The organism is Tolypothrix campylonemoides VB511288_2 (assembly GCF_045999855.1).
GTDB lineage: Bacteria > Cyanobacteriota > Cyanobacteriia > Cyanobacteriales > Nostocaceae > Scytonema > Scytonema bouteillei_A.
On record NZ_JBFPMW010000002.1, the window covers coordinates 749731 to 807401 of the forward strand.

53 protein-coding genes and 2 pseudogenes (2 of these 55 only partly in view) are annotated in these 57671 nt (G+C 41.8%); 33 read left to right on the forward strand and 22 right to left on the reverse strand.

All coding sequences use genetic code 11. From position 1 onward, the window contains the following. The 5 genes from carA to AB0756_RS07700 all read left to right on the forward strand — a co-directional run. Positions 1–695, forward strand: the 3' portion of a protein-coding gene (carA, locus tag AB0756_RS07680) for a glutamine-hydrolyzing carbamoyl-phosphate synthase small subunit (protein WP_038088991.1). Its footprint begins 448 nt before the window's first position; the window shows 695 of its 1143 coding nt (coding positions 449–1143); its start codon lies beyond the left edge, outside the window; the stop codon is at positions 693–695. Between the two features lie 78 nt (positions 696–773). After that, positions 774–1160 carry an STAS domain-containing protein gene (locus AB0756_RS07685; protein ID WP_050046399.1) on the forward strand — a complete coding sequence of 129 codons (387 nt, stop codon included), beginning with the start codon at positions 774–776 and terminating at the stop codon, positions 1158–1160. A gap of 665 nt (positions 1161–1825) precedes the next feature. After that, positions 1826–2305, forward strand: coding sequence for a Mini-ribonuclease 3 (locus AB0756_RS07690; RefSeq protein WP_038088998.1), 480 nt, complete (start codon positions 1826–1828; stop codon positions 2303–2305). Between the two features lie 98 nt (positions 2306–2403). Then, the gene (rlmB, locus tag AB0756_RS07695; protein ID WP_038089002.1) at positions 2404–3450 is read left to right on the forward strand and encodes a 23S rRNA (guanosine(2251)-2'-O)-methyltransferase RlmB; all 1047 of its coding nucleotides are present in this window, start codon (positions 2404–2406) and stop codon (positions 3448–3450) included. A gap of 202 nt (positions 3451–3652) precedes the next feature. Next, on the forward strand, positions 3653–3955 hold the full coding sequence (locus tag AB0756_RS07700; protein WP_038089005.1) for a DUF1816 domain-containing protein: 303 nt from the start codon (positions 3653–3655) through the stop codon (positions 3953–3955). Between the two features lie 58 nt (positions 3956–4013). Here AB0756_RS07700 and AB0756_RS07705 read toward each other — a convergent pair whose 3' ends face one another. From AB0756_RS07705 to AB0756_RS07735, 7 genes are all read right to left on the reverse strand, one after another. Further along, the gene (locus AB0756_RS07705) at positions 4014–4856 is read right to left on the reverse strand and encodes an alpha/beta fold hydrolase (protein WP_038089007.1); all 843 of its coding nucleotides are present in this window, start codon (positions 4854–4856) and stop codon (positions 4014–4016) included. 158 nt (positions 4857–5014) lie between these two features. After that, positions 5015–5704 carry a CAP domain-containing protein gene (locus tag AB0756_RS07710; protein ID WP_038089010.1) on the reverse strand — a complete coding sequence of 230 codons (690 nt, stop codon included), beginning with the start codon at positions 5702–5704 and terminating at the stop codon, positions 5015–5017. A gap of 79 nt (positions 5705–5783) precedes the next feature. Next, positions 5784–6497 carry a CAP domain-containing protein gene (locus tag AB0756_RS07715; RefSeq protein ID WP_038089013.1) on the reverse strand — a complete coding sequence of 238 codons (714 nt, stop codon included), beginning with the start codon at positions 6495–6497 and terminating at the stop codon, positions 5784–5786. 247 nt (positions 6498–6744) lie between these two features. After that, positions 6745–7515 (reverse strand): DsbA family protein, encoded by a 771-nt coding sequence (locus AB0756_RS07720; protein WP_038089015.1) that lies wholly within the window; start codon positions 7513–7515, stop codon positions 6745–6747. 403 nt (positions 7516–7918) lie between these two features. After that, positions 7919–8182 (reverse strand): DUF6464 family protein, encoded by a 264-nt coding sequence (locus AB0756_RS07725; RefSeq protein WP_237266060.1) that lies wholly within the window; start codon positions 8180–8182, stop codon positions 7919–7921. Positions 8183–8574: 392 nt separating this feature from the next. After that, positions 8575–9147, reverse strand: coding sequence for a hypothetical protein (locus AB0756_RS07730; protein ID WP_038089018.1), 573 nt, complete (start codon positions 9145–9147; stop codon positions 8575–8577). Between the two features lie 143 nt (positions 9148–9290). Beyond that, positions 9291–10652, reverse strand: coding sequence for a helix-hairpin-helix domain-containing protein (locus AB0756_RS07735; RefSeq protein ID WP_038089022.1), 1362 nt, complete (start codon positions 10650–10652; stop codon positions 9291–9293). A gap of 269 nt (positions 10653–10921) precedes the next feature. On the opposite strand from AB0756_RS07735, the gene gatA reads away from it, so the two are divergent. Next, positions 10922–12376, forward strand: coding sequence for an Asp-tRNA(Asn)/Glu-tRNA(Gln) amidotransferase subunit GatA (gatA, locus tag AB0756_RS07740; protein ID WP_038089092.1), 1455 nt, complete (start codon positions 10922–10924; stop codon positions 12374–12376). Between the two features lie 53 nt (positions 12377–12429). On the opposite strand, the gene AB0756_RS07745 is transcribed toward gatA, so the two are convergent. Beyond that, positions 12430–13359, reverse strand: a complete 930-nt coding sequence (locus tag AB0756_RS07745) for a helix-turn-helix domain-containing protein (RefSeq protein WP_050046462.1) — start codon at positions 13357–13359, stop codon at positions 12430–12432. 180 nt (positions 13360–13539) lie between these two features. Here AB0756_RS07745 and AB0756_RS07750 point away from each other — a divergent pair, with 180 nt between their 5' ends. Together AB0756_RS07750 and AB0756_RS07755 are read left to right on the forward strand one after the other, a co-directional pair. Continuing rightward, positions 13540–14442, forward strand: coding sequence for an alpha/beta hydrolase (locus AB0756_RS07750; RefSeq protein ID WP_038089024.1), 903 nt, complete (start codon positions 13540–13542; stop codon positions 14440–14442). Positions 14443–14843: 401 nt separating this feature from the next. Next, positions 14844–15932: a helix-turn-helix domain-containing protein gene (locus AB0756_RS07755; RefSeq protein WP_038089027.1), complete on the forward strand. Its 1089-nt coding sequence runs from the start codon at positions 14844–14846 to the stop codon at positions 15930–15932. 155 nt (positions 15933–16087) lie between these two features. Here AB0756_RS07755 and AB0756_RS07760 read toward each other — a convergent pair whose 3' ends face one another. Next, on the reverse strand, positions 16088–16288 hold the full coding sequence (locus tag AB0756_RS07760) for a hypothetical protein (protein ID WP_072040802.1): 201 nt from the start codon (positions 16286–16288) through the stop codon (positions 16088–16090). A 414-nt stretch (positions 16289–16702) separates the two neighbouring features. On the opposite strand from AB0756_RS07760, the gene AB0756_RS07765 reads away from it, so the two are divergent. From AB0756_RS07765 to rppB, 4 genes are all read left to right on the forward strand, one after another. Further along, complete coding sequence (locus AB0756_RS07765; protein WP_038089094.1) at positions 16703–18631, forward strand: alpha-amylase family glycosyl hydrolase; 1929 nt, start codon at positions 16703–16705, stop codon at positions 18629–18631. Positions 18632–19958: 1327 nt separating this feature from the next. Next, a complete protein-coding gene (locus AB0756_RS07770; RefSeq protein ID WP_038089030.1) occupies positions 19959–20471 on the forward strand; it encodes a hypothetical protein in 513 nt (170 codons plus the stop codon). A gap of 63 nt (positions 20472–20534) precedes the next feature. Next, positions 20535–21239: a two-component system response regulator RppA gene (rppA, locus tag AB0756_RS07775; protein WP_038089032.1), complete on the forward strand. Its 705-nt coding sequence runs from the start codon at positions 20535–20537 to the stop codon at positions 21237–21239. Beyond that, on the forward strand, positions 21226–22527 hold the full coding sequence (gene rppB, locus AB0756_RS07780; protein ID WP_038089036.1) for a two-component system sensor histidine kinase RppB: 1302 nt from the start codon (positions 21226–21228) through the stop codon (positions 22525–22527). The genes rppA and rppB overlap by 14 nt, the downstream gene beginning before the upstream one ends. A gap of 47 nt (positions 22528–22574) precedes the next feature. On the opposite strand, the gene AB0756_RS07785 is transcribed toward rppB, so the two are convergent. Then, positions 22575–23195 (reverse strand): hypothetical protein, encoded by a 621-nt coding sequence (locus AB0756_RS07785; RefSeq protein WP_038089039.1) that lies wholly within the window; start codon positions 23193–23195, stop codon positions 22575–22577. A 161-nt stretch (positions 23196–23356) separates the two neighbouring features. On the opposite strand from AB0756_RS07785, the gene AB0756_RS07790 reads away from it, so the two are divergent. After that, positions 23357–24280 carry an ankyrin repeat domain-containing protein gene (locus AB0756_RS07790; protein ID WP_038089042.1) on the forward strand — a complete coding sequence of 308 codons (924 nt, stop codon included), beginning with the start codon at positions 23357–23359 and terminating at the stop codon, positions 24278–24280. Between the two features lie 234 nt (positions 24281–24514). On the opposite strand, the gene AB0756_RS07795 is transcribed toward AB0756_RS07790, so the two are convergent. Then, the gene (locus AB0756_RS07795) at positions 24515–24691 is read right to left on the reverse strand and encodes a hypothetical protein (protein ID WP_153021533.1); all 177 of its coding nucleotides are present in this window, start codon (positions 24689–24691) and stop codon (positions 24515–24517) included. 289 nt (positions 24692–24980) lie between these two features. Between AB0756_RS07795 and AB0756_RS07800 the strand changes: the two genes are divergently transcribed. Continuing rightward, entirely contained in the window at positions 24981–26075 is a 1095-nt protein-coding gene (locus tag AB0756_RS07800; RefSeq protein ID WP_038089097.1) for a glycoside hydrolase family 3 N-terminal domain-containing protein, read from the forward strand. A 189-nt stretch (positions 26076–26264) separates the two neighbouring features. On the opposite strand, the gene AB0756_RS07805 is transcribed toward AB0756_RS07800, so the two are convergent. The 3 genes from AB0756_RS07805 to AB0756_RS07815 form a co-directional block, all read right to left on the reverse strand. Further along, on the reverse strand, positions 26265–26900 hold the full coding sequence (locus tag AB0756_RS07805; RefSeq protein WP_162002272.1) for an antibiotic biosynthesis monooxygenase family protein: 636 nt from the start codon (positions 26898–26900) through the stop codon (positions 26265–26267). A gap of 105 nt (positions 26901–27005) precedes the next feature. Then, a complete protein-coding gene (locus AB0756_RS07810; RefSeq protein WP_082051822.1) occupies positions 27006–27905 on the reverse strand; it encodes an AraC family transcriptional regulator in 900 nt (299 codons plus the stop codon). A gap of 121 nt (positions 27906–28026) precedes the next feature. Further along, entirely contained in the window at positions 28027–29394 is a 1368-nt protein-coding gene (locus AB0756_RS07815; protein WP_038105970.1) for a cytochrome P450, read from the reverse strand. Between the two features lie 740 nt (positions 29395–30134). Here AB0756_RS07815 and AB0756_RS07820 point away from each other — a divergent pair. Then, a complete protein-coding gene (locus AB0756_RS07820) occupies positions 30135–31076 on the forward strand; it encodes a hypothetical protein (RefSeq protein ID WP_050046403.1) in 942 nt (313 codons plus the stop codon). Positions 31077–31228: 152 nt separating this feature from the next. Here AB0756_RS07820 and AB0756_RS07825 read toward each other — a convergent pair whose 3' ends face one another. The 7 genes from AB0756_RS07825 to AB0756_RS07855 all read right to left on the reverse strand — a co-directional run bounded on the left by AB0756_RS07825 (position 31229) and on the right by AB0756_RS07855 (position 38506). Further along, on the reverse strand, positions 31229–32740 hold the full coding sequence (locus AB0756_RS07825) for an aldehyde dehydrogenase family protein (protein WP_038105972.1): 1512 nt from the start codon (positions 32738–32740) through the stop codon (positions 31229–31231). A gap of 174 nt (positions 32741–32914) precedes the next feature. Next, a complete protein-coding gene (locus tag AB0756_RS07830; RefSeq protein ID WP_050046404.1) occupies positions 32915–33709 on the reverse strand; it encodes an SDR family oxidoreductase in 795 nt (264 codons plus the stop codon). Positions 33710–33737: 28 nt separating this feature from the next. Continuing rightward, the gene (locus AB0756_RS07835; protein WP_050046405.1) at positions 33738–34379 is read right to left on the reverse strand and encodes a nitroreductase family protein; all 642 of its coding nucleotides are present in this window, start codon (positions 34377–34379) and stop codon (positions 33738–33740) included. A gap of 209 nt (positions 34380–34588) precedes the next feature. Further along, positions 34589–35185 carry an IS630 family transposase gene (locus AB0756_RS07840; protein WP_202048575.1) on the reverse strand — a complete coding sequence of 199 codons (597 nt, stop codon included), beginning with the start codon at positions 35183–35185 and terminating at the stop codon, positions 34589–34591. Then, on the reverse strand, positions 35137–36585 hold the full coding sequence (locus AB0756_RS07845) for an SDR family NAD(P)-dependent oxidoreductase (RefSeq protein ID WP_202048586.1): 1449 nt from the start codon (positions 36583–36585) through the stop codon (positions 35137–35139). Before AB0756_RS07845 ends, AB0756_RS07840 begins: the two co-directional genes overlap by 49 nt. Before the next feature lie 186 nt (positions 36586–36771). Further along, positions 36772–37791, reverse strand: a complete 1020-nt coding sequence (locus AB0756_RS07850) for an SDR family oxidoreductase (protein WP_038077961.1) — start codon at positions 37789–37791, stop codon at positions 36772–36774. A 460-nt stretch (positions 37792–38251) separates the two neighbouring features. Next, a complete protein-coding gene (locus AB0756_RS07855) occupies positions 38252–38506 on the reverse strand; it encodes a pentapeptide repeat-containing protein (protein WP_050046406.1) in 255 nt (84 codons plus the stop codon). A 338-nt stretch (positions 38507–38844) separates the two neighbouring features. On the opposite strand from AB0756_RS07855, the pseudogene AB0756_RS07860 reads away from it, so the two are divergent. The 12 genes and pseudogenes from AB0756_RS07860 to AB0756_RS07915 form a co-directional block, all read left to right on the forward strand. After that, positions 38845–39108 (forward strand): annotated as a pseudogene (locus tag AB0756_RS07860) (hypothetical protein); the annotation flags it as partial. A gap of 315 nt (positions 39109–39423) precedes the next feature. Beyond that, positions 39424–40215, forward strand: a complete 792-nt coding sequence (locus AB0756_RS07865) for an ABC transporter ATP-binding protein (protein WP_038077997.1) — start codon at positions 39424–39426, stop codon at positions 40213–40215. Positions 40216–40296: 81 nt separating this feature from the next. Further along, on the forward strand, positions 40297–41493 hold the full coding sequence (locus tag AB0756_RS07870) for an acyl-CoA dehydrogenase family protein (RefSeq protein ID WP_038077959.1): 1197 nt from the start codon (positions 40297–40299) through the stop codon (positions 41491–41493). A 293-nt stretch (positions 41494–41786) separates the two neighbouring features. Continuing rightward, positions 41787–42857, forward strand: coding sequence for a sulfonate ABC transporter substrate-binding protein (locus tag AB0756_RS07875; protein WP_167844627.1), 1071 nt, complete (start codon positions 41787–41789; stop codon positions 42855–42857). Positions 42858–42938: 81 nt separating this feature from the next. Continuing rightward, positions 42939–43355, forward strand: a complete 417-nt coding sequence (locus AB0756_RS07880) for a hypothetical protein (RefSeq protein ID WP_038077957.1) — start codon at positions 42939–42941, stop codon at positions 43353–43355. Between the two features lie 210 nt (positions 43356–43565). Continuing rightward, complete coding sequence (locus AB0756_RS07885) at positions 43566–44669, forward strand: aliphatic sulfonate ABC transporter substrate-binding protein (protein WP_038077956.1); 1104 nt, start codon at positions 43566–43568, stop codon at positions 44667–44669. Positions 44670–44710: 41 nt separating this feature from the next. Beyond that, complete coding sequence (locus AB0756_RS07890) at positions 44711–45574, forward strand: TauD/TfdA dioxygenase family protein (RefSeq protein ID WP_038077955.1); 864 nt, start codon at positions 44711–44713, stop codon at positions 45572–45574. Positions 45575–45586: 12 nt separating this feature from the next. Next, a complete protein-coding gene (locus tag AB0756_RS07895) occupies positions 45587–46615 on the forward strand; it encodes a sulfonate ABC transporter substrate-binding protein (protein ID WP_038077954.1) in 1029 nt (342 codons plus the stop codon). Positions 46616–46758: 143 nt separating this feature from the next. After that, complete coding sequence (locus AB0756_RS07900) at positions 46759–47808, forward strand: sulfonate ABC transporter substrate-binding protein (RefSeq protein WP_038077953.1); 1050 nt, start codon at positions 46759–46761, stop codon at positions 47806–47808. A gap of 154 nt (positions 47809–47962) precedes the next feature. Further along, a complete protein-coding gene (gene ssuD, locus AB0756_RS07905) occupies positions 47963–49120 on the forward strand; it encodes an FMNH2-dependent alkanesulfonate monooxygenase (protein ID WP_038077945.1) in 1158 nt (385 codons plus the stop codon). 8 nt (positions 49121–49128) lie between these two features. Further along, positions 49129–49932 (forward strand): aliphatic sulfonate ABC transporter permease SsuC, encoded by an 804-nt coding sequence (ssuC, locus tag AB0756_RS07910; RefSeq protein WP_038077940.1) that lies wholly within the window; start codon positions 49129–49131, stop codon positions 49930–49932. A gap of 170 nt (positions 49933–50102) precedes the next feature. Further along, on the forward strand, positions 50103–51944 hold the full coding sequence (locus tag AB0756_RS07915; protein ID WP_038077938.1) for a tetratricopeptide repeat protein: 1842 nt from the start codon (positions 50103–50105) through the stop codon (positions 51942–51944). 140 nt (positions 51945–52084) lie between these two features. Here AB0756_RS07915 and AB0756_RS40005 read toward each other — a convergent pair. Further along, a pseudogene (locus tag AB0756_RS40005) lies at positions 52085–52201 on the reverse strand (IS982 family transposase); the annotation flags it as partial. Between the two features lie 157 nt (positions 52202–52358). Here AB0756_RS40005 and AB0756_RS07920 point away from each other — a divergent pair. The 6 genes from AB0756_RS07920 to AB0756_RS07945 form a co-directional block, all read left to right on the forward strand. Then, entirely contained in the window at positions 52359–52925 is a 567-nt protein-coding gene (locus tag AB0756_RS07920; RefSeq protein WP_137986475.1) for a hypothetical protein, read from the forward strand. A 387-nt stretch (positions 52926–53312) separates the two neighbouring features. After that, entirely contained in the window at positions 53313–54950 is a 1638-nt protein-coding gene (locus AB0756_RS07925) for an AAA family ATPase (RefSeq protein ID WP_050046408.1), read from the forward strand. Between the two features lie 114 nt (positions 54951–55064). Beyond that, positions 55065–55439 (forward strand): four helix bundle protein, encoded by a 375-nt coding sequence (locus tag AB0756_RS07930; protein WP_038077936.1) that lies wholly within the window; start codon positions 55065–55067, stop codon positions 55437–55439. Positions 55440–55467: 28 nt separating this feature from the next. Then, positions 55468–55842 carry a DUF1257 domain-containing protein gene (locus tag AB0756_RS07935; protein WP_038077935.1) on the forward strand — a complete coding sequence of 125 codons (375 nt, stop codon included), beginning with the start codon at positions 55468–55470 and terminating at the stop codon, positions 55840–55842. A gap of 105 nt (positions 55843–55947) precedes the next feature. Continuing rightward, a complete protein-coding gene (locus tag AB0756_RS07940; RefSeq protein ID WP_038077933.1) occupies positions 55948–56355 on the forward strand; it encodes a DUF1257 domain-containing protein in 408 nt (135 codons plus the stop codon). Next, positions 56355–57671 carry the 5' portion of a HEAT repeat domain-containing protein gene (locus AB0756_RS07945; RefSeq protein WP_050046409.1) on the forward strand. Its footprint extends 450 nt past the window's final position, so only the first 1317 of its 1767 coding nucleotides appear in the window; its start codon is at positions 56355–56357; the stop codon falls past the right edge of the window. Before AB0756_RS07940 ends, AB0756_RS07945 begins: the two co-directional genes overlap by 1 nt.

The following is a 57671-nucleotide window of genomic DNA, read 5'->3' on the forward strand; positions in this document are numbered from 1 at the left end:
TACAAGCAGCGCCCAGCATGAAAGGGTTGAATCTTGTTCGAGAAGTCACCACATCAGATATATATGAGTGGTCGGAACCGACAAACCCTGTTTGGGAATACAGTGCTGCATCCAAAGTCAACGATGGAGAGAGTTTCACCGTTGTTGCTCTTGACTTTGGTGTGAAACGCAACATCTTACGTCGATTAGCCAGTTATGGCTGTCGGGTCATCGTAGTTCCAGCCAATACCCCGCCTGAGGAAATCCTGAAATACAACCCGGATGGAATCTTTCTTTCCAACGGTCCGGGAGATCCAGCCGCTGTCAGCGAAGGTATTGAAACCACAAAAGCACTGCTTGGAGTGCAAAAACCCATGTTTGGGATCTGCTTGGGACACCAAATTATTGGTCGCGCCCTCGGAGCTGAGACTTTTAAGCTGAAATTTGGTCACAGGGGCTTGAATCAACCAGCAGGATTGCAACAACGAGTGGAAATTACCAGCCAAAATCACAGTTTTGCGATCGATCCAGATTCTTTACCAGAAGCTGTTGTAGAAGTGAGTCATCTTAACCTCAACGATCGCACCGTCGCTGGCGTCCGTCATAAATCTCTGCCTGTATTTTCAGTACAGTACCATCCAGAAGCCAGCCCCGGTCCTCACGATGCCGATTATTTGTTTGAGCAATTTGTACAACAAATGCGATCGTCTCGTTGAGGGAATCCCCACTTCCTTTATGCCAATTGGTCGTAGACAGCATATACTAAAACCATCTATACTGGAGCGTTCACCATAATTTATGAGGAGGGAATTATTGCTGAGCCACTTAATCTAACCGTAAGCCTGAGAGGCACTCGTGAAGTTCGAGATAACTGTCAGCTATTCCGCCTCACAGGTTTGTTAGACGCCTTTTCCGAACCGACGTTTCGCAAGGTGCTTGGTAGCAAGATAGAAGAAGGACCAAAGCACATTATTCTGGATTTGTCTCAAATTGATTTTGTTGACAGTTCTGGATTGGGTGCTTTGGTACAGTTAGCTAAGCAGGCTCAAGGTTCTGAAGGTACCTTGCAAATTGTCACGAATGCCCGTGTCACCCAAACAGTCAAGCTCGTTCGCCTGGAGAAGTTTCTAGCCCTGCAATCATCAGTAGATGCGGCTCTAGAGAACGTGAAACAATCTTGACGCTCGGACACAGTTTAAGGTGAATTTACATCTTGCACTACGCCACACCCAAGGCTAGAAGACTGTTGGCTCCTGCTGCAAGGTGTAAAGAGAACTAGATTCGCCAAACAGCCTCTCGCTATACCTTAGTTGGTGGAGAGACGGGCAGTTGCTGTGACTCTGTAATCCAGAGCGAGGAACTGCCCGTGTAAATTGGCGGAAGTTAAGAATTTGTGTCAGAATTGTTAAGTTTTTAGCCAAAAAATCCAAAAAATATGTAAAAATTTCTCTAGATAGCACTTGGTTCGCGTTATAATGTGCTATATTGTAATGATGAAGGTTTAGTATCATATAATGCTTGATACTTCAGCCGTAAAAGTATGTTATACCAATTTAGATTTTGGATTGAGAAAGCCTTAATGGACTTAACCTCACCTGACTATCTATAGCATTCTTTTTTAAAGTTGGTATTAGTGTGCGATCCCAAGATGCAGACTTGGATGGTTTCAAGATAGACCTCATGCACAAAATGGCAACCAAAAATTGAAAAAAAAGTTACAATTAGTGAGTTGATTTTTCAGCATTCATTATGCTTGAGTAAAGCTGCATGGCAATAGAAAGGGCAGATTAAGCTGAATAACTCGAAGGAAGCTTCCCAAAAATAGGTTGTGAGGAAAAGAGGGCTTGTGACGTCACAGGAGGAAGATCTACACGATGAACCCAGTTCAGTTCCCAATAAGGGTACTGATTGGTGTCAAATGTTGGGAGAATCCAGAACGCGATTATGCCAAGACTTTTCACAGACACAACTGCGACAAGTTTCTCCTACTGCCTTAGCCTATTTGGGAGATGCAGTTTACGAACTGTATATTAGAATGTTTTATCTGTTACCACCACAACGACCAGAGGCATATCATCGTTTAGTGGTGTCACAGGTCAGGGCAGAAACGCAGGCTGAGATGTTGCGATCTCTCTATCCTCATCTGAGGAGTAGTGAGTTAGAAATTGTCCGCAAAGGTCGTAATGCTGCTACAGGGCGTCCCAAAAGGATCCATCCCGAAACATACCAACAGGCAAGTAGTTTAGAAACCTTAATTGGCTATCTGTATCTTAGCGATTTCCAGCGCTTAGCCGAACTGTTACAAAAACTTCAACTGGAAAAATGATGAGAAATTAATCTGATGACAGAAAACTGATAGAGTAAGTTCGGTCATTTGATGTAAATAAATATGCCCATTTGTACGCGCTAGCACTTATTTCTACCATGATAAATAAACCAAGACCAACCAAAAATTCTAGTGAAATCAATGGCAAAATATCCCCGGTAAAGAAGGGAAAGCGTGTTATATCAAGACGCCCTTCCAGTAAGCCCGGAGCCAAAGTTATTCCCAATACGACTCAGTCCGGCGCTAAAGTTATACCCAACACACTTAAGAGACAAAATCGTGATGTCTCAGAGTTCATCGCACCTATTGGAGACCAAGAAGACGTAGATCTTATATACGGTCGTCATTCAGTTTTAAGTGCTTTGGAAAGCGAGCGAAATCTCAACCGCCTTTGGATTGTATCTCGCTTGCGCTACGACCACCGCTTTCATTCGCTTATTCTACGAGCAAAGGAAAACGGTACTATTATTGACGAAGTAGAACCAAAGCGCTTAGATCAAATCACTTCTTCAGCCAACCATCAGGGAGTCGCAGCACAGATTGCTCCCCATGCATATCTCAGTTTAAGTGATTTGATTGAACGGGCTAAGTCTGTTAGCGATCCCGTGATTGTCGCGGCTGACGGAATTGAAGATCCCCACAATTTAGGGTCTATTATTCGCTCTGCAGAAGCACTTGGAGCGCAAGGGTTATTAATCCCGCAACGCAGGGCAGTTGGAATTACTTCAACAGTGATGAAAGTTGCTGCAGGTGCTTTAGAAAATTTTCCCGTAGCAAGAGTCGTTAATTTGCATCGCGCTTTAGAAGAATTAAAAGCAGCTGGCTTTTGGATCTACGGAACTGCGGCAAATGCAAGCGAACCCATACATACAGTTAACTTTAGCGGTCCTACAGTATTAGTCGTTGGCTCTGAAGGCGAGGGTTTAGGTATTTTGACACAACGCTGCTGCGATTTTTTAGTGTCAATACCCCTACAAGGTAAAACTCCCAGTCTCAATGCCTCAGTAGCAGCAGGTATGGCGCTATATGAAATATACCGCCAACGTTGGGTGAATACACTGCACTTCGATAAATTAAAATTCACACCAGGAGAAGCATCCCTAGTCAAGGGAAGGTTCAATGGTCGTGGAAGCGCTAACAGTTAACAGGGGATAAAACGGTTTGGGTGCTAACTGCCGAGCAAAATATACACAGCAGTTATCAATCAACCGTCAAGAAACGATAATTTTAGAAAAATTTCTTTGAAAAAAGAAGAGTAAACAGAGTATAAAGAAATGTAAAAAGAACAATCTTCCGTTGTACCCATTTCATTTAAACCCTGTAACAAATTAAAAATCAGAGAAAACCATGAAGACTATTTGGCAAAACTTTAAGGAAGCGCTGATTAACGTATTTCAAGGATTTGGTTTGGCTTGGTGGGTCGAAGTAGTGACACAAAACCCTCGTTGCACTTACTATTTTGGGCCATTTCTAAGTTCTACTGAAGCGAAAACCGCAATCAAAGGTTATGTAGAAGATTTGGAGCAAGAAGGTGCTCAGGGAATCGCTATCAATGTTAAACGTTGTAAGCCAGCCGCTTTGACAATCGCAGATGACTTGGGGGAACGGATTGACCGCAAAGTCCAGCCGATCTTTAGCGGTCAAATGTAAGAGGCTAAGAGCTAATAGCTAATAGCTAATAGCTAATTGCTAATTGTGCCATTAGCCATTAGCCATTAGCTGTTACCTGCGGATGTTGTTCTAGCCAAAGTTCGATGTCGTTCAAAACTTGGTTGGGAATTTCCCAAGGAAACAGATGCGCTGTATCGGAATAACACAGCCATTGGGAATTTTTGAGAAACTGAAATGTTTCCAAACTGGAATTAGCTGTAATATGACAGTCTTGAGCACCAGCAAGCACTAAACTCGGACAGTTGATTTGCTCCAAGTCTGTTAGTCGGTCGTAACCGCTTTTAATGGCAGTAAACAAGGCGCGAGTCGCAGCAGATGAAGTTTGTAAATAAGCAGGTACTGCGTGTTTTGCTATATAACCGTATGCGGTGGGCGTATGTTGCCTAATAAGATACTTAAAGAGCGATCGCTTACCAAAAGTATCAATATTCCACATCCAGTCATGTTTTATACAACTTAGCAGTGCGGCAATACCAGTATAAAGATTTTCCTGCAAAGTAACGGGAGGATGATTGCTTCTCGGCTTAGCTGCTGTTGCTATCAGTATCAGCCCTGTGACCCGTTCGGGTAAGCGTAACGCCAATTCCATTGCTAAAATACCACCTAAAGACCACCCTAGGATCAAACACTTTTTAATTTGATAGCGGTCTAGTAGATTTTCGAGATCCAGCAAATGGTCGTGCATAACAAAATTTTGCGTGTAGCGACTTCTCCCATAACCGCGTAAGTCAGGAGCAAAAGTTTGAAACCGCTTTGATAAGCGATCGCTAAACACAGAAAGACTCGAACCAGAACCGGGATGACCGTGCAAGCAAAGGATCGGAAACCCTTCACCCTGAATATATACGTTAAGGTTTGCAGCGTTTAAAGATTTGTACATTGCTAATGGCTAATTGCTAATTGCTAATTGCTAATTGTAAGAACTACCATGAGCCATTAACCATTAGCCATTAGCCCTCCCTTGTTCGCCAGTCGCCAGGGCGCGGGAAAACCTCGCCCTGCAAGCTGGTCTCACCATTAGCCATGAGCCATTAGCCATTAGCCCTTAAACTCTTTATATCCACCCGCATAAGTAATGACACACATTTGCCTGTAAAAAGAGTGAATTCCAAAGGCAACACCTGCGACCTTAAAAGCAGGGTTAAACATATTAATTCTATGACCTCGATCGGGGACTCCATCATCGATAATTAACTGCATCACAATGTCTTGTGCTGTATGGGAGCCGTAGCTAATATTTTCCCCCGCAGTTAATTGCCATTTTCCATAACGATTGAGGCGAGTAAAGGGATCGCTCTTGTCACTGCCTTTATGACCAACGATCCCTAACGCTCCTTGGTCTTTGACATGATCTCTTGCAGCTAATGACATTCCTTTGGATATGCGAAGAGACCCTACAGGACGAACTGATTTGAGAAAGGCAATGGCTTCATCGACTGGTTTTACCCCTTCTTGTGTTTGCAAGTAAACACGACTCGAAAGCCTGACGCGATCGCCTTCAAAACGCTGTCTGTAATTTTCTAACACAGCAGCATAAGCAGTGGGATTGGTTCTCGCTTTATTCATCTCCACAATCACTTGTTGTTCGAGACGCGAAAGACTCCCAGGACGTGAATTAGAATCCTCTTGAGGAATTTTAGGTTCCTCAGGTTCGTATTGAGACAGGAAATCACAGGATGTAGCAAACAGGGCAATCGGTGTTAGTATCCAGAGCGGCGTCCAACGCATAACAAGCAAAATAATTCGTAATTCACATGACTAACTTAATAATTACGAATTACGAATTATGAATTACGAATTTCTCAATTTATTTTTCTTTGTATCCACCAGCGTAAGTGATCACGCACATGGTTCTGTATTTAGTATGTGTTCCATAAGCAACACCAGCGACGCTAAAGTTGGGATTAAAGAGGTTTTTTCTATGACCGCGATCTGGAACTCCATCGTCAATGATGAGCTGCATAACAATGTCCGTAGCCGTGTTGGGACCGTAACTGATATTTTCTCCTGCGGTAGAGATCCAGTTACCATAGCGATTTATCCGAAGTGATGGATTGCTACCATCCGTTCCCTTGTGACCTGTATGACCTTTTGGTCCTGAATCTTGAACGTGGTCTCTTGCGCCTAAAGACATACCTTTAGATATTGTCAGAGGGTTCAATGGACGAGCCGTTCTTAAAAAAGCCAAAGCTTCATCAACGGCTGGTGCTCCTTCCTGAGTTAGCAAGATAACGCGATCGGAAAGTTTGACTTTTTTCCCTTGAAAACGCTGTCTGTAGCTTTCCATGATGGGAATATAGGCTTGCGGATTCATCCGCACTCTGTTCATTTCGGCGACAACCTGCTGTTCCAATGTTGATAAATAACCGGAACGTGCTGCAACAACAGAATTATCTTCTCTAATAACTGTGGAATTTAAGTTTTTTGGCTTAGCTACTGATGGATCGAACGTAATGAATGGAAACCCGCAGCTAGCTATCAGGGCAATAGGGAAAAACACACCTAAACTATTGCGACGCATTAATTACCTCACGACTACTGTTCTACGAGTTAATTGGGTTGAATGGATGCACCATGTTTTGCTCAAGTAAATAAGATTTGGTTAGTAGAGCACTTTAACAAAACTTGCAACCTGCAACCTTTGTAACCTTTGTAACAACACACCGTAAACAGTGAACCCACTTAAAATAAGGTTTATGGGTGAATACTGAATGTTCCAGAAAATACTCTATGTATATAAGAGCACGAAATATTATACGATAATCTACTCAGCTTTTGCGAACGCGAGTTAATAGAGCTTCTATTTCACCAAGCTGTATGGCACCAGATAAAACCTCTCCATTCATGATGAAGAAGGGAGTACCGGAAAGCCCCAAAGTCTGGGCAAGCTGACTATCTTTTTCAATAGCAGCAGTGGCGAGAACGCGATCGCTTTTAAATTTGTCCAGATCGAGATTGAGCTTGTTTGCAGTATCTAAGTAGAATTGTTCGCCTAGTTGCTTTTGATTGGTAAACAGAGCATCCTGATACTCCCAGAATTTGCCTTGTTGCTGTGCAGCCCAGGCGGCTGTTGCAGCTGGTACAGCTTGAGGATGAATGTTTGTGAGAGGGAAATGTTTGTATACAAGGGTGACTTCATCCTGGTGCTCTACCATAAACTTCTTCAAAGTTTTGTATGCTTGAGCACAGTACGGGCATTCAAAATCAGAAAATTCAACCAACAAAATTTTTAAATCTTTAGATCCCGTGGTGGGAGATTGACCAATAACCGATAAGGGATCGGTTTTCATTTGTTGCACAAAGGTTTGCTGTGCTTGCTGGATTTGAGAGCGCTGTTTTTGTTGGTATGCTTGTACTGACTCGACAATCGCTTCTGGGTGCTCGCGGAGGATTTGCAACACTTGTTGTTCGAGTTGTGGATTTATGCGGGCTGCTTGCGCTGGAAGTGACCAACTCATGACCAGACCAATAAATCCAACCACTGCAAAGCTACGTAGCCATAACAGTAGTTTTCCGACCAAATAGGAGAATGCATACATACCAAATATTTTTTGTATGTAGGTTAAACGGTCTTCACATTCTCTTAGTATTGACTGATAAGGGGCAGAAAATCTAGGTATAAAGATTGAATTATCTTATACTTATCCGCACAATAGATAACGAAGTCTAGTTTTACACATTAAAACTCTACGGAGAAAAAAGGCATCCCTAGAGGTTAAAAGCTTGATGTTACTAGCATGCAGCCCCTAGAGATGGGTCTACACATAGGAGTAAATTATAATTTATATTTAGTTTTGTAACGAAGCCAAAATAGTATTTTCAGGTACTTGACAGCAGACGTTTTTTTTATCAATTTTTGATGGCAGTCAACAGCAAGGGAAAAATGCAACTTTTACCCTTTTCCTTTTGTCCTCAATATGGATGACATTGTTCGTTCAAGATTTATTGATAATCTCTTTCAACAACTGATTCATTTGATTGATAGTAACGGCAACCCTCACACGGTCCTTCAGGATTTACAGCACAACGGATATAACCAGAACGGGCATTATAGCAACAACTAATATCACCAATCAGGTAACCGACTCCTTCTAAGTAGTAGCGATCGCTCGGCTCAGATGTATTATTTTGCTCTATGCGTCTTCTTGAAGAAGCCATAGGGACTCGTGTGAACTGCAAGCGTGTTCTAGCCTGAGATTTACGCATCAACCACAGGGAGATCAGGGACGGTAAAAAACCAATGGCAATCACTAAAAGTGTTTTCACTTCAACACCTTCTTTTTAGATCTGTTAGTTGCCACATCACTTTTTCATGCGTTGGCAATCTCTAGTAGAGATGCAAGACTGAGTTGTCATCTGCTACTTAACTCAGCATAACTGCTACAACTTAAACTGTGGGTTATTACCAAAAATTTACCACTTAAGGTTTCTACGCCGAGCCACTAACCTGTGGCGCAGACAACTTGCACATTCTAAGACTTTGAGAAAATAAGGCAAACCCTCCCCCGCTCTCTTCCTGGAGCGACAAGAGAAAATGAAATACCTTATAATTTTATTCTTTAGCTTGCAAAAGGGCTGCTTATAGCATAAATGTACTATCAATACCGATGAGAAGCTCGTACATTTTCTATTAATAAATTTTTTTTATAGCTAAGCCGCCAATACTCAAGTTTATCTATAGACACTGCCTTGGTCATAACGTTCACACCGTTACCCCGCCAAGCCACCTCTGGATCTGTTGTAAAAACGCCGCACTCTAATTGCTCTAGATTAATATTCCAATATTCGCTAAATCTACTTTTTAAAGTTATAACCTGCTCAAAAACTTTATTTCTATGCTTGTTTCTTCTTTTTCTTTCTGTTGCTCCTGTTGCAGCAGTGTCAATAAATTTAGTTTCAATTATAAAGATTTTTTCGGATGATGTAAGATAAACAAAATCACATTTTCCTAAATCTGTATAATCTGCAATTGGTGATTTTTCAAATAATAACAATTCAGAACATAAAGGAAATATCTGTTGAATATTTAAAAACAAATAGGCTTGTAGTAAAAGTTCTTTATCATATGGAAATCCGACAACACCCTCAAAAAATCGTTTGATATCTTCTTGAGGCTGAGGTTGAATTTTTTTGCAATATAAAACAAATTTGTGAATTTCATCTGCGGTCATCTAACCTTAGCTCCTTCCTCCTTCTACACATACCCTCCCTGGCATAAAAATATACCATTATTTTTAGGAAAGCATCATCCGCAGAAGTAATGAAAAAAACTAATAAGCTTCTATAAAACCTCCGTTAATTTACTGACTTAGGCTTACTTATCTGCTTGCTGTAAATTCTGTACGTAAGCAGTAAATCGAGCATTTTGAAGAGAATGAACGGCAATTCTAGAATCTTGTACCCAAAATTGACGCCCCAGACGTACATAATAACGAGAATTTTCACTTTGTATAATTCCGACGACTGGGACTTTTGATTTTTCTTTGTCCCCTAGTTGTGCATTTATCAAAATGCCTCTCAGGCGATCTTGCTCCTCAATACTTGTTGCTTGGAAAGGTGATAATTCTACCATCACCATCTGTACTGTTTCCACTGGTTCAGCATCTTCTACAATCAATTGAGCTTGATCGTCTCGTCGGTCTAATTTTCCCCAGATAATTAATCTAACATCGACTGCCAGTAATGAATTAATTTTTTCGTAAATCTTAGGAAATACTACAGCTTCTGACTGTGCTGTTAAATCTTCTATCTGCAAAATTGCCATTGGGTCGCCTTTTTTTGTCATGACTTTTTTCACGCCATTAAGCATGACAATAGCGGTAATTGTAGAGTCTTCTTTTTGTTCTCCAAGTTGTGAAAGGTTAATTGGAGATAAAACTCTGGCTGCTTGACGTACAGCTTTTAAAGGATGGTCTGATACATAAAAACCTAAAAGTTCTTTTTCCATCCGCAATTTTTCTTGAGGGGGAAAATCAAGAACGGGTTTTGCTTTGGGTGCTGATTCAAAACCGTTGGGAATTTTGTTGGTACTTGTGGTAGAAAATCCACTCCCTAATAAATCGAAAAGATTTCCCTGTCCGCTTGCTCTATCTCTAGCACGGGATTGCGCCCAATCATAAATAAGTTCAAGATCGTGAACTAGCTGGTTGCGGTTGGAGTCCATTTTGTCAAAAGCTCCACAAGAAATCAGCGCTTCTAAGGTACGTCGGTTAACAGCACGCAAATCGACGCGATCGCAAAAATTAGCTAAAGATTTAAACTCGCCTTCCTTTTCTCTTGCTTCCAAAATACACGCTATTGCGTTTTGTCCCACATTGCGAACAGCTGACAATCCAAATAAAATCTTTCCTCCTGAAGGGGTAAAATCTACACCCGAACGATTGATATCTGGGGGTTCTATTTGAATCCCCATACTCATGCAAGTGGCGATATATTTCTGCACTTTATCTGTATCATCACTGTTAGCTGTTAACAGTGCTGCCATATATTCCAAAGGATAATTGGCTTTCAGGTATGCAGTTTGATATGTCACATAACCGTATGCTGTTGAGTGAGATTTATTGAAACAGTTGGATGCGACTGAACCATTTTTGATAACAAAATTATGGTCGCGTTCAACCCCAATGTCGTATACAGTTTGTTTACCTATAGATTTACGTGTAAGAATTTTAACCATATTTTTATAAAGGGAGTAGAGAGTAGCTGCTACCTCGTTCCCAAGCAGAGCCGGGAAATTCCTTTGAGTGAAGGCTCCGCCTCCTGTTGTCAGCTAGAAGCTGTTAAGTAGCAGCTCGCTCAGAGTTTGGGAACGGGAGAATGAAGTCTATATAATAATGTAGATGAAATCACACCCAGCAGAACGATCTCGCACAACTCAATCAACTCGGTGTGCAGAAAGCCCGATCGTGTATTAAAATCAAGAACTTGAGTGAGAAAGGAGCAATCATGGCATTCATCCGCGAGTTGCATACACAGTTAGTAAAAAAAGAACGTTCTGCGGTTGAAATTACTCAAGAGGCTTTAGACCGCATTCAGGCGGTGGAGCCAAAATTGCACAGTTTTTTGTGCGTGACTGCAGAACTTGCGATCTCGCAAGCGCGGAAAGTAGATGCTAAAATCGCAGCCGGAGAAAACATTGGCATTCTTGCTGGAATTCCCATTGGTATTAAGGACAATATGTGTACCAAGGGTATTCCTACTACTTGCGCCTCCCGAATTTTGGAAAACTTTGTTCCGCCCTACGAGTCAACGGTGACGCAAAAACTGGTAGATGCGGATGCAGTTATGGTAGGAAAAACCAATTTAGATGAGTTTGCCATGGGCGGTTCTACAGAAACTTCTGCCTTCAAACTCACTGCGAATCCTTGGGATTTGTCACGAGTTCCGGGAGGGTCTTCAGGGGGTTCGGCGGCTGCAGTTGCTGCTGAAGAATGTGTTGTGTCTCTGGGTTCTGATACGGGTGGTTCTATCAGACAACCCGCTTCCTTCTGTGGTGTTGTTGGGATGAAACCAACCTATGGGTTAGTTTCTCGTTATGGACTGGTGGCTTTTGCTTCATCTTTAGATCAAATAGGACCCTTTGGACGCACGGTAGAAGATGCTGCAATATTATTGAATGCGATCGCGGGATACGATCCCAAAGACTCCACCAGTTTAAAAGTAGAGATCCCCGATTACACTGTCAACCTAAAACCAGAACTGCCTAAAGGAAAGCTCAGAATTGGTGTTATCAAAGAAACCTTTGGTGAAGGATTAGATTCTGAGGTTGAACAAGCCGTTCGTAAAGCGCTAGAACAACTTCAAGCGTTGGGAGCAGAAATTCAAGAAATTTCTTGTCCTCGATTCCGAGATGGATTACCGAGTTACTATATTATTGCTCCATCAGAAGCATCAGCAAACTTAGCTCGTTACGATGGGGTGAAGTATGGATACCGTGCGGCTGACGCAGAAAATTTGCTGTCAATGTACACCCGGACTCGTGCAACTGGGTTTGGTGCGGAAGTGAAACGCCGGATTATGATTGGTACTTATGCCCTTTCTGCTGGTTATTACGACGCCTACTATCTCAAAGCGCAAAAAGTTCGCACTCTCATCAAACAAGATTTTGAAAAAGCTTTTGAAAAAGTAGACGTGTTGGTTTGTCCTACAGCACCCACGACTGCGTTTAAAGCAGGAGAAAAAACTGCCGATCCCTTAAGTATGTACTTGGTTGACTTGATGACTATTCCTGTCAATCTTGCAGGTTTACCAGGGATCAGTGTTCCCTGTGGTTTTGACACTCATGGATTACCAATTGGTTTGCAATTGATTGGAAACGTGCTGGGAGAAGATCGGCTCTTTCAAGTTGCCCATGCTTACGAGCAGTCAACCACTTGGCATCAGCAGAAACCAAAAATTTAGTAAGTGGTTAGTGGTTAGTGGTTTAAAGCAACAACTAAACAACCAACCACTAACTATTGACCATTAACAACTTCTGAGGTATACTTTACTTGCTTTACACTGCCCAAACTTCCTAATGGTGTTGGCTGTTGATTGTTTGTAGAAACCATCACTGCGCCAGCATTGCCAGAACGAATGACTAACTCTTTTTGTGCTGTCCAAGATTTTCGTTCTCCCTTGCTTAAGGTTCCCTCAAATTCTGTTTTGCCATCTACTTGGACTCGCAACCAAGACTCGTCTTGAAGTTCGATAGAAACTTCTACAGGTGAGGTGGCTCCTACTGAAGGGGAGATTGTGGGAGTAGGGGCGATCGCAGCATTTGGAGTCGCTGTTGGTGTTGGGCTAACGTTAGTTGTAGGTTTTGCGCCCGTTTGTGATGTTCTAGAAGTTGGAGCGATCGATACCCTTGATGTTGGGTTGGGAGAAGGTGTTTGCTGAGCGACTGGGAATACTTTGGGAGATGGATCTGAGACTACTTTTGAGGCTGTTGTCTTGTTTGAGGTAACTTGAGAAATTTTCTTTTGGCTGACAGATTCAGCAGATGGACGTGGAGGATTAAGTATATAAAAAAGTCCTAATGAGGCAGCTACTAATAGCAAAATATATGGTACTGCTAGGGGTATGTATATATTTGGTTTTTTATCTAACTCTCGATCGTCTTGGCTGGCTTCTGGAGGAGGAGAGCAAATACTCGCAAAGTCTTGTGCTATGGCTGTTCCATCCAATCCTATAGCATCACCATAATGGCGAACAAACCCTTGAACGTAGACAGGCTCGGGTAGTTCTTCAAATCTTCCCTCTTCTAAGGCTTGTAAAAAAACAGGGCGAATTCGCGTATAAGCTGCTAGTTCGTCTATACGTATTGCTCTTTCCTCTCTTACCTGCCGTAGATGTGCAACCACTTCCATGAGTTGCTCCTCTTGAGCCTTGCTTGACAGCTTCACCGTCTTCTCCTCTTTATTTGCTAATCTTAAAGCATTAATTAACCAATCCACTGAAAGAGTGATAGAAATTTGTACTATTTACTAATATTATAATAAATCATTTTTTCATAACGTATTCATAATTTTATTGAGATAAAGCTATTGAGTTTGACGAGTCATATTGTTTTTATAAATACTTCCATGATAATAAATAAGCTGCAACAACCAATACAATTGCTGTTCGTATTTACGCTCTTTGCTATAGTTATAGCTTACTGTGCTGTCTGCATATTACTTTTTCTACGGCAATCTCGGTTTATCTTTTTTCCCTCTTCGATCGTTGAAACAACACCAGAGTTTTTCAATCTCAATTATGAAGAAGTCTGGTTACCTGTCAGCGTTTCTTCTGGCAAAGTGCAACGCGTCCATGGTTGGTGGCTACCTTCTAGCCAACCTGACAGTAAAGTGCTGCTGTATTTTCATGGCAATAGTATCAACATTGGAGCCAACGTTGTTCGCGCACATCGGTTTCACCAACTTGGGTTTTCGGTCTTCCTGTTCGACTATCGCGGATACGGTTGCAGTGAAGGAAGCTTTCCGAGCGAGTTACGGATTTATCAAGATGCAGCCACAGCTTGGGAGTACTTAGTCAGTCAGCGCAAAATCTCACCCAACAAAATTTTTCTGTACGGTCATTCCTTGGGAGGTGCTGTAGCGATCGATCTAGCTGTTAAGCACCCAGAAGCCGCAGGCTTGATTGTAGAAGGTTCTTTTACCTCCATTCGCCAGATGATCGCACATCGGAACAATTTTTGGATGCTGCCAGTCAATTTAATTCTAAAACAGCGGTTTGATTCCATCGTGAAAGTGCCAAATTTAAAAATACCAGTTTTATTTATTCACGGCACTGCTGATGAGGTCGTTCCCGCCTTTATGAGCAAGACCCTGTATGAAGCTGCTCCCGCACCAAAGGACTTAGTTCTCATTCCAGGAGCAGAACATAACGATGTAGCAGAGGTTGCTCCTTCTGTTTATTGTGAAGCAGTGCAGTCTTTTGTCAAACACGTGCAGGATCGCAGTAGCTCGCAATTCGTATTGGAATAGGGTTGTCATGAAGGATGAAGGCTAAAGGATAAAGTCTTAAAAATTTAATTTTTCCGTCATTGAATTAAGTTACACACCATGGATAAATCTAGGGGCTAAGATTTATCCTCAATACATCTATTTTATACTCCGTGTTTTTCTTGATTGTATTAAGAAAAACAATTTACTGCGTAATTTTACAATTAATTCTTTCTTTGATTTTACCAAGTAGAAGAAATACGATCTCTCACCTTGCAAGACGTTTAAATAACCGTCTTATTCTTTTCAAATGTGGTTTTGACTGCATCCTTCCTGAGAGGTAGAAAAATGATACGTATCCATCCGGAGATGATAATAAACCGTAGAAGAAATTACATAAGTGAAACTTCGCATTGCTCAACTGCCGAAAGAGGCTTCCCACAATGGCTACCACATCCCTGTACTTATTACAATCTCCCGGTCATCCAGCTATAGAAATTTCTCAGGATGAATTGCGATCGCTCTTAGACGGAATAGAAACCGAATTACATCAAAGTAAAGTTTATCGTCGTGCTCTCGCTATGATGCAACAGTTGCTAGGTTCATCAGCCGAACAAGCACAAGCACTCTTTCAATCCATAGGTAGAGAAGCAATTGGTTTAGCTTTTCGCCAATTTGTGCAACACGCGCAAAAGGTAGAAGACGAAAATAACCAACCAGAAAACAACTATCAAACAGACAACAATAATATAGAAATTGTAGCGACTCTTTCTGAAGAAGCAGAGGTTGTTGATTTCACACCTTGCTTAACGGATGTTAGAGCACACGAAAAAGAGAGTGTTGAAACAAACATTCAAAATGATTTCCCCTCAAAACCAGAAGTTGTGCAAACCTTAGAAAACCAGCCAGCCAAGAAAAAACAAAACAGATGGTTTGGAAACAAAAAGCCAACAAAAGCTGAACTAGCCGAACAAAAAGCCCAACAACGTATAGAAAGCCTGCGTCAAGTTGGTCAAAAACTGCGGCAAGTAAGAGAGTTGCAAGGTCTTTCTCTGAACCAGCTTCACGTTTACACTCACGTACCTATCTATCAAATGGCTGCAATAGAAGAAGGTAACTGGGACGCATTGGCAGAAGATGTCTATGTTCGTGGCTTTATTCGTGTTATGGGTAATGCCTTGGGACTAGATGGAGCAAGTTTAGCTGCTTCTTTACCTGTTCCAGAACCCACAAAATTAGTGTTACCAACGTCTTATCAATCTCAACTTCAATCCAGTAACTTAGGATTTGGGATTAAACCAGTGCATCTTTATGTAGGCTATGCAGCCCTTGTTGCTGGTTCCTTGGGAGGATTGTCAATCATGTCTCAGCAAGCGAATGCAAACGCCAGCATGGATACAGGCGAAGTACCTGCATCCTCTTCTGTCAAGCAGTCCTTGAGAGACGAAAAACCAACTTCCAAACCCGGGTTACAGTCTAGCACGGCAGGAATCGCAGTTGGTTCCGATATTGCCCCACCAGAAGCACTGTAGATTTTGGATGCGTGGATGTTGAATGACCCACTACCCACTGTACGGCGGCGCAATGCCTTGCGCCCCTAAGAACCACTAACCATCCATATAGCAACTCCGCCTGAAGCTTTAAAATACAGACGGAGTTTTACAACACATTAAAAATTTTATTTGCTTTATTTTAAAAGCCTTGTTACCCTAACATCATATTCAGTACACTGTGGACGCTCGCTTCTAGCCTGAATGCGTGCCATAGCATTAGCTTTGAATTTTGATTCAGCGTCTATTTCGTAACGTGTTGTCTCGCTTTGAAAGGTACTGTGTAATTGGTCAAGACATTCTCTAGTATCGACTAATACTTCGTATGTGTGAACCATTTTAGGACCTCCAAATGCTCCGCAGAGCAAACTATGAGAATGTATTTAGTATATGAACTGAAAGAGGCTCCTGTTTGCGAACACATACAATTCTTTATTGAAAGCTACATAGTTAGTGAAAGTACACGTAACTTCATTAAATCAGTGACTTTACTATAGTCTTTAATTAAAATATGCAACTTTTATTGCAATTTAAAAACGTAGGTTGAGGAGCTACTCCCTTGCAGCGATCTGGAAACGAGGAGATCCCTACTCCCTATTATCAAAACAGCATTATACTGGTACTCCTAAAGATAGATAGTTAAACCCAAAGATAGATTAGATAATACTGTCAACACATACTCAATCAATGTTTTATAGATAACATTGTTTGCGGATATAGCTACCTGTAAATTTAGAGATCGGTTCTTCAAAATGGTAAACACCCCTCCCTCATTATTTTCCGAAGAGCAGTACAAAGTAGATGATGCTGGTGCAGAAGTCTCTGCCATTATTGAAACAACACCATCAGAGACAGAAATTGACCTGGAATTTCTGTTTACTAGGGATATTGAGTTTCGTCAGGAAACTCTTTACTTTATTGTCGTCGATCGCTTTTATGATGGTGATTTAGAAAATAGTACAGGTGCTAATGCAGAACTGTACGATCCTACCAAACAGGATTGGGGAAAATACTGGGGTGGTGACTTACAGGGTGTGATCGACAAATTAGATTATTTGAAAAACATGGGAGTGACTGCAATCTGGTTAACTCCTTTATTTGAGCAAGTAGAAGACTTATTTGTAGGCAATGCAGCCATGCATGGCTATTGGACAAGGGATTTTAAGCGGATAAATCCTCGATTTATTGCTACGGGGGAAGAACCGTCTTTAAACAAAACGCAGGAAACAAGAAATACAACATTTGACAAGTTGATTGAGGAACTGCACAAGCGTAAGATGAAGCTAGTGCTAGATATAGTTTGCAACCACAGTAGCCCCGATATCAGTGGTCGTAAAGGCGAACTATACGACGATGGAGTCAAAATTGCTGACTTTAACGATGATGAAGCTCACTGGTATCACCATTATGGTGAAGTACAAGATTGGGAAAATGAATGGCAAGTGCAAAACTGCGAACTTGCAGGTCTAGCAACCTTTAATGAAAACAATATCGAATACCGCAGCTATATCAAAGCAGCAATTAAACAATGGTTGGATCGGGGTGTTGATGCACTGCGAGTCGATACTGTCAAGCATATGCCCATCTGGTTTTGGCAAGAATTTACTGGTGATATGTACAATCACAAACCAGATGTGTTTATTTTTGGCGAGTGGATTTACAGCCATCCCCAAGACGATCGCTCTGTAGAGTTTGCCAACAACTCTGGAATGACTATTTTAGATTTTGGGCTGTGTGTCGCTATTAGGCAAGCTTTAGGTGAAAGTGCTGAAGCGGGATTTTATCTAATTAAAGACATTTTTGATTTAGATTATCGGTACAGCGGGGCGACAGAACTCATCACCTTCATTGACAATCACGATATGCCCCGCTTCCAATCGTTGAATTCCGATCCAGCGAGGTTAATGCTAGCAACTGTCCTCATTATGACCTCTCGCGGTATTCCCTGTATCTATTACGGTACGGAACAATATCTTCACGACGATACCAATGGCGGTAACGATCCCTACAACCGCCCGATGATGGATAAGTGGGATATAGATACGGAAATATATCGTTATATCAGGTTACTATCTGGTTTGCGGCGACTCAATCCTGCTTTATCAATGGGTAGCCAGTGGGAAAAATACATCACCCCTGATATTTACTGTTATGTACGCCGCTATCGTGACTCAGTGTGCTTTGTTGCACTCAATAGAGGTGGTTCTACGACCATACCAGAAGTTGCTACAGACTTACCTGATGGAGAACATACCTGTGTCATGACTCGCAATAAGTATGAAGTTAAAGATGGTAAAATTTATGACCTACAACTAGAAGAACACGGTGTAATTGTACTCAGCCGTGTTGGAGAGCGAGTCAAAGGGCAAACTATTGTACGCGCACAGCTTAACGGAGTGCGTACTCAACTAGGTGAAAGAATCGTAGTCATTGGTGACTGTCCGGAATTGGGCAATTGGGATATCGCCAAAGCATATCCTTTGGAATACATAAACGAAAACACGTGGTTTGCCGAAATTCCCTTTAATGAAAGCGCTGGTAAGCTCATCAGCTATAAATACGCGATGTTGAGAGAAGGAACTTCCCCCCTTCGAGAAAATCTCATGACTCGCCGTTGGGTTATTGCCAAAGAAGGTACTGTTAAGTGGCGCGATACTTGGGCTTCAGGACGAGAATCTTAAGTCTAAGTTTTACCGAAGAAAGGCAGAGGGCAAAAGGACTTTGAGAGTATTTCCCCCCTTTTTTAGCTACGGTGGTGTACAGATCTCTAGAAAAGAGATGAAACATAGTGAAAAGGGAGAATTGGAATTCAGTTCCCCCCTTTTTTAAGGGGGGTTAGGGGGGATCGAAACCGCAATGAATGCACTATTGAAGAAAGGACTTTGAGAGTATTTCCCCCCTTTTTAAGGCTTACGGTGGTGTACACAAGTCGAGTTGGGAATCAAATGGACGGAAAAGAACGGAAAATGATTTTTTGAAATCCTTGATTTTCGTTCAACCTCTATCAATATACTGGCACTATTGAGAATCAGGAGGCTCAACTCAAAATCTTACCTACTAAGGTTTTTATCCCACATTCCGCACAGATTAAAGCGGATTTAATAATTATGAATTTTAAAAATAAAAGCTTGTAATGATTGACTAGTAATTATTACAGACTTTTTTGGTATAAAATAATCGAGTTAGGTAGCTATGTGGAAAAAACGATGAATGAGCCAATAGAAGCAATAAAAGTCCTAAATATAGACCATTTAGGAATAATAGCTGAATGATTAAGTAAAATTCCTGAACATTGGACAATCTTAAAACTAGGAAGGTTGTGTGATGTCACAAAATTGACTGGATTTGAATATACAAAAAATTGAACTTTAAAATGTATTACTCTTACTTACAAGGGTACCAATACACTATCGGACTTCATTAGACATCCAACAGGTAAAATTTTTTCTAAAATTCGAGAAGTTGGGGAACAGCAAACAGTCAGAATAGCACTTGACAGTCTACAGGTGAAGGCAGAATGTTCGCGCTGCTGACCCGATAGGTTCATTCTTCAAGACAAGTGATGTACTTGGACTTTGCGGACTTGTAGAAAAAATATACACCATTCTACATATTCCAGATAAAAGCGATCGCGGTGAAACAAGAATCGCAACCCAAAACCCCCAGTACTCGCCACTGTAGGTTTTGCTTTGGTTGCGTCATCCCGACCAATTGCCGTATTCGGGTCAGGGAGGAGCGATAGGTACTAAAAACACAGCAAATCACTTTTCAAACAACCTCGTAGATCGTGTTGTTTAATTTCATCTTAATTTCATTTCTCTTTGTAAAACTGATAGTAGGTTGTGTCAGAGTCTCATTTAATTGTAGGAAGGGATGTATTCTAGTGGGAAATGCTTGCTAGATTTTTGTTTGCTATTGCTCAAATTATATAAGACTACATGGGGAAAACATAAGTATTTTAGAAAGCTTATAACTATTATTTTTTCAAATTCAACAAGGAAGTCTGTAATGAAATCATTAAAATCCAAACTTATTCTTCTAGGGCTTATAGGAATGTTATTTCTAGCAGCATGCAGCAATAGCAATCGCTCCACTGATTCAGAATCTTCTACAGCAAAAAGTCAGACTAGCACGACCTCAAACAACCAGCAATCCATTCCTACAGCCTCAGCTACAGCAGCCAAAAAAACAGAAGAGCAACATGGCAAATCTCATGGGGGAACAATTGTAGAAACAGGAGCTTATCACTTGGAATTTGTTCCTTTAAACGAAGCGAATGGAACACACTTAGATTTTTACCTGCAAAAAGGAGATAATCACGAAGCAATTACTAATGCCAAAGTAACAGCCTTAGTTCAGTTACCAGACGGGACGCAAAAGACAATTCCCCTCACCTATGATGCAAGTGGAAAACACTACGAAGGAATGCTTGCAGAAAAGGCAACGGGTCAATATCAAGTAAGAGTTACATCTAATATTGGTGGTAAAAAAGTAGATGGACGTTTTACATTTAATAAATAAGATGATAGTGGTTAGTGGTTAGTAGCCAACTAACCACTAACAACCAACAACTAATTAAAGAATATGAGACTTTTACTAGTAGAAGATGAACCAGATTTAGGCGCTGCGATGAAGCGAGTTCTCAACCAGGAAAAGTATGTTGTAGACTGGGTGATGGATGGTTCCGAAGCATGGGATTATCTCGAACGAGGTTGGACGCAATATACTCTCGCAATCTTTGACTGGTTGCTTCCTGGATTGTCGGGAATCGAGTTGTGCAAGCGGTTGCGGGCTAAAAAGAATTCTTTACCTGTGTTGATGCTAACTGCTAAAGACAGTATGGAAGACAAAGTCACCGGGCTGGATGCAGGTGCAGATGATTATTTGGTCAAGCCCTTTGGGATGGCAGAATTGTTAGCAAGATTGCGTGCTTTACAGCGACGTTCTCCTCAGTTTCAACCTCAACAATTACAGGTTGCTAACCTAACGTTAGATTATGGCGATCGTACTGTTTACTGTTCGACGGCAAATGGTAACAAAAAAGAAATTCTTTTAACTAATAAGGAATTTCAACTCTTAGAATATTTTATGAAGCATCCCAACCAAATTGTAACAACCGACCAAATTCGCAATCAGCTTTGGGAGGCGAATGCAGATACTATAAGTAATGTTGTTGCCGCACAAATACGTCTGCTGAGACGACAACTAGCACAAGTCGATAGTACCCATATCATTGAAACGGTTCATGGTAAGGGTTACCGTCTCAATACAACCGATGAACCAACATAAGCTTTTTACTCAAACTCGTTTGCGGCTGGCTGGCTGGTATGCTGTAGTTATGGGCTTCATACTGAGTTTGTGCGGCTTGGGGGTATACGAAGCCATCGTTCATGCTCACTGGGAAACTGTGAATCGGGAATTGGAAACTGTTGCTGGAACTTTACACGACAGTGTTGAAAATGAGTTGAAGCAACCAGAACGTCTCGAACCATCCGCCCGACAGCTTTTGCCAGAACCAGAACCAAAACGCCACATTCTGGGTGCGGTTCACCAAGGTAATTACTACGTCCGGTTGCTAGATCGTTCCGGACGGGTTGTTGCTACTGCTGGTTTTGAACCGGAAAAGTTACCTGTAACCCCTGGTGATATCGTCTGGAAAACTCTTACAGATGCAAGCGGAAATCGCTATCATCAGATTTCTCTAGAGCTGCATACCAGGGATCGTCAACCTTGGGGACATATGCAAATGGGGCGCAGTCTTCAAGATGTGGATCGCTACTTAGCTAATGTGAGGTTAGCTTTATTATTGGGATTGCCATTGGCGATGATTTTGGTAGGTGGTGCAAGCTGGTGGTTGTCTGAATTGGCAATGCTACCAATATACAAATCTTACAGGCAAGTAGAACAATTTACGGCGGATGCAGCTCACGAGTTACGAACACCTTTAGCTGCAACACAAGCAACGGTGGAGTCTGCGCTGTTAATGAGTGATTTGGATGACAAAGAAGCACGGGATATATTAACAACTGTACAGCGTCAAAATCAGCGTTTAACGGCTTTGGTGACCGATTTGCTTCTACTAGCTCGCATGGATAGACAAGCTGTGTCGGTAAAACGAGAGCGTTGTTGTCTTAATGACATTGTGGATGATTTAATTGAGGAGCTGGCAGCTTTGGCGATCGCATCTCAAATTCATTTGAAATCTGAAGTCCGAAAACAGCAAATTTTGCATGCAATCGGTAATGAGGAGCAAATTTATCGTTTGGTTTCTAATTTGATTGTGAATGGCATTCAATACACGCCAATTGGCGGTCAAGTTCAGGTTATTTTGGATAGTGATAGCTGTCATGCCATAATTCAAGTTCAAGATAGTGGAATAGGGATTGCACCTCACGAACACAAACGAATTTTTGACAGATTTTATCGAGTGAATAGCGATCGCTCTCGCAGCACGGGCGGTTCTGGATTGGGATTAGCGATCGCACAGGCGATCGTACAAGCACATAAAGGTAGCTTGAGCGTACAAAGTGAGTTGGGAAAAGGCAGTATTTTTACGGTTCAATTACCTTTAACTTAATTTTCACCTAATTCCCAAATAGTAAGTGAGCTTAGTTAACTTTCACTTTACAGATGGACTAAATGTAAATCCACAAGGGGAGTTGTTACTTGACCCGTCCAGAGTCCTTCTATTAACTTTGTATCTGTACTCACAGAACCGTACATTGTTACCATTGCCTTTAGATTGTTATACGTAAACCGGAACTGATAATTACCAAGCTTAAAAGGTTGAAAAATCCATTTACCACCTTCTCCGCTATCCATGCTAAGTCCAAGCCTTTCGCCCCAAATCCAAAAGATTTCTGCATTAGGAAAGAAGGCCACACTTTCTCCAGGTATGACAAAAGGAAAATCAGATTCTAAGGGCGCTCTGGGGCTAATACAGCCCCCTTCAAAGGAAATTGGACTATCTGGACTATCTACACTCACAATTTCCGGAAACAAGGTGAAATACAAGCTAAATCGAAGAGGAGTTGGGGTGTTATTAGTAATACGAATACCAATCTTTACAGAATATCTAGGGGAAAAATACCCAGGTGGTATTGGTAATAAAGGTTGTAATACGCACAGCAGTTTCTGCACCAAGGTTCTTTTTGGTACGTTGAACACTGGCTCCAGCACTATAGTTTCAAAACGGACGCCATCTACTTCAACAGCGTTGTTATCATTCAATATACTTGATGTCATATTGACTACCGTCTCAATAACTATATTTTCTGGCGCTATCTATCATAACTGCACATGACTCTATCCACCCAGTCCAAACCTTATATGGAAATATTACTTTTTGTTGAAAAATATTTTCATATATATAGTTTTTTAGTAATTTTTAAGTACTGAAATCAAATATGTTTTTTTTTGAATTAGTTGATAAGAAGATAAAAGAGTATATAAAAACAAAACAATGTATAGAAGATGAAGAAATATATTGTCAAGCTGTATTAGAAGTATTTAATAATTTAATGGAAACTAGTTGTTTAGATATAAATGAAAAAGATGAAGATGGAAAAACTATATTAATGTGCCTTGTTGAGGTTGGTAATATTGATTATGTTAAACTTTTGGTTGAAGCAGGCGCAGATGTTAATGCGGTAGATGGCGGTTACGACTTTGCTTTACAAATTGCTACTCGTATGGCTTGGCAAGAGGCTTTTGATTACTTAGCACCATTAACATCTCCCGAACTTCGGGAAATCTCAGAAAAATCATTACCGAAATGGTTTATTTATCATCAAAAAAAGAACAACTATGCTGTTGAAGCATTTGTTGATGATGCTTTCTTCGGGAATATTAATGTTGTTTCTAATGCAATTTCTCAAGGCATAGATGTAAATGCAATTAGCTCTAATGGTGAAGCAGCATTGCATAAAGCTATAAGAAATAATCAATTATCAGTTGTTCGTATTTTATTAGAAGCTGGTGCTAATCCTAATCTTAAAGAAGAGAGTATACAGGGATATACACCGCTAATGATTGCTTTAAATTCTGCGAAAATTAGCCATGAAATATTCCAAGCATTACTTGAAGCTGGAGCAGATATTAATAGCAGTTCTAGCCAAGGTGAAACTGTTTTAATGTTAGCAGTCTTTAAGTTAAATACAAAAGCTGTTCGGCAATTACTTGAACTTGGTGCTGACTTTAATGCAAAAGATGAAAATAACTTTACTGCTCTTGCAGTTGCAGAAGAATTAAGCAAACAAGGTTTTTGGGATGACACCAAGTTGTCAGAAATAATTCAACTTTTAGAAAGCTATGGAGCAATGGAAAATTAACTAAGGTAGTCGATATTATTGGTGAAACGACCGCTACCCATCCCACTCTACCAGCACCCCATCAACTACCAATGACCACTGCGGAAATTTCGCTACCAGCTTTTTAATCAAAATCAGCACTTGCAAGGTCATCCTTCCAGCATCAGATAGCTACGGTGGTGTACACAAGTCTTCTAAAGTGCATTCTTGCGGTTTCGATCCCCCCTAACCCCCCTTAAAAAGGGGGGAAATTTTTCAAGTCCCCCAATTTATCGGAGGTTTTAGGGAGATCTCTAAAAATGTGTGTACACCGTAGGCATCAGATAGGGGGTCTACGCACTTAGAAGGTGATGCATTTGTCAAAATAATAAGGTGTTGATTGACAGTATCACGAAACAGATTGCGGGCGCGATCGCCAAACTCACGAGCCACTGCGACAAGAAGGAAAGCTGAATTATTAATGATTGTAGTTTCGGATACATCACCAATTTTTTATCTTTGACTGATATCGATTAACTGTCTCCAGCAAACCACCTTTTGAGCTTCATCTCAGTTGATTCAGACACTGTTACAAAAGTACCAAAATGATTTAAGCGATTAAACTGAACTTAGATTCAGGCGAACTCACCTAAAAATTAAATTTACATAACTGAATTAAATTAGATTCTTGTGGGATGGGTATCCTTACCCGTCCTCATTTGTACAGTTGTTAGGAGGAAAAATGGCAGTCACACAAAAACTTCAACGTTTTGGAAATCATCTGATCGTTGGTATTTCTGGAACTACGCTCAATGATGATGATAAGCGGATACTGAATGAGTTAAAACCAGTTGGAGTTATTTTCTTTCAAAAGAACTTTCGTTACGATGCTCCTTATGAAGTGTGGTTGCAAAGCTTTAGTGAGTTGATAGACCAAATAAAGCAGTACAGCGATCGCGATTCAATGTTTCTCACCCTAGACCATGAAGGTGGTCGAGTCCATCGCACCCCACCACCCCTAACCCGATTTCCTCATGCCTTACTTTACAAATCTAAATCCCGTGAAATCGCAGCAGCCACAGGAGTAGAACTGAAATCTTTGGGAATTAATGTCTCTTGGTCTCCTGTCGCCGATATTTTTTCCAATTCCAACAACCCAGTTATTGGACCTCGCGCTTTTGGAGAAACTCCGCAAATGGCTGCTCAAGGTATTATTGATTACTACCTTGGTCTGCAAGACTCAGGAATTATTGGATGTGCCAAACATTTCCCAGGTCATGGCGACACCAGCACTGATTCTCACTTAGAGTTACCGACTCTCAATTTATCTATAGAGGAACTGCGAAATCGCGAACTGATCACCTTCAAAGCACTGATTGAAAAGCAAGTTCCCATTATGATGACTGCTCATATCTTGTTTTCCAAAATAGATCCAAATGTCCCAGCTACCCTATCAAAACCAATTCTGCACGGTATTCTTCGAGAGGAATTGGGTTTTGAGGGGGTAGTTGTGTCTGACGATTTGGATATGAAAGCTGTCTCAGATATGTATACTCAAAGTGGAACTGTGGGACAAACTTTTCATGCTGGCTGCGATCTATTAATCGTATCTCGCAACCTTCCTTCCTCATCCTCAGAACGAATCCACAAGATTGGGCGAGATTTTTCAGACTCTCTTGAGAGTGGTAGTCTCTCTGAATCGGTAGTTGAAGCAGCTCGAGTGAGAATTGAGAAACTACTCGCTGCAACTCCACAATACAAACCCTATTGTCTCGATCGCAATACACTTTTACAACACTCTGAACTTGCGATCGCTTGCTCGTTTCAATCCCATTAAACTCTCGCCTTTGGGCTGTATATGTTAGAATATGCCGACAATATGCAAAGGATTGCGTCGGTATCATATCTCCAAATTTCTGCGTCCTCAGCGTCTCTGCAGTTAAATAAATTATTTTTGAACTGCAGAGTACGCACTTGAGCGCAGAGGAAAAAGATCGGGAATGACTGCTGGAATTAAAAAATTAGTTCAAACCAATAAACTCTGCTTCGTTATCACAAACTCAACCTGGTAACAATGAGAAGTGACTTGCTCAATCCAATTTTCCGTTGCAAAAACTTGAGTGTTCTCATTGTGGTTGCTTCCTTGTGAGTAGCTAAAGCGAATCACGCGAATACCATCAAGGCTCCGAAACCAAACGGTTGAGCGATCGTCTGCTGAAGCGATCGCCGGATTGGAGTGTTGTCTCGCGTATTCGAGCAGGAGTTGCGGATCGTCTGGTGCTACCTGCAGTACGTCGATTTGAGCCATTAAACCATCGTGAGTTTGGATCGTAAAAGGCTGTGCTGTCATTAATGCCGTTTCGTAATAGCGCAAATCCATCCGAACACCAAGCTCTTGGTAGCTGGCAAAACTAGCAGCAATATCTGGATTATGGTGAATTGCCCTGCTTGCTTCCACACTTTCCCATTGCACAAGGTTCACTACTTTAGAGCCATCTAAACTGCGGTGGACAATCGCCCTGATAAATCCCGCCTGTTTGCAGATCGTAGTTTCTGCATCAAACTTAATGCGATTGACAAGTACGTTCTGTCTGAACGGTTCGACCGTAAATACATTAATAAAGGTAGCAACATCAGGATTGATTGTTAAGGGTGCCATCATTAGCGTTTTTCCCATTGAAATAGTGGAATACGCTGAGTGTAGCGATCGCCCCTCACCCAATGCTTGACAAGTTTTGCTTCCTCTGTGCAAATCTTGCTGCGATCGTTACCGCGACGCCCTAAACGTCTTTGGCGTCACGCCAGTGTACTGTTTGAAGAGGCGAGTAAAAGAACTGTGATTGTTGAAACCAAGTTCAAAGGTAATTTCTGTAATCGTTAGTTCCGTATTTAACAACAGCTGTTTTGCTCGGTCAATCCTGTATCGAGTCAAATATTGATGGGGAGTTACGCCCGTTGACTGCTTAAACAAACGACAGAAGTGATACTGGCTTAAGTTCAACACTCCCGCCATCTCTGACAAGGAAATATCCTGGTTGAGGCGATCGTGGACGTAGTCCGCGACTTTCTGCAATTGCTGCTCTGATAAACGACCTTCTGAATGAGAGGAAAACTGTGGTTGCCAAACCGAGTAATTCTTGAGGAAGTGAATAACTAACCCAGTTGCCAAAGATTCACCAAAGACTCTTCCTGCTGGATGTCCTGCTTCCACATCAGTCTTAAGAGCAAGCCCAACTTGCTGAACGAAGGGATCGACTAGACCAATCTGGGGAATCAGTTCAACCCGCCTGACTCGAACAGATTCATGGACGATTTGCTCAAAAAACTTGGGAAAAAAGCCAATTAAGGAAAAATTTCCTGCCTGTTGCCAATTAGATGAATACCGGACTTCAGCAGGAATGAAAAGCACTTCACCTGGCTGGCAGTAACGAGTGTACGCCCGACCATCAATCCGATGCTCTGACGCAATGGAATGCCCGCTCCCTGTAATTCCAATAATGTGTTGCGTACACTGAAATTCCGGGCTTTTATGAGCAGGGTGACCGTAGTGATTGAAAAACATTCCTCGCCATCCCGATCGCTCACTTGACAAGATAGGATGCTCGGATAACGCAGGATGAGGATATCTAGTCAAATCTACTAGCGGTAGCTCATTCACAGAAGCCATTATCAGGAAGCTATGCTGTTCACTCTAACAATTTAACGTAAAGATTGGACTTTGGACAAATGAGCAATCGCAAAACAGGAACAAAAAAGTCATCAAGAGCATAATACTTCAGTTCCAATGCCTAACTTCGCGGGCGTAAAGTCATGAAAATACCGTTGCGTGGTCGCAAAGTTATCATTGGTTGTGGAACCACAACATGACCGGGTACTAGCTCTAAACGATACCTTTGGGCAACGTCAGCGATCGCTAACTGGGCTTCCATTAAGGCAAAATTATTACCAATACAAGTCCGTGGTCCACCACCAAACGGAAAGTAAGCATATTGCGGACGACCAGCAGAAGCTAGAGGCGAAAACCGTTCTGGGTCAAAACCTTCGGGATTCTCCCAAAAATCTGGATGTCGATGAGTCACGTAAGAACTCAAAATAACCGTGGAATTGGCGGGAATATCATAGTCGTCAAATTTGTCTGAACCAATACTTTCGCGTCCGATTTCCCAAGCAGGTGGATACAACCGCATCGATTCGTTTAGCACCTGTTGAGTGTATTTTAAATTTTTTAAATCAAATAAAGTGGGAACACGTCCGCCAAGCACCTCGCTCAACTCGGCATACAAACGACGTTCCACTTCTGGATGCTTAGACAGCAAATACCAAGTCCAAGACAAAGCATTCGCGGTTGTTTCATGTCCGGCGAGGAAAATTGTCATGACCTCATCGCGAAGTTGTTTTTCGCTCATCGTCTCGCCAGTTTCTTCATCGCGAGCAAACACCAGCATCGATAGCAAGTCGCCAGTATCTTGACCAGACTGTCGCCGCTCGTTAATTAAGCCATAAACAACACTATCCAGAGTTTTGAGTGCTTGTTGGAAGCGAGCATTTTCTTCGGTAGGAAAGTTTTCTGGTAGAGCAAACAAAGAACTAATGCGATTGTTAGCGTGTCTGAGAACAATCGTGAGCGCTTGTCCGACATCGCTGGCTTCATCGCTAATATCAGTAGTAAATAGCGTGCAACAGACGATTGTTATGGTAAGGCGCATCATTTCATTAGTAATGTTAATTGGTTCACCACGTTCGGCAAAACCTTTCCACCGTTTCAGCATTGCTTGAATTGCATGTGTCATTGTTTCAGAAAAAGCACCAATCCGATCCCGGTGAAATGCAGGTTGCATTAACTTGCGCTCGCGCCGCCACAAATCATCTTCACTGGTCAGCAAACCTTGACCTAAAAAAGATTCTAGCCTACGATAACCAAAGCTTTTGCGGTAATTCTTATTGTTATCTTGAAGTACGTGCTTGATATGATTGGGATGGCTGGCTAAATACAAAACGCGAGTTCCTAACCTAAAGCGCACAACATCACCATACTCGCGTCTTAAATTCAGTAAAAAATTGAGCGAGTCTGTTTGAAAATTAGGTAAGCTTCCAATAATTGGCACATCTTGCGGACCAGGAGGGATATTTTGTAGACGTTCTTTTTGATAGGACATATTTTGCCTCCTGTTCTACTGTAATGACTTTCATAACACAGTAACGATAGCCAACGTTTTTAATTTTGTTATCTCTCCAAAGTGTTTCAGTCTATAGGGTGAGAAAATAAAGTATCGGATTTTACAAATGAATTTAATATTTAGCCTATTTAAAGGTAGTTAACATTCGATACTGCAAGGGTGGAGAATTTTTGTAGTAGGGTTGAACGATAGTGAAACTCAAAAAAGCCTGTAAACGTTAGTTAGATTTCGTGCCTCAAACCAATCTATATATTTTTGTATTTTTAGGCAGAAATTAAGCAGTAATAGATGTAAATTTTATAAGTTATAAAACTTTTAAGTTGTGTATTTCCTGCAATATTTTTGTAAAAAGATGGTTTTATTCAACCCAAAACAACTATTTTTTGTTATACTTTTAACGTAAAAAAATTAGATAGGGATGAAAATTGAAGTAAATCTTTGTTATTTCAATTTATCTTCAAGAAGCTGTTAATTTTCAAATTAAAGTGATTTTAAATCAATTTTCTTGATAAAGTATTCATTGTATTCCAGAACACAAGTTGGCTTCTAATTCGAGACATTCTTTAGATGGAAGTTAGGTGGATTAGCAAGATTTATGCTTGTACTATACAGCGCTGATTTTCAACCTCTAACAGTCACAAAATTTGTTAGAACATATTGTCACGCAATCTTGACTATTGCCTTTCTTAAACATAGATTCAAATATCTACTAGATGATTATGCGTACTTCCTTTCTGTTGAGTCTCGCTATACTGCCGATTGTGTTTAGTAGTGGGTTATCAGCTCGAGCTGAGACTGCAAAATCTGCCAATTCACGGGCGATCGCTTCTGTAGAAAATCAAAAGCTGAGTTTTCCAAAAACCGCGCCCCAATCTAATTCCACTACAACGCTGGCTCAACCAGTCAGTCCGATCGCTGTTAATTCTGCTGCCAAGCCTATCCCAGGAAAGGCTCTGACTTCTGCTTCTGCTCTCTTGGCTAAGCCCTCTAAAAGTGTAGTTCCTACTATGGCTCAAGCTGATACGACTACGCCCGGTACAATTACACCAGGTCAAACCATACCCGGTACCACTACTCCAGACACGACTACACCAGGCACAACTACCCCAGACACGACTACACCAGGTCAGACTATACCCGATACCACTACTCCAGACACAACTACACCAGGTCAGACCATACCCGGTACAACTACTCCAGGCAGAACTACTCCAGATACTAATGGTGTTTCGCCAGGAAGATCTACCCGTTCTGGACCAAGCTATTTCGGGATTGGTGGCAACATTGGTTTGGGTTCAGGAGACACTGCTCTCGGCGAAGGTAGCTTTGCTATCTTTAGCAAACTTGGACTTGCAAGATCTTTTTCTGTGCGACCCAGTCTCTATGTTAGCGATGATCCAACCTTGCTGATTCCAGTAACATACGATTTATTACCTATAGGAGTGCCAGGAGGAGGTAGATTTAGTGTCGCTCCTTACCTTGGAGCCGGAGCAGCCATATCGTTTGGTGACGACACTTCAGTTGATTTCCTAGTCACTGGTGGTGTAGATGTTCCTTTGACACCCCAATTTACAGCAACGGCTGCCGTAAATGTAACGGCTTTTGATAACACTGCTGTAGGGCTGGTAATCGGTGTAGGCTACAACTTTTCAGGATTCTAAGTCAATTGCTAGGGGATGAGACACATTCCATGTCGTGGAAGTCCACTACGGTCCTTTTCAGATTGAAGTCCCCTTAGTCGTTACTATCGGCCGCGATCGTAACGAGCCTCAACGCGATCGCGGTTTTCTCTACCAAGAAACCTGTTAAGTTATTAGAAGGCATAGGTACGCGGAGTACGTTGCACTGTCACCCAACGATCGGTCGTGAACTCTGCAACTGCCCAACTACCACCAAACCGTCCGATGCCGCTATTCTTCTCACCACCAAAGGGAGCATTCGGAAGATCGTTGACCGTCTGATCGTTAATGTGCGTCATCCCTGCTTCCATTTGCAACGCAAAATGCAGTCCCCGTCGCTCATCGCGGGTAAACACGGCACTCGATAAGCCATACTCGGTGTCGTTGGCAACTTGCAAAGCTTCTGCCTCATCACGGACTTTAATAATGGGGGCGACAGGCCCAAACAACTCCTCCCGTGCCACGGACATCTGATTGGTAACATCGACAAAAATATGCGGTGGTAGCATTAGCCCGTCCGGATCGCCACCGAGCCGTTGACGCGCACCATCCTGATGTGCTGCTTGAATGTGCTTCATGAGTGAATCTAACTGAGATCGATCGACAATCGGACCAATTACGGTATCTGCATCATTTGGGTCCCCCATCTTTAAATTGCCGACGCGATGGACAAAGCGATCGACAAACTCATCATGCACCCGCCGATCTACAATCAATCGATTTACACTCATGCAGATCTGACCCTGGTTCAAGAATTTGCCAAATACGGCAGCATTCACTGCTAACTCCAAATCGGCATCGTCCAATACCACCAACGGACTGTTTCCACCCAGTTCCAGCGACACACGTTTCATAACCGGGCTGTCCATTGCCTGCTTTCCAATATGCCGACCTGCCTTGGTCGATCCGGTAAAAGTAATTACACGCGGAATAGAATGACCAACAAAAACATCGCCAATTTCATGTGCTGGACCTGCAACCACGCTAAATACGCCAGCAGGCAGTCCGGCTTCTTCATAGATCTTGGCAAGGATGAGACCGCCAGAAATGGGGGTATTGGAGGGCGGTTTTTGCACAACTGCATTACCCAAGGCGAGAGCAGGGGCAATCGAGCGATTGGCAAGATGTAGGGCAAAATCCCACGGGCTGACGACCCCCACCACACCCACAGGTTGACGATACACCCGGCTTTCCTTACCAGGTATATCAGAAGGCAGTAAATGACCTTCAGCCTGATAGGGAATTGCAACCGCTTGTTGCATGAGATCGTGCGCTGCCTGCCATTCCAGCATTGCTTTCGTGCGAGGGCTACCTGCTTCGCGGATCAACCAAGAAACGATCTCTTCACGACGAGCTTCCATAATCTCAACAGCACGCTGCATGACACGCGATCGCTCACTTGGCAACGCTTTAGCCCACTCCACCTGAGCTTCCTTAGCTGTCCGGTAGGCATCATCAATGTCTTGCTCATTTGCCGCCGGAATTTCCATAATTGTAGTTTGGCTGTATGGGTTGATTGGGCGTACTTTGTGTTCGGAGCGCCCCGCTATCCAACGTCCACTGATAAACAGGCGATCTAACCCCGTGTAAGGAGCAGGTGCATTATCAGTTGCGTGGGTTGTTCGGTTAGAAGTCGTTGCAGTCATTAAAAAATCTCCGTTGCTCTCGCCTAATTAAAAACGTGTAAAACAGCTTTCCTACCAAAGCATAGGTCTAGAAGTTGTTGTGCGATATCTCTCACGTGGCTGGGTCTAAGGTACTTCCACATCAATAAAGAAAAAGTTCAAGACTCCACAATTGAAAGTACTGTTTGTATACTCTCAAAGCATCTGAAGACCACCACTAACAGGTAAATACGCCCCTGAGATAAATCTCGCTTCCTCTGACGCTAACAACAAAATTGCACCTGCAATATCTTCTGGCAGTGCATTTCGTTTCAATGGAACCATTTGAGCAGAAGCGTCTTTGCGCTCTTGTGGTAACTGAGCCGTTGCATCAGTCAGCACCAATCCTGGTGCTACGACATTAGCACGAATTCCGTGAGGACCTAGTTCTAATGCAAGGCTTTTTATAAAGGCATCTAATCCAGATTTTGCCGTGCTATGGGCAGAGAACCCCCGATCGGGATAGCGAGACAGTCCACTGCTGACTGCAATGATGGAACCCCGGTTTTGTTCAATCATGGATGGCACAACTGCCTTGCAAGGAAAAAAAGCACCTTTGAGTTCTCCAAGCAGTTTTGCTTCAAAGTCTTCCCAGCGATAGTCTATGAAGGGAGCAATAGGAAACCCAGCATTGGCATTGATAACTAGCGTATCAATGAGACCAAACGCCTCTGCAACCTGTTGCACCATGACTTCCACTTGTTGAGGATCTTTAACATCTGCTTTAACGGCTAGCGCCTGACCTCCAACTGACTCAATCGCTTTCACCACTTGCCCAGCCGCTTCTTCACTGCCATAATAATTAACACCAACGGCGGCACCGTGACGTCCTAGCAATTTAGCAGTGGCTGCACCAATCCCGCGACTTGCTCCTGTAATCAGAACGACGCGATTGTTCATCAATTTGTAATTGTCTAAAATTTGCTCCCTTTGAGAGTGTGTAGCAACCATAGTAATTTCCTTTCACGCTGTTGAGTATTTAATGGCTCTTGACCAGTGGTGAGCGCTGGTTCCACCTGCTGGAGAAAACAAATTCTTCTAAGGGCTTGCGAGTACGGGGGGCTAACTCTCGTTGCAGCAGCCTCTGGGATAGAGTTTGTGGATCTCCTAAATAACCCAGTGCAATTGCCGCAACTGGCTCGTATCCTTCAGCAATGTCGTACACCTCTCGTACTTTGGGTACGTCAAACCCTGCCATTTGATGGATAAATAAACCCAATGCAGTTGCTTGAATTGCCAGGTTGGCTTCTGCCGTTCCGACATCGTGAAATGCGTGTCGGTTTTCCACACCATTGCGCTCAAAGTAAAGCTTTGCTACAGAAACTATTAGCACCGGGGCATTTTTCGCCCACTCTTGATTTCCTTCTGCTAAACAGTTCAATAGACAATGAAATTCAGTCTGGTTGTCTTTAGTAGCAACAATAAAGCTCCAAGGTTGTTCATTGAAAGAAGAAGCTGCCCATCGTGCTGCTTCTAAGACACTGCACAATTTTTCCGGCTCAACTGGTCGATCTGAGAAAGCCAGAGGGCTCCAGCGTTGCTTTAGCAATTCTTCGATTGGATATTGGGTATCCGATGTTTTGTCTGCGGTCAAACTGTTTTTAACAACATTGTTTATCATGCGTGTACCTCAATCCTACTTATCTCTATAGAAACCTGTTCATCATGTTTCTCAAAGGTGCTTACTGGAGCGATCGCCTCTTGGGGCTACTCCAAAGGAGCATTGTTCTTGACAGAACTGTACTCTGCCCTATCTCCATCTGCCTGGTCTACTGGAATCTCGTTGTTCCGCCGTGCTGCTCTGTGGCTCAGATACAGCAAATTCCGATGTTATGAGGTACAATAACAGCACTTAGTGAACCAATTTTTTAAATGTTGAGGATTCATCAAGTCGAGAGCAACAGAGATAACTTTATCAACCATTTCGGTTGTAGTTGGAGAAAAAGTACGTAAAAAAGATTTAAGTTGTGACCACCATAATTCAATGGGATTAAAATCAGGAGAATATGGAGATAAACACAAGACTTTTGCACCTACAGATTCAATCATTGGTTCGATTGATGCTAGTTTATGTGCCGGTAAATTATCCATAACTACTACTGCTCCCGGCCATAATTGAGGCAATAAGAACTTCTCAATAAATCCTTCAAAAGCTAGGCTATCCATTGAGTTATTTATTGTCATTAATGCCACAACTTTTTTAAGACTTATTGCTCCAATCACCGTAACTTTTGCTCCCCGGTAAAATGGCTTCATTTCATATACTCTTGTTCCCTTTTGTGAACGTGCATGCGTTCTTGCTAAACCCAGTATTACCCCTGTTTCATCTAAAAATACCAAGTTTTCTGGCTCTATCTCCTTGACTTTTTCCCAATATTCTACTCTGAGTTTTTGAACTCTTGGAGTTGCTGCTTGGCTACTCCGCAATGTTTTTTTTTGCGATTTAATCCTAATTTTTGTAAAGAACGACACATTGCCGTCTGACTCACCCAATTACCTGTCTTTGCCGCAAATAATTCACAGAATTCCACTATTGTTGCATCCGGATTCTCTGACACTAGTTCTCTTAACTCTAATTCCGCATTTGTCAGATGACTAAATCGTGGCTTACCCGGTTTTAATGGTTGTAAATTACCATGACTTTTTTGTTGCTTTACTAGCTTTTGTACTAAACTTTTGCTCACTGCAAATCTGAGTGCTACTTGACGAATCGAGATTTTTTCCTCAATATGCGCTGCCACTATTTTTTCTCGAATATCTACTGAATATGCTTTCATGACAGTATTATCTTTTGATTTTATTAATACTAACTGTACCTCATAACATCGGAAACTGCTGTAAGTTAACCAAGAGGGCGACAAAAATGAGTGGCTGTCTTTTCCAAAAGCACGCTCTTTACCAATGCCACCCGATGCAGGTAGCAACCAATTTACGAAACTGAGTAGATTGGAAAATAACCCTGGAAACAGAGCATAGAACTTAGCAGAAATCCAAGCTGGAAGCGGCACAATCAATTCTGCATCACCCCGTCGAGCCGCCGCTATGGTTTGGCGAGCAACATTCTCAGCGCTGGTCGAAATGAAGGGCAATGAATCGGCAATACTGAACCAGGCAAACTCTTTACGGTGCTGACCTTTCACAATGACATGCTCCACAACGCCTGTGCGGATGAAACCGGGACATACGGTTGTGACAGCAATCCCTTCTTTTGCCAGTTCTGTCCGCATCCCTTCGGATAGACCGGTTAAGGCAAACTTACTGGCACAATAGGCCACCATATGTGGGGAAACGACTTTACCACCAATCGAAGAAATATTAACAATCCGTCCAGCCTGCCGTTGTCGCATGGACGGTAGAACGGCATAAGTGGTGTAAAGCGGTGCCCAAAAATGCAACTTCATTGTGTCGTCGTAGTCCTCCATCGTCATGTCATCCATTGGACCCACAATGTCAGTACCTGCATTGTTAATCAGGATGTCGATCGCTTTGGAGCGATCGCGTACTTGCTGCACCATCTGCTCAACCTGGGTTCGATCTGTCACATCACAAGGCAAAGCCAGAACCTCTGCGCCTCGTTGTTCTAGCTCAGTACGCGCCCGTTCCAGTTCTGTTGTGTCACGCGCACAGATTGCCAACCTTACTCCTGCTTGAACCAACTGACGTGCCAGAACCAGACCTAACCCCCGTGAACCCCCTGTAATGAGTACGGTCTTGCCATTTAGATTGTATATTCTTTCCCGCCACCAGCGATCTAACAAAAGCGAACTTAGCAATGTACCGATGATGGCTGCTGTAAGAATAAGTAAATTCTGATAGTTTGCATTCATAAAATAGGTAGCTCCTGATGATTTTGCTTCGGGTCATTAGTAACGTATTTAAGGTTATGGCGTATTTTTCAATAAACTTAATGACTGAAAAATACGTCATAACCCGTGGTAGAAAACATCATTGCTTGGGTTAGCAATTGTTCAAAGGGCGTTGGGAATTAACAACCCACTTTTTAATTAACTAACCTAAATCAGTGCGCTATTTTTGAAGGCTTGTACTGCCAGCACTCCCAACGCTACAGTTCCTAAGGCTACAATACTCCACCTTGCTGTTGGATGTGTTGCTAACCACGTAGAAACGCTTGGTTGTGTTTTTTCGCCAAAATCACCATGAACCCGATTGAAACCTGAAATAGGCTCAATTAGATTGTCAGGCGCGTCTTCTGTCTTGGGTTCCGATGTCTTTTGCAACTTAAACCCTATTTGCACCAATAAAGCATCCATTAACTGGGGTGAAAGCCGTTGTAGGAAATTCATAACTTGTCCTGCATCGCCAACGACGATATCACGCGTTGGGTTTTCAGCAACATAAAGAATCGCGTCTGCTACAGCTTCTGGCTGATAGAACGGTGGTAGCCCCTGCGGTTTCACACCCAACTTTGTGCGGGATTTGTTAAACAAGGGCGTGTTAATTGAGGCGGGCATGACATTAGTGACGCTAATGGGCAATTTTTCGTGCATCAACTCAACCCGCAAAGCTTCTAAAAAACCATCGATTCCATGCTTGGATGCACCATAGGCACTGTGGAATGGAAACGATCGCCTTGCTTCTACTGAAGAAATATGAATCAGCGCCCCTCGCCCTTCGCGTTTAAGATGAGGTAATGCCGCCATCGCTCCGTACACCTGTCCCATTAAATTTATATCAATGACGCGCTTAAATTCCTCTGGAGTTGTCTGCTCAAAGGTAGCGTAAAGATTGACGGCAGCACAGTGTACCCAAGTATCGAGCTTTCCATATACTTGAATAGCTTTGTCTGCAATAGCTTTAACTTGCTCGAACTCAGACACCTCAGCGGGTACAGCAATTGCTTTGCCACCTATGTTCGCTATTTCGTTTACTAAGGATTCTAGCCCCTCTTGGCTGCGAGCAGACACAACCAGAGATGCTCCTTTTTTGGCAAATTTCCGAGCTGTCTCCCGCCCGATGCCACTAGAAGCTCCCACAATTGCGACAACTTGCTGATTTATCGGCTTGAGTTGCATTCTTTATGACTCCTTTAATACTGAGTTGCTTGAAAAAGAGTTTGTATCAGGTATAGGGTGTAGAAGTACAAAATAATTTCTAAATAGAGTTAGGCAGTACATGAGAATTATGATTGGCAAATGACTCATTATTCTCCTTACACTTGTACGAGAGCTAAGTATTGCCCCAGAAACAAACAAAGAGTAGCTCACCAAAATTGAAAATACTAAAACTTAATAAACCATAAATGAAAAAGCAATCTCAAATTTTTATTCAGTACAAAAACTTTTGCTTATAAATTTAAATACATAATTTAGTATATGCTTGATTTTGTAGCCCTAATAAGTATCATAGATGCCTCTAGATTTCCCAACTTCTACCAGAGGAATAGGTTCATTATTAAGTTAGCTTGTGTGTAGGGATACAGTTAAGTAGGTGCAGGTAAATAAACTAAAAATGACTGTATGAGAAGATAGCTATTTAATAGAAGAGCGTGCTAACAATACTCAAGTTAGCGGAAGCCAAATTAACTCCCCTCAAGTTAGCCTCACTCAAATCGGCACCACTGAGGTTAATCCCGCTCAAATCGGAAGTAATTCCCTGGCGATAGGGTTCGTCATAAGCCCCAACATCAAAGCGACGGTGGACACCACTAAGATTAGCTCCCTTGAGATCGACCCCGCTAAAATCTCTCTCTCCGGCAGCGTAACGTTTAAGCAATTCTTTACCGTTCATAATTTACTTTTTGTACCAATTAACACATATAGAAATAACCTACTAAACCTCTTCGATCCCAATACTACTTAGTTAAGCCATTGTTTCCTCCCCTACGCCCCCTGCTTGTCCTGATGAAAAATCTTGTTAACTCAAGCAGTATTGGAATGGGATTTAAGTTAACTGCATTTCCCCCCTCTAAATACTGCTTTTCAAGCAATCGCTCACCCATTGGAAATTCACAACTTATTAATATAGACGCTAAATGCCTTTCGTCTTCGCTTTTTTGCGTCAAGGATTCAGTGATATTGCAAAAATCTTAAAATCCTTAGTCTGCCTATTATGCGGCTGGAACTGTTCAATATCACATTAATGCAGATATCATGTATGCTCTGAAAAAGTATGTTGAAACGACAGGGGATGAGAAATTTCTCTTCAAAGAAGGGGCAGAGATGTTAGTCGAAACGGCTCGGATGTGGTAGAATATTAGGCTATTTTCTCAGCGAAGGGGCGGTCAGTTCTGCATTAATGGTGTTACAGGACCCGATGAGTACAACACTGTGGTCAATAACAATACCTACTGTGGGAATTCCGGTATCGGTAGAACTGAAACCTGTTTTTGAACTTGAGGACTGATTCTTGGTTTTGGTGCATTAACTCAGGCACAGCTCGATCGAGCCTTTGCAAAACTTAAAACATTCTCTCTTAGCACTAAAGGCGATCGCAGCCAACTGCGTTAAGTTACCGGTTATTCCGTGGTTTTTGAGAAACTAGTTTGTAATTTTTTACAAACTACACTTGCTTTTGCTATAAAACTATGCAAAATTATTAGAAACAAATTACGGCAACTTTATCAAATTACCGTATTTTTTAAGTTTAATAACACAGTAACTGACATAGAGTTTACACGATATACATTGTTGGAGGTCTTTTTTGAGATGGATTTTGAAACTCGTGGAATGCATTTAAAACTGGAAAGGCTAAAGAAGTCCTTTGGGGCAAAAACAGTCTTAAGAGGATTGGACTTGGATATCATGCCAGGAGAGTTTGTAGCCATTGTAGGTCGCAGTGGCTGTGGTAAGAGTACAATGTTACGCCTAGTTGCAGGGCTGGATGCTCCCACGACAGGGAAAGTGTATCTAGATGGAAATCAAGCGCACGGTCGTCTTAATTCAAAGGTGCGAATGATGTTTCAGGATGCACGCCTTTTGCCTTGGCAGAGGGTACTGGCAAATGTGGAATTGGGTTTGTTTAATTCAAAATCTAAAGTGTATGCAAAACAGACTGCCTTGCACGTTCTTCGATGTGTAGGTCTTGAAGATCGCGCTCATGAATGGCCATCTGTGCTTTCCGGCGGACAGCGCCAACGGGTAGCTTTAGCAAGAGCATTAGCTGGTAAGCCCTCGTTATTACTTCTAGATGAACCTCTTGGAGCCTTAGATGCTCTTACCCGTATTGAAATGCAGCAATTGTTAGAAGATTTGTGGCAAGAACAGAAATTTACTACCCTCTTGATTACCCATGATGTCGAAGAAGCCGTTGTTCTGGCAGATCGAGTGGTATTAATTGAAAACGGGGCGATCGCATTGGATCAAAGAATAGCCCTTCCCCGCCCCAGAGCAAGAGGAAACGCAGTGTTTGCTCAGACAGTGGAACATATTCTGCAACGCGTGATGGGTCAGCAGCAAGAACAAAAAAGCGATCGCGAGCTAGTGGAAGTGATTAATTAGCTCAAAAGACTGAGAGAACAAGAGTCATACCAATGCTCGATATCCAATTATCAGTCATTACAACAACAGAGGAATTGGTTAATGGTTCAACTCCTAGATACTCAAGAGTTTCAAACAGTCAAAGATTGGCTTGCAATTGCTTCTTCTCTATCTCAAGAACTCGCTAAAACAGCAGTTGAGCGAGACGCCCAAGCAGGATCTCCAGATGTAGAAGTGCAGCGACTGCGTGAAACTGGTTTATTGCCCTTGATAGTTCCAAAGGAATACGGTGGTATTGGAGCGACTTGGGTAGAAGCTTTGAAAATAGTCCAAGAACTTTCTAAGGCTGATGGATCTATTGGGCAGTTGTATGGTAACCATCTAAATCTCACAGCTTTAGGTTATGTTGCTGGTACAGCCGAACAAAAAGACAGGTATTATCGGGAAACTGCTGAGAAGAATTTATTTTGGGCTAATGCGATTAACACGCGTGACACCCGCCTAAAAATTAGTCCAGATGGCGCACATTTTCGTGTTGATGGTGTAAAGAGTTTTGGTACTGGTGTTGGAATCTCCGACTTGCGAGTGTTTGCTGCAATCCAAGATGGTGTTGAAGTACCGCTAACTTTTGTGATTCCCAAAGAGAGAGAAGGTGTCGTGTCTCTTCAAGATTGGGATAACTTTGGACAAAGGCGAACAGATAGCGCTACTTTTACATTTCATAACGTTTTGGTCTACAACAATGAAGTTTTGGGATATCCTACTCCTCCTGATAATGCTTTTGCTACATTTTTGGGAATCATCGCTCAATTAACAAAAACTTATGTATATCTTGGTATAACTGAAGGAGCTTTTACAGCAGCAAAACACTATACATCAACCCAGACAAAACCTTGGATTACTTCAGGGGTGGATAGAGCTACATTAGATCCTTATATTTTGCACAACTACGGTGAATTTTGGACAAAACTTCAAGCTGCTACCACCTTAGCCGATCGCGTAGCTCTACAAGTCCAGCAAGCATGGAATAAAGGAGTAGAGTTAACGATTCAAGAACGGGGAGAAGTTGCGCTCGCAGTTTTTTCTGCCAAAGCCTTTACAACCACAGTAGGGCTAGAAATTGTCAATAACATCTTTAATGTTACGGGAACTCGGTCTACTGCCAATCAATATGGCTTCGATCGTTACTGGCGGGATTTGCGTACCTTCACCCTTCACGATCCAGTAGATTACAAGTTTCGCGACATAGGGAATTGGGTACTAAACAATGAGTTACCGATTATTACTCAATACAGTTAACAGCGAGCAGTAATTAGTAACTAAAACATCACTTTTGCTTTTTCCTTTGCTCTTCCAACAAAGGGTGTTTTTAAACCACCCTTTTTCCTACATTTTAATTTTTTTAAGCAGCAAGAGATGTTACTTAGAATGATGAAAGTTTCAAGAGCAGTCATTGCGTTCAAAAGATGTTTTAACAGTATGAATGTTTAACTACTTTCCCCAAAGGACTGTTATTTGTTTTTAATTAAGAAGTTATAAATCTATGGAAAATTTCGACTAACTCAGGATTGTGATAACACTTAAAATAAATAATGGTACAATATACTTGTTATTCAAAAAGCGATCGCACACATATTTCATCTTTTTGGCTAACTCTTACAGCTTGTCTGTTTATGTGGGTATTGCCTCTAACAGGCTGTAGCTCGCCAAGTCGTAGCAATACTCAGCCTCAACAAACCAAAGGCAACTCCAAGCTAAAAGTAATTAACATCGGTCATCAAAATGGAACTCCAGGTCTGAACCTTCTAAAAGCAAGGAAAAATTTAGAACAGCGCTTTATCTCAGAAGGCATTGCTGTTAAGTGGATCGAATTCCAAGGCGGTCCACCTATGATGGAAGCGATGGCAGCAAATAGTGTAGACATAGGTAATGTCGGTAATTTGCCACCGATTTTTGCTCAAGTGGGAAATAATCCCATCGTTTATGTTGCGGCTACGGGTTCTAATGCAGGTGCTCAAGCTATTATCGTCAAAAAAGATTCACCTATTAAAAGCCTTGCCGATCTAAAAGGAAAAAAAGTTGCAATACAGAAGGGAACCGCTCTCCATTACTTAATTTTAAAAGTGCTGGAGAAGGCGGGATTAACTCTCAATGATATTCAACCTGTTTACCTCAGCATTCCAGAAAGTCAAGTAGCTTTTGAAGGAGGTAAAGTTGATGCTTTGCCTATTGGAGATCCATATCTAGCTAAGAAAGAGTTAGCACAAGAAATACGCGTTCTTGTTAGGGGAAATGAAGTTGCTCCTCAACGAGCTTTCTATATTGCTACACGCACTTTTGCAGAAAATCATCCCGAGCTTGTACGGGTGATATTAGAAGAGCAAAAAAAAGCGGAAGAATGGGCAAAGGCTAACCCAGGTGAAGTTGCCAAGTTATTAGCAGAGCAAACTAAATATGACACCACTGTTGTGGAATGGGCTTTAAAAAAACGGCCTTATTTTGGTGTATTTGATATGACTGATGAGTATATTAACGAACAACAACAAGTAGCCGATCTGTTTTACAATCAAAAGCTGATTCCAAAACCAATCCAAGTTAAAGATGATGTATGGGTAGCTCAGTTCTCAAAAATTATCCCAAACACTTCTTCTCAGAAAAATTAGATTCTGAATTATCCTTCTTAAATAGGAAATCAGAGAACATTCAGTTGTAATTTATACTTTGTATGAAAAAGGAACTCAATTATGGTAGCCTCTTCTAGTGTTTTCAAATTGCAACTATTTCCTAAGAAAAAGCCACGGCGGGTTGAGGATGAAGTTTTGCTTAGCCCCATAAACGAGATTTCTGAAAAGACAAAAGTAGGAGAAGTAGAAGAAATTTCCTCCTGCGATCGCATCGATCGTACAAACTCAATGTACCAGTTAGGGTTAGGTAATCTCACTCTTTTCTTATTTGACACTCATCCCATGTCTTTACAAAAAAAATTGTCAAAAGAGTTAGTGCAATTGCCTGCTAATAAGGGGGAAGATATTGGAATAAATTTCATTTTTAGCGCATCACTTTTAGTGATACTAGGCTGTTTAATTGCACCTTTAGCTATACCGGGGCTGAGCCAACAAAATCAAGCCTTACGGAAGCCAGATACAGTCATGATCCATTAACTCGAATTTGGTGTTGGTGGAATTCTTGGAAAAAAATGATTCATGTTATGAAAATAACAGACTTATATAGCAATTCTATTTGAGATCGGAACAAGGAGGAGGTGTTTGTAAGTCAGTTAGGACTGCTATAGATCTCAGAGTTAGAAATTATTAATGACGAATATTGTTGCATTGTAGTTTTGAAATTATTGGATTGGAATTAAGTTCAGTATGCAAAATTTGAAAAAAAAATTTAAATTGTGGTGCAATTCGCCAGTCACTCGCCGTTCTCTACTTTTTGGATTCGGTTATAGCTTAGTACTTTCTACAACTTTGCTAAGTTGTAGTTCGCAACCACCAACGACAACTCAACAGCAAGCACCAGCAACTAATACCAGTGCTCAGAAAGTAACTGACACTAGCAGCGGTAAAGTCATACGTATTGTTCGTTCAAAACAACTGACGCCTTTAGCAGTTTTAGAAAAGCAAGGTACTTTAGAAAAAAGATTGGAACCTGAAGGTGTTAAAATCGTATGGTCAGAGTTTGCAGCAGGACCGCAACAACTAGAAGCCCTTAACGCAGGTTCTCTTGATATTGCTTCGACTGCTGAGTCACCTCCCGTTTTTGCTCAAGCCGCAGGAGCACCGCTCGTCTATCTCGCGACAACTCCTTTTAATGGCAAAACAGTTTCGCTACTAGTTCCTACTAATTCTCCTGCCAAAAAGATTGCCGATCTAAAGGGTAAAAAAATTGCTTTTCAAAAAGCATCTATCGGTCACTATCTCTTAGTCAAAGCACTGGAAAAAGACGGGTTAAAATTAAGCGATGTGGTGTCTACTTATTTACCGCCACCTGATGCTAATGTGGCATTTAGTCAGGGAAAAGTAGATGGTTGGTTTATTTGGGAACCATTTGTCACAAGAACTGAACAGAAGAAAATAGGTCGCGAGTTACTAAATGGTGGTGAGTTAAGGGATACTGGTAACTTTTACTCCACATCACGCAAGTTCTACCAAGAAAACCCGGAACTGATAAAAATATTTTTTGAGGAACTGCAAAAAGCAGAAATTTGGTCTAAAAACCATCGTAAAGAAATGGCACAACTTCTTGCTCCAGTGACTCAACTAGATGTTCCAACATTAGAGAAAATGCACGGAAAATATGAATGGGGATTGAAACCAATTACCGAAAAAGTCATCAACAAGCAACAAGAGGTTGCAGATATGTGGTACAGTCAGGGCTTGATACCTAAGAAAGTCAATGTGAGAGAAGGCTTTCTCAGTCCTGAAGAGTACGCACAAATTACTCCTCAAGAAGTTTTAGCAAGACAGTGAAGAATTATTAGTTGACAGATCATCAAAATAGGGTAAATATCATGCCTGCATTAACCTTAACAGAATTTAAAATAACTGCACTAGATGCTCCTTTAGGTGCTGTAGTCACTGGATTAGACGCTAGCAAACCTGTTGCGCCAGAGGTGATATTACAACTCAAACAAGCTTTGCGCGATCGCCACATTCTCATTTTTAAAAATCAGAATCTTACTGATGACGAACTCTTAAATTTTGCTTTTTACTTTGGTTCTCTGTTCATCCCACCAGATGACATTCCAGTACTGGCTTCCGAACCAGGGGTGACTCCAGTTGTCATTCCCATTTCTAATGTCGATGGTGGATACACTGGTACTGGCGAACTTGCTTTCCATTCAGATCACCACTGGACTCCTTACCCTTCAAGTGGATCGTTGCTCTACGCTCTTGAAGTCCCTCCTGAAGGTGGGGATACCTACTGGTTAAATCTCAATTTGGCTTACGAAGAGTTAGATAAAGCAACAAAGCAAAGAATAGCTAACTTACAGTTGATTACATACAACCCGTTCTTAAGAGATCGCAGCCAGCCAAAACCAAAGTACCGTTTTGATAAAAGCATCCCCCCGATCGGCCCTGTTTTTCCCCATCCCTTAGTTAGAACTCACCCTGAATCTGGTAAAAAGATTCTTTACCTAGACTATGCAACAGAGGTAGAAATTGTGGGCTTAGATCCACAAGAAGGATCGGAACTCATTGAACAATTAAGACAACATCTCAATCAGCCCCAGTTTTACTACAAACACAAATGGTCTGTAGGCGACATTGTTTATTGGGATAACCAAGCTACGTTGCATTACCGTCAAGCATTCGATCCCAACTACCGACGTGTTATGAAGCGAGTCAGCCTTGCTGGTAGTCGTCCTTTTTAAGGTGGGAATACAATGATTGTCAAATTTGTTCAGTCAAAGTTGCCCTTAGTTTTATTACTGATAACTCTTACAAGTTGCGGGACAAACACTGGCAGCAATTCAAATCTTCAGAGCGTACAAAAGAGTCAAAATCCAACAGCCGAACAAGCTTCCGATAAGGTTAAACAAACAGAAATTCGCATTGGATTCCAAAAAGGAACAGCTTTTTTAAATATTGTTAAAGCTAGAGGTAGTTTGGAAAAAAGATTGGGTTCTTCAGGCGTTACTGTCAAGTGGAGTGAGTTTTCTCAAGGACCGCCCATGATGGAAGCGATGAATGCTGGAGCGGTAGATATTGGGGTTGTAGGTGCGCCACCTCCCATTTTTGCCCAAGCAGCAGGAACACCAGTGGTTTATGTTGCTAGCAGTTTACCCAATAGTAGGGGACAAGTCATTTTAGTAAAACCAAATTCTCCCATTAAGACAGTTACCGATCTCAAAGGGAAAAAAGTAGCTGTCGGTAAAGGAACAGCGGGGCATTATCTTATAGTAAAAGTTTTGGAAGCAGCTGGACTGACACTTAAAGGCATTCAGCCAGTTTATCTTTTACCGCCAGAAGCTCGGACTGCTTTTGAAGGAGGAAACGTTGATGCTTGGGTAACATCTGACCCTCGTTATGCTGAAGCGGAACGAACAGGAAAAGCACGTCTTCTTGCTAATGGTGAAAAAGTGGCAGAACAACGTTCTTATTTTATTGCCACTCGCTCTTTTGTTGACAAGCATGCAGATCTTGTCAAGGCAATTCTTGAGGAACAGAAAAAAGATGAGGATTGGGCAAAGAGTAACCGCAAAGAAACTGCCAAAATTCTAGAAACAGCAACAGGAGTTAAAGCAGAAAATTGGGAATGGTCTTTTCAAAGACGACCTAATTTTGGTGTGGTCTATATGGATGACCAAATAGTGCAAGAACAACAGCAAATGGCAGATCTCTTTTTCAAGTTGAAGTTAATTCCGAAACCAGTTCAAATTAAAGAGGCTGTTTGGACACCGCAATCTTCGTAAGGAAGTGGAGATGGGTTTAGGGACAAGGAGGACAAGGGGGACAGAGGGTAGAACTTTATTCTTTGTATACCTCTGGTGGTTATTTCCCCAATTACTGGATTTTTCAATAAAACTGAATTAAAGTGAGGAGTTTCATAACAATTATGGACGAACATTTTTTACAACAACGCCGCAAATTTTTAAAAAACTTTGCACAATACTCTTTATTAGGATTATCTAGTTTTTCAGTTCCCCTTATTGGGGATTTTATAGAGAAAGGGCAAGCACAAACAAAACCTTCTGGATTTAAGACAAATACAGTCCGAATGGGCTATCAAACTTCTGGGGATATTGTTAGACTCAAAGGAGTCTTAGAACCACGTCTTCAAGCTTTAGGAGTTTCTGTAGACTGGGCACCATTTCCAGCCGGTCCTCAGTTGATGGAAGCCATGAATGCAGGTAGAGTTGATATAGGTAGTGTGGGGGAAACACCACCAATCTTTGCTCAAGCGGCTGGCGCACAACTTGTTTATATTGCAGGGCGCAAACCCAGCAAAGGTGAAGGGAGTGGCATTATAGTCAGGCAAGATTCTCCTATTAAGCAAGTTGCAGATCTGAAAGGTCGGAAAGTGGTTTTTCAGAAGGGTTCAGCTTCTCATTATTTATTATTAAAAGCTTTACAAGAAGCAGGCTTAAAATTTAGTGATGTTCAACCCATTAGTTTGACTCCAGCAGAAGCCCGTGATGCTTTTCTACAAAAGAAAATTGATGCTTGGGTGACTTGGGACCCCTTTTATGCTTTTGTACAAAAAACAGCGAATGCTCGCACTTTAAGAAATGCGGGTGGAATTGCAACGCAAGGTGGTTTCTATTTATCCAGACGTGATTTTGTGACACAAAACCCCGAACTTGTGAAAGTGGTTTTGGATGAGATCGACAAGTTAGGACGATGGGCTGAAGCTAACCCCAATGAAATTGTCAAATTGCTTGCTCCCGAACTTAAGCTCGATCCATCTATTCTGGGAGTTGTCGTTCGTCGGCGAACTTATAGTTTGAGGAGATTGACACCGGATATTATTAACCAACAACAGCGTATTGCTGATGCTTTTTATCAAGAAAAAGTGATACCTAAAAAAATTGATATCCAGCAAGCGATCCTCACACCACAGCAATATGCAGCTATTACGCCTCAAAGATTGTTGAGTCAGAGGTAAGGGACAAGGTAGACAAGGGGGACAAGGGGGACCAAAGGGAGACAAGGAAGACAAGGAAGACAAGGAAGAAAGTTCTACTTCATCTACCCCCTCTCCCTCATCTCCCCAATCCCCAATCCCTCAATTTTGAACTAAATAGGGGAAGGATAACAAAATGGTAGATGTTTTTTGGTACTTGCCAACTCAAGGGGATGAACGCTATTTAGGCACAAAAATTGGTAGAAGGGAAGCGACTTATCCTTATATGTCTCAAATCGCCCAAGCTGTGGATCAACTCGGTTATGGCGGGATGCTGATTGGAACGGGACAAAAACAGGATACTTGGATTGTCGCTGCTTCTTTAATTCCTGTTACACAACGTTTGCGGTTTCTCGTGGCTTTTCGTCCATCGATTATGTCACCTTCCTTATCTGCGCGGATGGCGGCTACTTTTGACCAAATCTCTCAGGGGAGAATTATTCTCAATGTGGTGACTGGTGGTGATGCAGAAGAATTGGCTAAGGATGGAGTGTTCTTATCTCATGATGAGCGTTATGAATTAACTGATGAATTTTTGACTATTTGGCGATCGCTCATGCATGGAGAAGAAGTACACTTTAGCGGTCGTCATGTGAAGGTTGAAGGAGCAAAACTTCAATTTTCACCCGTACAAAAACCACATCCAACTTTATATTTTGGTGGTTCTTCAGATGCAGCAATTGAAGTAGCAGCAAAACATACTGATGTCTATTTAACTTGGGGTGAACCACCACAACAAGTTGCTGAGAAAATAGCGAAGGTGCGGCGATTGGCTACAGAACATGGCAGAACTGTCCGGTTCGGTATTCGTCTGCACGTTATTGTTAGAGAAACAACCCAACAAGCTTGGGATGCGGCTAACGATCTGATTAAATATTTAGATGAGAAAACTATAACTGCTGCTCAACAAAAGTTTGGGCGATCGCAATCAGAAGGTCAACGCCGCATGGTGGAACTCCATAAAGGCAATCGCGAGCAATTAGAAATTAGCCCTAATTTATGGTCGGGTATTGGCTTAGTACGTGGGGGTGCAGGGACTGCTTTAGTAGGAAATCCTGACACAGTTGCTGCACGAATGTTGGAATACACTGACTTAGGAATTGATACCTTTGTGCTATCAGGATATCCTTCTTTAGAAGAAGCTTATCGAGTTGCTGAATTAGTCTTTCCACGCCTTCCTTTAAACTCTCTTCCCACTGTCAAATCGCAATCTGAATTCGATCCTTACAACGAATTTGCTTCCGCATCTAATTCCACATCGAATTTACTCCAACCACAACCAACAGCTTCCTAGAGGTAACAATGACACTCGCACTCAAATTAAAATCCAATTTTTGGCACAACCGACACGTTCAAACCATCATTCCTTGGGGCGTACCCGTACTCATACTAGTCGTTTGGCAGCTTTTATCTACAATAGGAGTGATCCCTGCTAGAATTTTGCCCGCTCCTTTAGGTGTTGTGGGTGCTGCTATTCAACTTGCTAAAAGTGGAGAACTGTTCAGAAATATCAGTATCAGTGCCATTCGGGCTATATCAGGCTTTATAGTAGGTGGAAGTATTGGGTTTACTTTGGGTTTGCTGAATGGTATCTCCCCTGTTGCAGAAAAGTTGTTAGACACCTCTCTTCAGATGCTCCGCAACATTCCCAATTTGGCTTTGATTCCCCTAGTGATTTTATGGTTTGGGATTGGTGATGAAGCCAGACTATTTCTCGTGTCTTTGGGTGTTATGTTTCCCATTTACTTAAATACATTTCACGGGATTCGCAGCGTTGACCCAGGTTTAATTGAAATGGGTAGAGTGTACGGTTTAAATCCTTGGGCTTTGTTCTGGCGAATTATTCTTCCTGGGGCAATGTCTTCAATCCTAGTTGGTGTACGCTTTTCATTGGGAATTATGTGGTTGACTCTGATCGTAGCTGAGACAATTGCAGCTGATTCTGGGATTGGTTACATGGCAATGAACGCCAGAGAATTTATGCAAACAGACGTGGTAGTACTGAGTATTTTATTATACGCTCTATTTGGTAAATTAGCAGATGTGGTTGCTAGAGCGTTAGAAAGATATTGGCTGCAATGGCATCCCAGTTATCAAAATGTTTAGGAACAAATATTGCTGACCGATAAACGATCGGTCTATCATCCCTGTTGAGACGCGCTATGGCGCGTCTTGTTGTATTTGCTACAATTAGCAAGAATGCGAAAAGCCCTTGATGAATAGCACGATTGTGGAGAAGTAGTTCATAATTGTTTTAATGCTTTCAGGTTGCTACAGTGTCTGACTCTTTGCCATTGCGCGATCGCTACCTCACTTTAATTGATGAAATTGTCCAAAGCACCCTTAAGGGCAAGATTAGCTCTCAAGAACAAGTGTATCAAATGTTACTAAAAGGGGTGACTGCAGGGACGGGAGAAGTTTTTGAATTGGTTTTGAGCGATCGCCTCAACTCCACTCAGCAACAAGTCGATACTGAAAAAGACGAACTCAAGCAAGCTAAAGCAACCCGCAGTCTCAGGGCAATGAAGACTATTCAGAGTCAATGGCAACGCGCCGAGCAGCAAAACAAAGTCGCAGAGGCGATTACGTCCGCAGTCAAAGAAATTACTTCGGCTGACTCAAGCGGGCGTTTAGCTGCATTCTTAAGAGCAAGCGATCCCAATCGGAAAAATCCCCTCACATTACCGCAAATCCAACAAGTTTCAAAATCTCTACAGCAATTTGCCCAAGCCAATCCCGATTTTAAGCAAATTTCAGAAGGCATTACCCGTGGTGTTACATCTTGGCAACGGCTACAGGATCATTTGATTAGCTGGATGTACGAACAAAGCCGAGGAACATTGGGATTTGGAGGTGTACCGGGAGAACAAGGTCCTTGGGCAACTTGGGCGAAGCAGGTAAACAGTGAGATACCCCAAGCACTGTTTCGTACTTTAGCTATGGAACAGTCTGCCATTGATTTTGCCCAACATAGAAGTGGTATGAGCCTCAGTGATTGGGTAGAAATTGCAGTGATTTTGCAGTCTTTACAGAAAGGGTTAGTGAATTGGTTCGATCAACAACCCTACAATGTAAAAGCTGGATCGAATTTGTCAATTTCAACTTACTTAACCTTTGCAGTCATTTGGAGTTTACTTGCAAACGGATTTAGCAATACTGCACCCGTGTATAGCGCTGCTTGTCATCAAGTCATGCTCCAGATTTTACGAACCTTTGCACAACGTCCGTATTTCCCTCTATATGGAGGAATTTTTGCTTCCTTCTCTGGCAGCTATTTACGAGATGCCCTAGATTATTTGAACGAACCACTACAAAATGCAGAAGGAACTCAAGAAAAAGCCAGGGTATTGACACTTTTAGGTTATTCGCAGCGTGCAATGGGTCAGTACCGACGTTCCTCAGAATTTCACTCCGCAGCGCTGGAAATAGCACGCAATGCAGGCGATCGTGCTTGTGAAATCGCCAATTTCAATCACCTCAGCCGTACTTGCGTTGCGGAAAAAATGTACGCAGAAGCAATTAATTACAGCCAACGGGCATTAATACTGAGCCGTCAGACAGGCGATCGTACAGGGGAAGCAAATGCTCTGGTGAATTTAGGTTACAGCGAAGTCATGCAAGCACAGCAGACAGAACAAACAGAACCAGAAACCTATGAAATGGCGATTAACTATTTGCAACAAGGCTTAGCATTATCAGAGAGATTGGGCGACCTACAAAGTAAAGCTTTATGTTTCAGCAGTTTAGGTATTGCTTACTTAGTTATAGGACAACCGCAAGCAGCAATTAAACATCTAGAAGACGGCTTGCAAACAGCACAAATATCTGGTGATTTATACCTTCAAGGTTTGAATTTAGCTAATTTAGCAGAGGCTTACTATCAACTGCAAAATCCAGAACAAGCAGTTTATACTGGGGTTTTGGGAATGTATTTGTTAAATCAAATTGCATCAAATGAATGGCGAAAAACGGCGGGTTTACTTACAATTTTGCAGGGACAGATAGGAGCAGAAGCATTCAGTCAGTTACTACAGCAAAACCGTTCTAAAATTATTTCTGTCATTGGAGTAGATGGTTACGATTACATTCCTCAATTGTTAGATGAATATAGAGGTTAATCCGAGATGTGAGATAGCTATAGAAGAGGAAATTAATCCTGAAAAATTATATTTTGTCTAAGTTTGAGAATTTGTTACTTTCTTGTACGCTTGGCTGTACTTACCGTGTCACTTCCAATTTTAAGGTAAGTTCGACGGAACTAAAACACAGCAGGAGGCAGTGCAGGTAAATCTTTTGGGTAAATGTCAACAGAAGATTTTTTGGGCAAATAGGTATAAGCAGCCAAACCAGCCATTAAATTCACCAAAAAGTTAAATTGACGTTAAATGGACCCTTCGGGTTCGCAGTTGCTTCAACGGGGGGAACCCCCCGCACCGCACTGCTCACTCCGATGCCGAGAGTGTTCTATTTGACATTCCGCGTATCCCGCTACAATGCTGGTAGCTCCCAGTGATTCCCTCTTAGTAGTTCTTATGGGCAGAGCTTCCCAACTAAAAAAAGAAATCCGTGAAATTGATAACGAGATGCACAAACCAGTTACTGATGACTGGACTGACTGGCTCTGTGTTATGCCCACGGTCCCTGACCAAGTTCGGTTGTGGCATAATCGTCCGTTGCGTGCAAACCTTGACATTATTGCTGCTTGCAAATCTGAGAATTCAAATACACAGAACTTGTTTGAAAAGGTAAACAAAATTCTTGCGAGGCTAGCACCTATTCCAATTTATGGCTACTATTATGGCGGCTACAATTATACTTACCAACATCAAATCATTTGTACTACCTCATCTAATAAAATAAAGGCTATTGAGTTGGGATTGCGAGCTAGTGGAATGTTTGCTGTTGATGAGTCACTCTCAGACATAATTAAATATCCCAAGGGTGAGCAAGTCAGACAATTTATGCAAGAGACACTTCAAGATTGTAAAAGTTACATTTTCAGTTTTTGGGAGAGTGGATATATATACAATCTGGGTTATCTTCAAACTGGCGATTGGCTGGGATTTAAGCATAGGTTTTGGTGCGAATACAATCCCTAAAACCCTAATATAACAATGCTGTTGCACCCCAACTTTGTTGAGATTGTTGGTTTGCAAAAATAACTCAATCGTAATTATTACCGATCTCGCTAAAGCCTCTTATTTATATCTTTAACAGAATCAAGTATTGTTGACGATTGCTATCATTTCAAAAATGATTTATACAGTAGTTAGAGCAATCAGCTGATAAAGTAACTGCTTGATTTTAACTAGCTAACGAGGAAGGTGTTTTGCCACCATACCTATAACGTCTAGACAAAACCGATCGACTAGAGTATTTTATAAGTACAAATGTTCTAAAAACGGGGGCATGAGTGAGACAACTACTGTCTTCTTCAATGACCCTGGCTGCATCATTGTGGAAATCAATAACTGGGGTAGGGCGCAATGACGAATTCTTGGCAAAATGGAGCTGACAATGCCATCAGTGACGGTGAGAAAAAATTACATATCGCTCTTATAGACCAACTGGATTTGATGCTTCGCGCCCGCTATCCCCTACTGTACTTAATTGCAGTCGAAGAAGAACCTGTTGAGGAAGTTCTGCTGCAAGTTGCTTCGCGTTCTCAACCCAAGCGTCAACTGTTGTTTTGGGACGTTGTACGTGGTTGGAGCGACAATGCTACAGATAAAGGTTCGGTGATGGCAGCACTTTCACGAATCGCCAAAACCGATGACAAGCAATCTGCTATCTTTGTGCTGCGCGATTTGCACCCATTTATTAAAAGCCCTACGAGTGAAAGAAATGCCCCTATTGTACGTGAGTTAAGAAACTTAGCACGGGAGTTAAAGCGATCGCGCAACACTTTAATATTGCTTAGCAATACTCTAGAACTTCCCACTGAGTTACAAGAAGAAGTGACAGTTGTTGATTTTCCTTTACCCGACACCTCAGAAATTGATTATCTCATCGAGCAGTTAGTTGTACCAGAAAAACTCAAGGTGACTGGTTTGGCAAGAGAACAACTCGTCAAAGCCTGTCAAGGTTTAAGCCGCACGCGGATTCAAAAAGTTTTAGCAAAAGCTCTAGCAGCAAAACAGCAGGTCAATGAGTCTGATATTAGTGGTGTTTTGGAAGAAAAAAAATTAACGATCCGCCAGACAGGAATTTTAGAATTCTTCACACCACAGGAATCATTGAAGCGAGTTGGTGGATTGGATCAACTCAAGCAGTGGGTGCAGTTACGCCAAGATACCTTTACAGAAGAAGCAAGACGCTACGGAATACCAAACCCTAAAGGTGTTTTACTTGTAGGAATTCAAGGTACGGGTAAATCCTTATCAGCTAAGACCATTGCCAATGAATGGCGATTACCCCTCTTACGCTTGGATTCTGGGCGATTATTTGGCGGGATTGTAGGGGAAAGTGAAAGCCGCGTGCGGCAAATGATTCAGGTGACAGAAGCAATGGCTCCTTGCGTGCTGTGGATTGATGAGATTGATAAAGCATTTGGCAACATTACGAGCGGAATTGATGGAGATTCCGGAACTTCACGGCGCGTATTCGGCAGTTTGATTACTTGGATGCAGGAAAAGACTTGTCCCGTGTTTATTGTAGCAACAGCTAACAACGTGCAAATTTTACCTGCAGAGTTACTGAGAAAAGGGCGATTTGATGAAATTTTCTTTTTGAATTTACCAACAGAAGTTGAACGTCAAGACATTTTTAAAGTTCATTTGCAACGCCTGCGTCCAAACCGTCTGAGAGAATTTAATTTGTCTTTGTTAGCCAAACAGACAAGTAATTTCAGTGGTGCGGAAATTGAACAGGTGATTGTAGACGCCATGCACATAGCGTTCTCTGGTAAAGAAAACGGACACAGACGAGATTTTACAACAGAGGATATTTTACGTGCGATCGAGCAAACAGTTCCTTTAGCATCCATAGCTCGCGAACAAATTGAAGGTTTGAAGCAATGGGCAGCACGAGCAGGAGCAAGAACAGCTTCACATGATGTACAACTTATACAGGAGTTAAAGCAATATACTTTACAGCAAGGAATTAAGCCACTGGAGGTGGATTAGCTAATGGCTAATGGCTAATTGTTAATGGCTAATTGTTAATGGCTAATGGCTAATGGCTAATTGTTAATGGCTAATGGCTAATGGCTAATTGTTAATTTTAAGATTAGGAGTTATGTGTCAAGACCTAATTTTGAGAAACTAGAAGTTTATAAATTAGCGGAGAAATTAGCAGATGAAATTTGGAGAATTGTTAGTCAATGGGACTCTTTTAATAAGGATACGATTGGAAAACAAATTGTTAGATCTGCCGATAGTATTAGCGCGAACATAGCAGAAGGAGAAGGAAGGTATAATTTTCAAGACAACAAACGTTTTATAAAAGTTGCAAGAGGTTCTCTATATGAAACAATAAGCTGGTTAAGACGTGCCTACAAACGAAATCTTCTAACAACTGAACAAATCCAATGCTTACATACACTCATTCATGAGATTTCTCCTAAACTCAACGCCTATCTGAACTCTATAGGCAAAACCTCAAACAACTATTAGCAATTAGCCATTAGCAATTAGCAAAACCATGTCACACTTTACAACAATTAAAATCCAAATCAAAAACGGTGAATTTTTACATCAAGTGTTGCAGGAATTGGGTTACCAAGTAGAATGCAACACTACAGTACGTGGATATCAAGGCGATCGCACTCATGCTGAGTATGTCATTAGGCAGAAAAACGGCTACGATTTGGGATTTCGCCGCAATGAAGAAAATTATGAGATAGTAGCAGATTTTTGGGGAGCAAAAATTAATCAACAACAGTTTGTGAATTCAATTACCCAAAAATACGCTCACAAAACTTTGAAAGCGACGATACAGGAACAAGGCTTTAACCTTGAGGAAGAAGAAGTCTTGGAAGATGGAACAGTGCGAGTTGTCGTAGGCAGATGGGTCTAGTAACCCCTCAATCAGCCATTAGCCATTAGCCATTAGCCATTAGCCATTAGCCATTAGCTATTAGCCATTAACCATTAGCTATTAGCCATTAGCCATTAGCAAATCATGTCACATTTTACTAGCATTAGAACTCAAATTAAAGATGCAGGCGCACTGATTAAAGCGTTAGCAGACGTAGGTTTTGAAAATGTAGAAATTCATGAAGTCGCTCAACACCTTTTTGGATTTCAGGGTGATGTGCGTCTGGAAACAGCAGAAGTTATTATCCGGCGTAAATACGTTGGTTCAGCAAGCAACGATATTGGTTTTAAACGACAAGAAGACGGACAATTTCAAGCTATCATCTCTGAATACGATCGCCAAAAATACGGACAACCTTGGTTGAATCGCTTAATGCAGCGCTATGGTTACCATGCTTTAGTAGCATCAGCACAACAACAAGATTTTACTATTGAGGAGGATGAAGTTTTAGAAGATGGAACGGTACGGGTTGTTGTAGCGAAATGGTTATAATGAAGGAGGACACTAACTCAGTTGCCAAAGCAGTTCGAGAAATTCTTAACCAGCATAGCGAATATGAACAATGGTTGCACCGCGATTTATTTGTTGCTGCTAGTTATCTTGCGGAAAATTCCAAAAATTTGAAAGTTGGGGATACTGGCTTATTAGAGGAAATTTTACAGGCTTTGGTGGAACTGGAAGTAACCCATTTACCACAGGTAAGTGACAGAATTCGAGAGCAGGTTTTTCAAACTCTTTGTAGTTTCAAAGAAACTGCCTTGAAAACTAAAGTCTTGCAATTGTTGAAAGATAAAGCTGAGCAAATAGATCGACTCAGATTTCAAGAATATCGTGCCGCATTTGGTGAAAAAGAACAGGCAACAGCCACCCTGTTAGCGCTACTTAAGCATGAAAGCTTTTCTATTTGTTCTAGCGCCGTCGAGGTTCTGGGTAAAATTAGTTCAGAAACAGCAATTGCTGACTTAATTACGCTCCTAGAACACCCTGAATTGCATTCAAAAGCTGTAATTGCGCTAATTCAAATCGGTTCAGAAGCGGCAATTCCTGGTTTAATTACACTCCTAGAACAACCCAAACAATCTGTAGGTGTTAGGGCTTTATTTACCCTTGTAAAAATGCGTTCAGAAGCAGCAATTCCCAGCTTAGTCACACTTTTAGAAAATCCCGAACATTTTGTGCGGCATAGAGCAGCATTTGCCTTGGGTAAAATGCGTTTAAAAGCGGCCATTCCTAGCTTAATCAAGCTCCTAGAACATCAAAAGATTGAGGTGCGTTCTGAAGCTGCGGATGCACTGGTTCAAATCGGTTCAGAAGCGGCAATTCCTGGTTTAATTGCACTCCTAGAAAACCCCGAATCTGATGTGCGTTTTAGAGTCACGTTAGCACTGGGTCAAATTGGTTCGGAAGCGGCAATTCCTGGTTTAATTACACTCCTAGAACACACTGCACCCTCTGTACGTTCAAAAGCTGCTGAGGCGCTAAATAAAATTGGGTCAGGAGCGGTCATTTCTGATTTAATTAAACTGCTAAAAGATCCTGAAGATGATGTGCGTTTAAAAGCTGCACGGGCGTTAGGTCAAATTGGTTCAGAAGCAGTCATTCCTGACTTAACTAAACTCCTAGAAGACTTTGAATACAATGTGCGTTCAACAGCTGCAGAAGCGTTAGGTCAAATTGGTTCAGAAGCGGCAATTCCTTATTTAATTAAACTCCTAGAAGACCCTAAATCCAATGTGCGTTCAACAGCTGTAGAAGCGTTAGGTCAAATTGGTTCAGAAGCGGTTATTCCTTATTTAATTAAACTCTTA

Coding starts and splice junctions, on each gene's coding strand:
- rlmB (WP_038089002.1), top strand. CDS start 2,404: ATGATAAATAAACCAAGACCAACCAAAAATTCTAGTGAAATCAATGGC.
- AB0756_RS07700 (WP_038089005.1), top strand. CDS start 3,653: ATGAAGACTATTTGGCAAAACTTTAAGGAAGCGCTGATTAACGTATTT.
- AB0756_RS07705 (WP_038089007.1), bottom strand. CDS start 4,856: ATGTACAAATCTTTAAACGCTGCAAACCTTAACGTATATATTCAGGGT.
- AB0756_RS07710 (WP_038089010.1), bottom strand. CDS start 5,704: ATGCGTTGGACGCCGCTCTGGATACTAACACCGATTGCCCTGTTTGCT.
- AB0756_RS07715 (WP_038089013.1), bottom strand. CDS start 6,497: ATGCGTCGCAATAGTTTAGGTGTGTTTTTCCCTATTGCCCTGATAGCT.
- AB0756_RS07720 (WP_038089015.1), bottom strand. CDS start 7,515: ATGTATGCATTCTCCTATTTGGTCGGAAAACTACTGTTATGGCTACGT.
- AB0756_RS07725 (WP_237266060.1), bottom strand. CDS start 8,182: ATGCGTAAATCTCAGGCTAGAACACGCTTGCAGTTCACACGAGTCCCT.
- AB0756_RS07730 (WP_038089018.1), bottom strand. CDS start 9,147: ATGACCGCAGATGAAATTCACAAATTTGTTTTATATTGCAAAAAAATT.
- AB0756_RS07735 (WP_038089022.1), bottom strand. CDS start 10,652: ATGGTTAAAATTCTTACACGTAAATCTATAGGTAAACAAACTGTATAC.
- gatA (WP_038089092.1), top strand. CDS start 10,922: ATGGCATTCATCCGCGAGTTGCATACACAGTTAGTAAAAAAAGAACGT.
- AB0756_RS07750 (WP_038089024.1), top strand. CDS start 13,540: ATGATAATAAATAAGCTGCAACAACCAATACAATTGCTGTTCGTATTT.
- AB0756_RS07755 (WP_038089027.1), top strand. CDS start 14,844: ATGGCTACCACATCCCTGTACTTATTACAATCTCCCGGTCATCCAGCT.
- AB0756_RS07760 (WP_072040802.1), bottom strand. CDS start 16,288: ATGGTTCACACATACGAAGTATTAGTCGATACTAGAGAATGTCTTGAC.
- AB0756_RS07765 (WP_038089094.1), top strand. CDS start 16,703: ATGGTAAACACCCCTCCCTCATTATTTTCCGAAGAGCAGTACAAAGTA.
- AB0756_RS07770 (WP_038089030.1), top strand. CDS start 19,959: ATGAAATCATTAAAATCCAAACTTATTCTTCTAGGGCTTATAGGAATG.
- rppA (WP_038089032.1), top strand. CDS start 20,535: ATGAGACTTTTACTAGTAGAAGATGAACCAGATTTAGGCGCTGCGATG.
- rppB (WP_038089036.1), top strand. CDS start 21,226: ATGAACCAACATAAGCTTTTTACTCAAACTCGTTTGCGGCTGGCTGGC.
- AB0756_RS07785 (WP_038089039.1), bottom strand. CDS start 23,195: ATGACATCAAGTATATTGAATGATAACAACGCTGTTGAAGTAGATGGC.
- AB0756_RS07790 (WP_038089042.1), top strand. CDS start 23,357: ATGTTTTTTTTTGAATTAGTTGATAAGAAGATAAAAGAGTATATAAAA.
- AB0756_RS07800 (WP_038089097.1), top strand. CDS start 24,981: ATGGCAGTCACACAAAAACTTCAACGTTTTGGAAATCATCTGATCGTT.
- AB0756_RS07805 (WP_162002272.1), bottom strand. CDS start 26,900: ATGATGGCACCCTTAACAATCAATCCTGATGTTGCTACCTTTATTAAT.
- AB0756_RS07810 (WP_082051822.1), bottom strand. CDS start 27,905: ATGGCTTCTGTGAATGAGCTACCGCTAGTAGATTTGACTAGATATCCT.
- AB0756_RS07815 (WP_038105970.1), bottom strand. CDS start 29,394: ATGTCCTATCAAAAAGAACGTCTACAAAATATCCCTCCTGGTCCGCAA.
- AB0756_RS07820 (WP_050046403.1), top strand. CDS start 30,135: ATGCGTACTTCCTTTCTGTTGAGTCTCGCTATACTGCCGATTGTGTTT.
- AB0756_RS07825 (WP_038105972.1), bottom strand. CDS start 32,740: ATGACTGCAACGACTTCTAACCGAACAACCCACGCAACTGATAATGCA.
- AB0756_RS07830 (WP_050046404.1), bottom strand. CDS start 33,709: ATGGTTGCTACACACTCTCAAAGGGAGCAAATTTTAGACAATTACAAA.
- AB0756_RS07835 (WP_050046405.1), bottom strand. CDS start 34,379: ATGATAAACAATGTTGTTAAAAACAGTTTGACCGCAGACAAAACATCG.
- AB0756_RS07845 (WP_202048586.1), bottom strand. CDS start 36,585: ATGAATGCAAACTATCAGAATTTACTTATTCTTACAGCAGCCATCATC.
- AB0756_RS07850 (WP_038077961.1), bottom strand. CDS start 37,791: ATGCAACTCAAGCCGATAAATCAGCAAGTTGTCGCAATTGTGGGAGCT.
- AB0756_RS07855 (WP_050046406.1), bottom strand. CDS start 38,506: ATGAACGGTAAAGAATTGCTTAAACGTTACGCTGCCGGAGAGAGAGAT.
- AB0756_RS07865 (WP_038077997.1), top strand. CDS start 39,424: ATGGATTTTGAAACTCGTGGAATGCATTTAAAACTGGAAAGGCTAAAG.
- AB0756_RS07870 (WP_038077959.1), top strand. CDS start 40,297: ATGGTTCAACTCCTAGATACTCAAGAGTTTCAAACAGTCAAAGATTGG.
- AB0756_RS07875 (WP_167844627.1), top strand. CDS start 41,787: ATGGTACAATATACTTGTTATTCAAAAAGCGATCGCACACATATTTCA.
- AB0756_RS07880 (WP_038077957.1), top strand. CDS start 42,939: ATGGTAGCCTCTTCTAGTGTTTTCAAATTGCAACTATTTCCTAAGAAA.
- AB0756_RS07885 (WP_038077956.1), top strand. CDS start 43,566: ATGCAAAATTTGAAAAAAAAATTTAAATTGTGGTGCAATTCGCCAGTC.
- AB0756_RS07890 (WP_038077955.1), top strand. CDS start 44,711: ATGCCTGCATTAACCTTAACAGAATTTAAAATAACTGCACTAGATGCT.
- AB0756_RS07895 (WP_038077954.1), top strand. CDS start 45,587: ATGATTGTCAAATTTGTTCAGTCAAAGTTGCCCTTAGTTTTATTACTG.
- AB0756_RS07900 (WP_038077953.1), top strand. CDS start 46,759: ATGGACGAACATTTTTTACAACAACGCCGCAAATTTTTAAAAAACTTT.
- ssuD (WP_038077945.1), top strand. CDS start 47,963: ATGGTAGATGTTTTTTGGTACTTGCCAACTCAAGGGGATGAACGCTAT.
- ssuC (WP_038077940.1), top strand. CDS start 49,129: ATGACACTCGCACTCAAATTAAAATCCAATTTTTGGCACAACCGACAC.
- AB0756_RS07920 (WP_137986475.1), top strand. CDS start 52,359: ATGGGCAGAGCTTCCCAACTAAAAAAAGAAATCCGTGAAATTGATAAC.
- AB0756_RS07925 (WP_050046408.1), top strand. CDS start 53,313: ATGACGAATTCTTGGCAAAATGGAGCTGACAATGCCATCAGTGACGGT.
- AB0756_RS07935 (WP_038077935.1), top strand. CDS start 55,468: ATGTCACACTTTACAACAATTAAAATCCAAATCAAAAACGGTGAATTT.
- AB0756_RS07940 (WP_038077933.1), top strand. CDS start 55,948: ATGTCACATTTTACTAGCATTAGAACTCAAATTAAAGATGCAGGCGCA.